This is a genomic window from Amycolatopsis benzoatilytica AK 16/65 (assembly GCF_000383915.1).
GTDB classification, from domain to species: domain Bacteria; phylum Actinomycetota; class Actinomycetes; order Mycobacteriales; family Pseudonocardiaceae; genus Amycolatopsis; species Amycolatopsis benzoatilytica.
In genome coordinates, this window is sequence record NZ_KB912942.1 from 7,806 (window position 1) to 63,244 (window position 55,439).

At 69.6% G+C, this 55,439-nt stretch carries 57 protein-coding genes and 1 tRNA gene (1 of these 58 only partly in view); 45 read left to right on the plus strand and 13 right to left on the minus strand.

All coding sequences use genetic code 11. From position 1 onward, the window contains the following. The first annotated feature begins 202 nt into the window (after window positions 1-202). Window positions 203-388 carry a helix-turn-helix transcriptional regulator gene (locus tag AMYBE_RS43740; RefSeq protein ID WP_084469831.1) on the plus strand — a complete coding sequence of 62 codons (186 nt, stop codon included), beginning with the start codon at window positions 203-205 and terminating at the stop codon, window positions 386-388. Beyond that, complete coding sequence (locus AMYBE_RS0100050; RefSeq protein WP_020657271.1) at window positions 385-1,800, plus strand: tyrosine-type recombinase/integrase; 1,416 nt, start codon at window positions 385-387, stop codon at window positions 1,798-1,800. The genes AMYBE_RS43740 and AMYBE_RS0100050 overlap by 4 nt, the downstream gene beginning before the upstream one ends. A 128-nt stretch (window positions 1,801-1,928) precedes the next feature. On the opposite strand, the gene AMYBE_RS0100055 is transcribed toward AMYBE_RS0100050, so the two are convergent. After that, window positions 1,929-2,001, minus strand: a tRNA-Arg gene (locus tag AMYBE_RS0100055). A 218-nt stretch (window positions 2,002-2,219) separates the two neighbouring features. Between AMYBE_RS0100055 and AMYBE_RS0100060 the strand changes: the two genes are divergently transcribed. Beyond that, on the plus strand, window positions 2,220-3,140 hold the full coding sequence (locus AMYBE_RS0100060) for a cation diffusion facilitator family transporter (RefSeq protein WP_020657272.1): 921 nt from the start codon (window positions 2,220-2,222) through the stop codon (window positions 3,138-3,140). Window positions 3,141-3,150: 10 nt separating this feature from the next. After that, window positions 3,151-3,747: a flavin reductase family protein gene (locus AMYBE_RS0100065; RefSeq protein WP_020657273.1), complete on the plus strand. Its 597-nt coding sequence runs from the start codon at window positions 3,151-3,153 to the stop codon at window positions 3,745-3,747. 116 nt (window positions 3,748-3,863) lie between these two features. On the opposite strand, the gene AMYBE_RS0100070 is transcribed toward AMYBE_RS0100065, so the two are convergent. Then, window positions 3,864-4,592: a DUF305 domain-containing protein gene (locus tag AMYBE_RS0100070; RefSeq protein ID WP_020657274.1), complete on the minus strand. Its 729-nt coding sequence runs from the start codon at window positions 4,590-4,592 to the stop codon at window positions 3,864-3,866. Next, window positions 4,589-5,413 (minus strand): thioredoxin-like domain-containing protein, encoded by an 825-nt coding sequence (locus AMYBE_RS0100075; RefSeq protein ID WP_020657275.1) that lies wholly within the window; start codon window positions 5,411-5,413, stop codon window positions 4,589-4,591. Before AMYBE_RS0100075 ends, AMYBE_RS0100070 begins: the two co-directional genes overlap by 4 nt. A 202-nt stretch (window positions 5,414-5,615) precedes the next feature. Here AMYBE_RS0100075 and argS point away from each other — a divergent pair, with 202 nt between their 5' ends. From argS to rho, 6 genes are all read left to right on the plus strand, one after another. Further along, a complete protein-coding gene (argS, locus tag AMYBE_RS0100080; RefSeq protein WP_020657276.1) occupies window positions 5,616-7,271 on the plus strand; it encodes an arginine--tRNA ligase in 1,656 nt (551 codons plus the stop codon). 3 nt (window positions 7,272-7,274) lie between these two features. Continuing rightward, window positions 7,275-8,705 carry a diaminopimelate decarboxylase gene (gene lysA, locus AMYBE_RS0100085; RefSeq protein ID WP_020657277.1) on the plus strand — a complete coding sequence of 477 codons (1,431 nt, stop codon included), beginning with the start codon at window positions 7,275-7,277 and terminating at the stop codon, window positions 8,703-8,705. 3 nt (window positions 8,706-8,708) lie between these two features. After that, a complete protein-coding gene (locus tag AMYBE_RS0100090) occupies window positions 8,709-10,028 on the plus strand; it encodes a homoserine dehydrogenase (protein ID WP_020657278.1) in 1,320 nt (439 codons plus the stop codon). Beyond that, the gene (gene thrC / locus AMYBE_RS0100095; RefSeq protein WP_020657279.1) at window positions 10,025-11,080 is read left to right on the plus strand and encodes a threonine synthase; all 1,056 of its coding nucleotides are present in this window, start codon (window positions 10,025-10,027) and stop codon (window positions 11,078-11,080) included. Before AMYBE_RS0100090 ends, thrC begins: the two co-directional genes overlap by 4 nt. Before the next feature lie 163 nt (window positions 11,081-11,243). Then, window positions 11,244-12,134 carry a homoserine kinase gene (thrB, locus tag AMYBE_RS0100100; protein ID WP_020657280.1) on the plus strand — a complete coding sequence of 297 codons (891 nt, stop codon included), beginning with the start codon at window positions 11,244-11,246 and terminating at the stop codon, window positions 12,132-12,134. A gap of 407 nt (window positions 12,135-12,541) precedes the next feature. Continuing rightward, window positions 12,542-14,590: a transcription termination factor Rho gene (gene rho, locus AMYBE_RS0100105; RefSeq protein WP_020657281.1), complete on the plus strand. Its 2,049-nt coding sequence runs from the start codon at window positions 12,542-12,544 to the stop codon at window positions 14,588-14,590. Window positions 14,591-15,142: 552 nt separating this feature from the next. Here rho and AMYBE_RS0100110 read toward each other — a convergent pair. Beyond that, on the minus strand, window positions 15,143-15,661 hold the full coding sequence (locus AMYBE_RS0100110) for a hypothetical protein (protein WP_027927237.1): 519 nt from the start codon (window positions 15,659-15,661) through the stop codon (window positions 15,143-15,145). 240 nt (window positions 15,662-15,901) lie between these two features. On the opposite strand from AMYBE_RS0100110, the gene rpmE reads away from it, so the two are divergent. After that, window positions 15,902-16,126 (plus strand): 50S ribosomal protein L31, encoded by a 225-nt coding sequence (rpmE, locus tag AMYBE_RS0100115; protein WP_020657283.1) that lies wholly within the window; start codon window positions 15,902-15,904, stop codon window positions 16,124-16,126. A gap of 84 nt (window positions 16,127-16,210) precedes the next feature. After that, on the plus strand, window positions 16,211-17,281 hold the full coding sequence (prfA, locus tag AMYBE_RS0100120) for a peptide chain release factor 1 (protein WP_020657284.1): 1,071 nt from the start codon (window positions 16,211-16,213) through the stop codon (window positions 17,279-17,281). A gap of 57 nt (window positions 17,282-17,338) precedes the next feature. On the opposite strand, the gene wsfD is transcribed toward prfA, so the two are convergent. Both wsfD and AMYBE_RS0100130 read right to left on the minus strand, forming a co-directional pair. Then, a complete protein-coding gene (wsfD, locus tag AMYBE_RS0100125; protein ID WP_020657285.1) occupies window positions 17,339-18,772 on the minus strand; it encodes a glycan biosynthesis hexose transferase WsfD in 1,434 nt (477 codons plus the stop codon). 57 nt (window positions 18,773-18,829) lie between these two features. Then, window positions 18,830-19,609, minus strand: a complete 780-nt coding sequence (locus AMYBE_RS0100130) for a TIGR03619 family F420-dependent LLM class oxidoreductase (protein WP_020657286.1) — start codon at window positions 19,607-19,609, stop codon at window positions 18,830-18,832. A gap of 132 nt (window positions 19,610-19,741) precedes the next feature. On the opposite strand from AMYBE_RS0100130, the gene AMYBE_RS0100135 reads away from it, so the two are divergent. The 14 genes from AMYBE_RS0100135 (at window position 19,742) to AMYBE_RS0100200 (ending at window position 31,695) form a co-directional block, all read left to right on the plus strand. Beyond that, window positions 19,742-20,086, plus strand: coding sequence for a MerR family transcriptional regulator (locus AMYBE_RS0100135; protein WP_020657287.1), 345 nt, complete (start codon window positions 19,742-19,744; stop codon window positions 20,084-20,086). Window positions 20,087-20,161: 75 nt separating this feature from the next. Further along, the gene (gene prmC, locus AMYBE_RS0100140) at window positions 20,162-21,028 is read left to right on the plus strand and encodes a peptide chain release factor N(5)-glutamine methyltransferase (protein WP_020657288.1); all 867 of its coding nucleotides are present in this window, start codon (window positions 20,162-20,164) and stop codon (window positions 21,026-21,028) included. Between the two features lie 148 nt (window positions 21,029-21,176). Further along, window positions 21,177-21,827, plus strand: coding sequence for an L-threonylcarbamoyladenylate synthase (locus AMYBE_RS0100145; protein WP_020657289.1), 651 nt, complete (start codon window positions 21,177-21,179; stop codon window positions 21,825-21,827). 258 nt (window positions 21,828-22,085) lie between these two features. Then, window positions 22,086-23,243: a glycosyltransferase family 4 protein gene (locus tag AMYBE_RS0100150; protein ID WP_027927238.1), complete on the plus strand. Its 1,158-nt coding sequence runs from the start codon at window positions 22,086-22,088 to the stop codon at window positions 23,241-23,243. Between the two features lie 51 nt (window positions 23,244-23,294). After that, entirely contained in the window at window positions 23,295-23,783 is a 489-nt protein-coding gene (locus tag AMYBE_RS0100155) for a Cg1360 family ATP-synthase-associated protein (protein ID WP_020657291.1), read from the plus strand. Between the two features lie 386 nt (window positions 23,784-24,169). Continuing rightward, window positions 24,170-24,955, plus strand: coding sequence for a F0F1 ATP synthase subunit A (gene atpB / locus AMYBE_RS0100160; protein ID WP_020657292.1), 786 nt, complete (start codon window positions 24,170-24,172; stop codon window positions 24,953-24,955). Between the two features lie 56 nt (window positions 24,956-25,011). Further along, complete coding sequence (locus tag AMYBE_RS0100165; protein ID WP_020657293.1) at window positions 25,012-25,266, plus strand: ATP synthase subunit c family protein; 255 nt, start codon at window positions 25,012-25,014, stop codon at window positions 25,264-25,266. A 28-nt stretch (window positions 25,267-25,294) separates the two neighbouring features. Continuing rightward, the gene (locus tag AMYBE_RS0100170) at window positions 25,295-25,852 is read left to right on the plus strand and encodes a F0F1 ATP synthase subunit B (RefSeq protein WP_020657294.1); all 558 of its coding nucleotides are present in this window, start codon (window positions 25,295-25,297) and stop codon (window positions 25,850-25,852) included. A 6-nt stretch (window positions 25,853-25,858) separates the two neighbouring features. Continuing rightward, window positions 25,859-26,683, plus strand: a complete 825-nt coding sequence (locus AMYBE_RS0100175; RefSeq protein WP_020657295.1) for a F0F1 ATP synthase subunit delta — start codon at window positions 25,859-25,861, stop codon at window positions 26,681-26,683. A gap of 54 nt (window positions 26,684-26,737) precedes the next feature. After that, window positions 26,738-28,375, plus strand: coding sequence for a F0F1 ATP synthase subunit alpha (atpA, locus tag AMYBE_RS0100180; protein ID WP_020657296.1), 1,638 nt, complete (start codon window positions 26,738-26,740; stop codon window positions 28,373-28,375). A gap of 11 nt (window positions 28,376-28,386) precedes the next feature. Beyond that, on the plus strand, window positions 28,387-29,325 hold the full coding sequence (locus AMYBE_RS0100185) for a F0F1 ATP synthase subunit gamma (RefSeq protein WP_020657297.1): 939 nt from the start codon (window positions 28,387-28,389) through the stop codon (window positions 29,323-29,325). Next, complete coding sequence (gene atpD, locus AMYBE_RS0100190) at window positions 29,325-30,752, plus strand: F0F1 ATP synthase subunit beta (protein WP_020657298.1); 1,428 nt, start codon at window positions 29,325-29,327, stop codon at window positions 30,750-30,752. The genes AMYBE_RS0100185 and atpD overlap by 1 nt, the downstream gene beginning before the upstream one ends. A 124-nt stretch (window positions 30,753-30,876) precedes the next feature. After that, window positions 30,877-31,233, plus strand: a complete 357-nt coding sequence (locus AMYBE_RS0100195; RefSeq protein WP_020657299.1) for a F0F1 ATP synthase subunit epsilon — start codon at window positions 30,877-30,879, stop codon at window positions 31,231-31,233. A gap of 27 nt (window positions 31,234-31,260) precedes the next feature. Continuing rightward, window positions 31,261-31,695 (plus strand): DUF2550 domain-containing protein, encoded by a 435-nt coding sequence (locus tag AMYBE_RS0100200; RefSeq protein ID WP_020657300.1) that lies wholly within the window; start codon window positions 31,261-31,263, stop codon window positions 31,693-31,695. An 85-nt stretch (window positions 31,696-31,780) separates the two neighbouring features. Here the strand turns inward: AMYBE_RS0100200 and AMYBE_RS0100205 are convergent, their stop codons facing one another. After that, window positions 31,781-32,347, minus strand: coding sequence for a cob(I)yrinic acid a,c-diamide adenosyltransferase (locus AMYBE_RS0100205; protein ID WP_020657301.1), 567 nt, complete (start codon window positions 32,345-32,347; stop codon window positions 31,781-31,783). A 61-nt stretch (window positions 32,348-32,408) separates the two neighbouring features. Between AMYBE_RS0100205 and murA the strand changes: the two genes are divergently transcribed. Further along, window positions 32,409-33,683, plus strand: a complete 1,275-nt coding sequence (gene murA, locus AMYBE_RS0100210) for a UDP-N-acetylglucosamine 1-carboxyvinyltransferase (RefSeq protein ID WP_020657302.1) — start codon at window positions 32,409-32,411, stop codon at window positions 33,681-33,683. Window positions 33,684-33,865: 182 nt separating this feature from the next. Here murA and AMYBE_RS0100215 read toward each other — a convergent pair whose 3' ends face one another. Then, window positions 33,866-34,492, minus strand: coding sequence for a LysE family translocator (locus tag AMYBE_RS0100215; RefSeq protein ID WP_020657303.1), 627 nt, complete (start codon window positions 34,490-34,492; stop codon window positions 33,866-33,868). Window positions 34,493-34,605: 113 nt separating this feature from the next. Between AMYBE_RS0100215 and AMYBE_RS0100220 the strand changes: the two genes are divergently transcribed. From AMYBE_RS0100220 to ehuA, 7 genes are all read left to right on the plus strand, one after another. Next, the gene (locus AMYBE_RS0100220) at window positions 34,606-35,160 is read left to right on the plus strand and encodes a hypothetical protein (protein WP_020657304.1); all 555 of its coding nucleotides are present in this window, start codon (window positions 34,606-34,608) and stop codon (window positions 35,158-35,160) included. Between the two features lie 214 nt (window positions 35,161-35,374). After that, the gene (locus tag AMYBE_RS0100225; RefSeq protein WP_020657305.1) at window positions 35,375-35,689 is read left to right on the plus strand and encodes a DUF6191 domain-containing protein; all 315 of its coding nucleotides are present in this window, start codon (window positions 35,375-35,377) and stop codon (window positions 35,687-35,689) included. A 50-nt stretch (window positions 35,690-35,739) separates the two neighbouring features. Further along, window positions 35,740-37,761, plus strand: a complete 2,022-nt coding sequence (locus tag AMYBE_RS0100230) for a protein meaA (protein ID WP_084469833.1) — start codon at window positions 35,740-35,742, stop codon at window positions 37,759-37,761. A gap of 405 nt (window positions 37,762-38,166) precedes the next feature. Beyond that, a complete protein-coding gene (ehuB, locus tag AMYBE_RS0100235; RefSeq protein ID WP_020657307.1) occupies window positions 38,167-39,063 on the plus strand; it encodes an ectoine/hydroxyectoine ABC transporter substrate-binding protein EhuB in 897 nt (298 codons plus the stop codon). A gap of 15 nt (window positions 39,064-39,078) precedes the next feature. Next, window positions 39,079-39,783 (plus strand): ectoine/hydroxyectoine ABC transporter permease subunit EhuC, encoded by a 705-nt coding sequence (ehuC, locus tag AMYBE_RS0100240; RefSeq protein ID WP_020657308.1) that lies wholly within the window; start codon window positions 39,079-39,081, stop codon window positions 39,781-39,783. Further along, the gene (gene ehuD / locus AMYBE_RS0100245; protein ID WP_020657309.1) at window positions 39,780-40,436 is read left to right on the plus strand and encodes an ectoine/hydroxyectoine ABC transporter permease subunit EhuD; all 657 of its coding nucleotides are present in this window, start codon (window positions 39,780-39,782) and stop codon (window positions 40,434-40,436) included. The genes ehuC and ehuD overlap by 4 nt, the downstream gene beginning before the upstream one ends. Before the next feature lie 4 nt (window positions 40,437-40,440). Further along, entirely contained in the window at window positions 40,441-41,205 is a 765-nt protein-coding gene (ehuA, locus tag AMYBE_RS0100250) for an ectoine/hydroxyectoine ABC transporter ATP-binding protein EhuA (RefSeq protein ID WP_020657310.1), read from the plus strand. Between the two features lie 24 nt (window positions 41,206-41,229). Here the strand turns inward: ehuA and AMYBE_RS0100255 are convergent, their stop codons facing one another. After that, window positions 41,230-41,793 carry a cysteine hydrolase family protein gene (locus AMYBE_RS0100255; protein ID WP_020657311.1) on the minus strand — a complete coding sequence of 188 codons (564 nt, stop codon included), beginning with the start codon at window positions 41,791-41,793 and terminating at the stop codon, window positions 41,230-41,232. A gap of 71 nt (window positions 41,794-41,864) precedes the next feature. Between AMYBE_RS0100255 and AMYBE_RS0100260 the strand changes: the two genes are divergently transcribed. Next, on the plus strand, window positions 41,865-42,863 hold the full coding sequence (locus AMYBE_RS0100260; RefSeq protein ID WP_020657312.1) for a GlxA family transcriptional regulator: 999 nt from the start codon (window positions 41,865-41,867) through the stop codon (window positions 42,861-42,863). Continuing rightward, complete coding sequence (locus AMYBE_RS0100265) at window positions 42,836-43,609, plus strand: enoyl-CoA hydratase-related protein (RefSeq protein WP_020657313.1); 774 nt, start codon at window positions 42,836-42,838, stop codon at window positions 43,607-43,609. The genes AMYBE_RS0100260 and AMYBE_RS0100265 overlap by 28 nt, the downstream gene beginning before the upstream one ends. 202 nt (window positions 43,610-43,811) lie before the next feature. Here the strand turns inward: AMYBE_RS0100265 and AMYBE_RS0100270 are convergent, their stop codons facing one another. After that, entirely contained in the window at window positions 43,812-44,351 is a 540-nt protein-coding gene (locus tag AMYBE_RS0100270; RefSeq protein ID WP_027927241.1) for an NUDIX domain-containing protein, read from the minus strand. Window positions 44,352-44,453: 102 nt separating this feature from the next. On the opposite strand from AMYBE_RS0100270, the gene nucS reads away from it, so the two are divergent. Continuing rightward, complete coding sequence (gene nucS / locus AMYBE_RS0100275; protein ID WP_020657315.1) at window positions 44,454-45,113, plus strand: endonuclease NucS; 660 nt, start codon at window positions 44,454-44,456, stop codon at window positions 45,111-45,113. Window positions 45,114-45,197: 84 nt separating this feature from the next. On the opposite strand, the gene AMYBE_RS0100280 is transcribed toward nucS, so the two are convergent. Next, complete coding sequence (locus AMYBE_RS0100280; protein ID WP_020657316.1) at window positions 45,198-45,638, minus strand: hypothetical protein; 441 nt, start codon at window positions 45,636-45,638, stop codon at window positions 45,198-45,200. 383 nt (window positions 45,639-46,021) lie between these two features. Here AMYBE_RS0100280 and AMYBE_RS0100285 point away from each other — a divergent pair, with 383 nt between their 5' ends. The 7 genes from AMYBE_RS0100285 to AMYBE_RS0100315 all read left to right on the plus strand — a co-directional run bounded on the left by AMYBE_RS0100285 (window position 46,022) and on the right by AMYBE_RS0100315 (window position 53,301). After that, a complete protein-coding gene (locus AMYBE_RS0100285; RefSeq protein ID WP_154676436.1) occupies window positions 46,022-47,719 on the plus strand; it encodes a sodium:solute symporter family protein in 1,698 nt (565 codons plus the stop codon). A gap of 10 nt (window positions 47,720-47,729) precedes the next feature. Continuing rightward, window positions 47,730-47,996: a hypothetical protein gene (locus tag AMYBE_RS0100290; RefSeq protein WP_020657318.1), complete on the plus strand. Its 267-nt coding sequence runs from the start codon at window positions 47,730-47,732 to the stop codon at window positions 47,994-47,996. A gap of 47 nt (window positions 47,997-48,043) precedes the next feature. After that, the gene (locus tag AMYBE_RS0100295; protein ID WP_020657319.1) at window positions 48,044-49,036 is read left to right on the plus strand and encodes a DUF3558 domain-containing protein; all 993 of its coding nucleotides are present in this window, start codon (window positions 48,044-48,046) and stop codon (window positions 49,034-49,036) included. Window positions 49,037-49,114: 78 nt separating this feature from the next. Next, a complete protein-coding gene (gene dhaK, locus AMYBE_RS0100300; protein WP_020657320.1) occupies window positions 49,115-50,116 on the plus strand; it encodes a dihydroxyacetone kinase subunit DhaK in 1,002 nt (333 codons plus the stop codon). Continuing rightward, window positions 50,116-50,736 (plus strand): dihydroxyacetone kinase subunit DhaL, encoded by a 621-nt coding sequence (dhaL, locus tag AMYBE_RS0100305; protein ID WP_020657321.1) that lies wholly within the window; start codon window positions 50,116-50,118, stop codon window positions 50,734-50,736. Before dhaK ends, dhaL begins: the two co-directional genes overlap by 1 nt. Beyond that, window positions 50,733-51,419: a dihydroxyacetone kinase phosphoryl donor subunit DhaM gene (gene dhaM, locus AMYBE_RS0100310; protein WP_020657322.1), complete on the plus strand. Its 687-nt coding sequence runs from the start codon at window positions 50,733-50,735 to the stop codon at window positions 51,417-51,419. Before dhaL ends, dhaM begins: the two co-directional genes overlap by 4 nt. A gap of 115 nt (window positions 51,420-51,534) precedes the next feature. Beyond that, window positions 51,535-53,301 (plus strand): 3-hydroxyacyl-CoA dehydrogenase family protein, encoded by a 1,767-nt coding sequence (locus AMYBE_RS0100315; protein WP_020657323.1) that lies wholly within the window; start codon window positions 51,535-51,537, stop codon window positions 53,299-53,301. Between the two features lie 182 nt (window positions 53,302-53,483). Here AMYBE_RS0100315 and AMYBE_RS40740 read toward each other — a convergent pair whose 3' ends face one another. Then, entirely contained in the window at window positions 53,484-54,002 is a 519-nt protein-coding gene (locus AMYBE_RS40740) for an Lrp/AsnC family transcriptional regulator (protein WP_034286668.1), read from the minus strand. Between the two features lie 58 nt (window positions 54,003-54,060). Here AMYBE_RS40740 and AMYBE_RS0100325 point away from each other — a divergent pair, with 58 nt between their 5' ends. After that, complete coding sequence (locus AMYBE_RS0100325; RefSeq protein ID WP_020657325.1) at window positions 54,061-55,173, plus strand: trans-sulfuration enzyme family protein; 1,113 nt, start codon at window positions 54,061-54,063, stop codon at window positions 55,171-55,173. 145 nt (window positions 55,174-55,318) lie between these two features. Here AMYBE_RS0100325 and AMYBE_RS0100330 read toward each other — a convergent pair whose 3' ends face one another. After that, window positions 55,319-55,439, minus strand: partial view of an FmdB family zinc ribbon protein gene (locus AMYBE_RS0100330; RefSeq protein ID WP_020657326.1) — the 3' portion only. Its footprint extends 83 nt past the window's final position; the window shows 121 of its 204 coding nt (coding positions 84-204); its start codon lies beyond the right edge, outside the window — the gene reads right to left on this strand; the stop codon is at window positions 55,319-55,321.

Sequence of the window (55,439 nt, forward strand, 5' to 3'; positions counted from 1 at the left end):
GGGAGGGACACCTTCGCAGCTGTCACATCCCTGGCGCGGGGGTGACACCCGCGACCACCCCACCACTGTCACACCTGTCACTCCGTCACTCCACCCCGTCTGACCAGGCCAAACCGGAGTGACACCCCGAGTGACACCTACCGAGAGGAGCACCCGTGTTTATCGCCTCCGCGCCCGCCCGCCTAGCTCCGGAGACACCGACATGGCCGCACGCGAACACCTCACCGTTGACGAGTTCTGCGAAGAGTTCGATATCGCCCGATCGACATTCGATGACTGGCGCGCAAAGGGACGCGCGCCGCGGTGCCTGAAGCTCCCTAATCGCCAACTGCGAATTCGACGTGCCGACGTCGATGCCTGGCTTGAGTCCTGTTTGGAGGCCGCGTGAACACGAGCTATCAAGTACGGGTCTTCGGAATCACACCGCGCAAGAACCGACAGGGCAAGGTCACCGCACACGCGGTGCGGTGGCAGGTCGAGAAGTCCCGTTTCTGGAAGACATTCAAGGTCGCCGCGCAGGCGGACAGCTTCCGTTCGGGTCTCGTCTCGGCACAGCGGGCCGGTACCCCATTCGACCTGACCACCGGCCTGCCGGTGGAACACGGCAAGCCTCTGGAGCGCATGTCGTGGTTCGTGATGACGTGCAAGTACCTCGACATGAAGTGGCCGGATCTCGCTGCCACCGCGCGCCAAACCACCGCGGAGGCACTGATCCGGGTGCTGCCGGTCTTCGTACCTGACAAGCCGGGGCGGCCGGACGCGGAGACGATTCGGTCGGTGGCTCGCCAATGGGGGTACAACACGCCACGGCGCGAGTCGGACGCAGTGCCAGCCGATGCGGCGCGAGTACTCGACTGGCTTTCCCGCCACACCACACCCGTAATGACGGCCACGGAAGCCGAGACGCTGCGGAGCCTGCAGCGAGCCGTCACAAAACGGCTCGACGGCGAGCCGTACGCGCCAACGGTCGCCCGCCGAACCCGTTCGGTGCTGTCCAACATGCTCGACTACGCCACGAAGGAACTCAAAGTGCTCGACAGCAACCCGCTGCCTGACACGAAATGGACGAACATGCCAAAGGGTAAGCGCAAGGTCGATCGACGTGCGGTTCCCAACCCGATACAGGCACGCACGTTGCTGCGGATCGTTGGGGAGACGCCCCGTAGCGGGAATCGCCTCGAAGCGTTCTTTGCGCTGATGTACTTCGCCGCGCTCCGCCCGGAAGAGGCGACGAATCTCCGCAAGGAGCAGCTGGCGCTGCCCGCCCCTCGACGGAACCCCGACAGCGGGGAGCTTGAGTACGACTGGGGGACGCTGCACCTCGAAAGGGCAAGGCCGTATATCGATGCTCTGTGGACGGACGCAGGCACGGTGGGGGAGGACCGGCCGCTGAAGTCGCGGTCCGCGGGGGAGGTGCGGCCGGTGCCCTGCGCCCCCGAGCTGACCGCCATCCTGTGGCGCCACATCGAGCAATTCGGCTACGGCCCGGATGGACGCCTGTTCGTCGGTGAGCGCGGGGGACCGGTCTCGAAGGTCACCTACACCAAGGTGTTCCGTGCGGCCCGTGAGACGACGTTCACGGCCCAAGTGGCGCGAGGTCCGCTGGCGCGTCGGCCGTACGACCTCCGCCACGCCGCGGTGAGCACCTGGCTGGCCGCCGGCGTACCGGCCGCGACGGTCGCTGAGTGGGCCGGTCAGTCCGTCGCCGTGCTGCTAGAGGTCTACGCCAGCTTCCTCGACGGCGGGGAGGAGGCCGCTAAGCGGCAGATCGAGCGCGTGCTCGGGACTCCGCCGCGGTGAGCGCGCACACGCATCGCACACAGACGCCCGGATTCGGCCGTGGTCCGCCGTGGTCAGCCGGGTAAGACGCGAATCGGCCCCTACCGCGTTCTCGCTGGTAGGGGCCGGTTATGCGTGTTCAAAGAGGGTGCCCTCGGCAGGATTCGAACCTGCGACACCTGCCTCCGGAGGGCAGTGCTCTATCCCCTGAGCTACGAGGGCATCGCTTGCGCGATGGAGAAAGCTTAGCGCACGCCCTGGGAACGCCTTGCGGGGAGGGGTCCTTACGAGATTTTCCCACTTCGCGGGACCGCCCTGCTGGGGGCTGGGGCTTCGACCGGTCCGCCGGTACGGTGAACCAAGCCTACCCTGTATTGCACATATGCGCATGCGACTATATATTCTGTCCAGGCAATGACCCGGCACCAAGGAGGCGAGCGATGGGACACGGCCACGGGCACGGGCACACCGCCGCTCCGGCGAGCGCGTCCGGGCGCTATACCCGCGCTCTCCTCGTCTCCCTCGCGATCGGCGCGGGGTTCATGGTGCTGGAGTTCGCGGTGGGGTTCGCCACCGGCTCACTGGCGCTGATCTCCGACGCCGCGCACATGTTCACCGACGTCCTCGGCGTTGGCATGGCGCTCGCCGCGATCATCCTGGCGCGGCGCAGCGGCCGGACGCCCAGCCGCACGTTCGGCATGTACCGGGCGGAGGTGCTGGCCGCGCTGGCCAACGCGGTCCTGCTGTTCGGGGTCGCCGGCTACGTGGCGGTGGAGGCGATCGGCCGGATCTCCGCCCCGCCCGAGGTGCCCGGGCTGCCGGTGCTGCTCACCGCCGCGGCCGGGCTCGGCGCGAACGTCGTGTCGTTCCTCGTGCTGCGTTCCGGGGCGAAGGAGAGCCTGAACGTCCGCGGCGCGTATCTCGAAGTGCTGGCCGACCTGATTGGCTCGGTCGGCGTCCTGATCAGCGGTGCGATCACGCTCACCACCGGCTGGCGGTACGCGGACCCGATCATCGGCGTCGCGATCGGCCTGTTCGTGCTGCCGCGCACCTGGACGCTCGCCCGTCGCGCGCTGCGGATCCTGTTCCAGCACGCTCCGGCCGGTGTGGACGTAGGCGAGATCAGCACTGAGCTAGCCGCGCTGCCCGGCGTCGCGGACGTGCACGACCTGCACGTCTGGACGCTCACCTCGGGCATGGAGGTCGCCTCCGCGCACCTGACCATGACGGCGGAGGCGGAACAATCGACGGTGCTCACCGAGGCGCAGGACCTGCTGTCCGTCCGGTACGCGATCCAGCACGCGACGCTTCAGGTCGAGGGACCGCAGTGCGCGCGTCGCTGCGAGGAGCTGTCCTGGTAGACCGGGAGGCATGCGCAAGGACTTCGACCCCGGCGAACTCTCCCCGGGCGCGTTTTACCACCTGCTGACCGCCACCGTGGTGCCCCGGCCCATCGCCTGGGTGTCCAGTACGTCGAAAGCGGGCGTGGACAATCTCGCGCCGCATTCGTTCTTCACCGTCGCCTCGGCCGCGCCCGCCGTGCTGCAGTTCACCTCGGTGGGCCGCAAGGACAGCCTGCGCAACGTCGAGGCGACCCGGCAGTTCGTCGTCAACCTCGCGCCCGAGCCGCTGTTCGAGCAGATCAACGCGACGGGTGCGGATTTCCCGCCGGAGATCAGCGAGTTCGACGAGGCGGGCTTGACCCGGGAACCGAGCCGGAAGGTGCGCCCGCCGCGGGTCGCGGAGTCGCCAGTGGCGTTCGAATGCGAGCTGCACAGCACGGTCGGCTTCGGCCACTCGACGGTGGTGTTCGGCCGGGTGGTGCACCTGGCGGTGCGAGAGGACGTCCTCGACGGCGACCACCCGCTGATCGACCGGCTGCGCCCGCTGTCCCGGCTCGGCCGCGACGAATGGGGGACGGTAGGCGAGATCCGGGAACTGGCCCGGCCGGTCTACCAACGGGATTGAGCACGGCCCGCTGAGAGCGGTTGCCCGCTCCGGCGAAGTCCGGGAAGGGGCCCTTGCGAGAATCAGAGTCCCGCAAGGGCCCTTCCCGGACTGGCCGAAGCGAACGGAACGCCGGGTCAGGACGTGGGCAGCGGCTGCGCTCCCCGCGCCTGCAGCATGACCTTCATCTGGTCCATCTCCGCGCCCTGCGCCGTCAACATGCTGCGGCACAACGCTTTCACCGCCGCGACGGCGGTGTGGTCCTGGGCGTACTCGGCCATCGCCACGCCGCCTTGGTGATGGCGCAGCATCAGCTGCAGGAAGTCGACGTCCAGCGCGCGCCCGGACAGCGTGCGCAGCTTCGCGAGCTCCGCGTCGGTCGCCATGCCGGGCATCGGCGCGCCGCCGGCCGGGGCGCTCGTGGGCATCTGCATGCCCGCGTGGCCCATCGGCTCGGTCATCCACTTCATGTACGCGCCAGTGGCCTGTTCCGGCTGGTCCCACAGCATGAGCCAGCCCTTCATCCGGCCGACCTGCTCGGTCTGCGTGCGCTCGATGTCGAACGCGAGCTGCCGGATCTCCGAGTCGGTCGAGTGGTCGCGCGCCCAACCGGCCATGGTGACCGCCTGCAAGTGGTGCACCGACATGTCCTGCGCGAAGCCGACCTCGACCGAGCCGGCTCCCGGCGTGGACTGTGCGGTGTCGCCGCCGTCGGTGAGCCGGGTGACGAACACGCCGATCCCGATCCCGACGAGCAGCACCGCGAGCAGTGCGCCGCCGAGCACCACCCAGCGCGACCAGGCCGGGCGCTCCTGGACGACGTCTTCCTCAGCGGCGTCCGGGGAGTTCGAGGACACCCCGGTCACTGGCCCGGCATCCCGGGCTGCTGCTCGTTCTGCGCGCCGGTGCTGCCCTTGTAGTCCATCGGCTTGGCGTCCTTGCCCGGCTTGCTCGGGTCGAACTTCGGCGGGTTGCTCGGGTCGAACATGCCCTTGCCGAGCGCGTCGCAGGAGGCACCGATCTCCGGGTACACGCCGTTCGGGTTGGTCCGCAGCGCGGCGATGAACTGGTCAATGCGCGGGTCGTCAGCGCGGTCGAGCTTCAGCTGGTGGCCCCACGACTGCAGCGAGATCGGCTTGTCCAGGCCCGGGTACGGCGACATCATCGTGTACGGCTTGCCCTTGACCCGCGCCTCGAGCAGCGCCAGCTGGTCGCCCTTGACCTGGTCCGGGTTGTAGGCGATCCACACCGTGCCGTGCTCGAGCGCGTGCACCATGTTCTCGTTGCGCACCGCCACCGGGTACACGATTCCGGTGCACGCGGCCCAGTAGCCGTCGTGCGGGCCGCCGAACGGCGGGCTCTGGTCGTAGGCCACCCGCTCGCTGGGCAGGATGTGCACCGAGCCGGTGTACTGCTTGATGACCACGCCGGGGATCTTCTTCGACGGGTCCGGGTTGCTCGCGGTCGGCGCGAACGCCGCGGCGGCCTGGTCCCGGGCGGCCTGGTCGCGCTTCGGCGCGGACTGCACCAGGTAATAGGTGACAACGCTGGCCAGCAGGGCGACCACGACGACGGCGCCGATGATGGTGCCCCACGGCGTGCGCTTGCCCGCGACGACCGAGCGGCTCTTCGCCGCTTTCAGGGCAGCCGCGGACGAGCCCTTCTTTTTCGTGGTCCCGTTGGCCATGCTGGCGAGGTCTCCTCATGAGAGCGGGGGAGGGGCCCGGTCGGGACCCTGCCGGTAGACCAGTGTAGAGACCGCGCGTCGGATCACCGTGAACACCCGCGCACGGGCGCCGCCGAGCGGAACACCCTCGTTCGGGTGGCCCCGGTCTCCCCGGCCCGGACCGGCGGAAGCGCTGCTTACCGGCGCACCTAGAATTCGGCAAGTGACTCCCGCCGCTCTCGCCGATCTGGTCCGCAGCTCCGCCGTGCAGGTCCTCGCCGCACGCGGCGCCGACGCTTCGGTGCTCCCGGAGACCGTGACCATCGAACGCCCGCGCAACCCGGACCACGGGGACTACGCGACCAACCTCGCGCTGCAAGTGGCCAAGAAAGCCGGGCTGAAGCCGCGCGAGTTCGCCGAGGCGCTGGCCGAGGTCGTCGCCGCCGCGGACGGGGTGTCCGCGGCCGAGGTCGCCGGACCGGGTTTCCTCAACTTCCGGCTCGCCGCCGACGCCCAGGGCGAGGTCGTGCGCCAGGTGCTGGCCGCCGGCGCCGAGTACGGCCGCGGCGATTCGCTCGCCGGGCTCCGGATCAACCTCGAGTTCGTGTCCGCGAACCCGACCGGTCCGATCCACCTCGGCGGCACCCGCTGGGCCGCGGTCGGCGACGCGCTGGGCCGGGTGCTCGGCGCGCAGGGCGCGGACGTGACCCGCGAGTACTACTTCAACGACGCCGGCGCCCAGATCGACCGGTTCGTCCGCTCGCTGATCGCCGCCGCGCAGGGCGAGCCCGCGCCGGAGGACGGCTACGCCGGCGCGTACATCAGCGACATCGCGGCCGAGGTGCTCAAGCAGCAGCCGAGCGCGCTGAGCCAGCCCGAGGACCAGCGGCACGAGACTTTCCGGAGCATCGGCATCGAGCTGATGTTCAGCCAGATCAAGGACTCCCTGCACGAGTTCGGCACCGACTTCGACGTCTACTTCCACGAGAACTCGCTGCACGAGTCGGGCGCGGTCGACGGCGCGGTGCAGCAGCTCAAGGACTCCGGCAATCTCTACTTCGCCGACGGCGCCTGGTGGCTCCGCTCCAGCGAGTACGGCGACGACAAGGACCGGGTCGTCCTCAAGAAGGACGGCAACCCGGCCTACATCGCCGGCGACCTGGCCTACTTCAAGGACAAGCGCAACCGCGGCTTCGACCTGTGCATCTACATGCTCGGCGCGGACCACCACGGCTACATCGCCCGGCTCAAGGCCGCCGCGGCCGCCTTCGGCGACGACCCGGCGACTGTCGAGGTGCTGATCGGCCAGATGGTGAACCTGGTCAGCGACGGCAAGCCGGTGCGGATGTCCAAGCGCGCGGGCACCGTGATCACGCTGGAGGACCTGGTCGAGGCGGTCGGCGTGGACCCGGCCCGCTACGAGCTGATCCGCTACTCCGTCGATTCCTCTTTGGACGTCGACCTGGACCTGCTGCGCAAGCACTCCAACGACAACCCGGTGTACTACGTGCAGTACGCGCACGCCCGGCTGTCGTCGCTGCAGCGCGGCGCGGCGGACCTCGGCCTCAAATCCGACGCGGACGCCGATTTCGGCTTGCTGACCCTGCCCGCCGAGGGCGAGCTCATCCGCACGATCGGCGAATTCCCCGCCGTCGTGCGCCGGGCCGCGGAGATGCGCGAACCGCATCGCGTGGCCCGCTACCTCGAGGAACTGGCCGGCGCGTACCACAAGTTCTACACCGTGGGCCGCGTGCTGCCGCAGGGCGACGAGGAGGCCACCCCCCTCACGTACGCCCGTCTCGCGTTGTGCGAAGCCGCGCGCCAGGTGCTGGCGAACGGTTTGTCGCTGCTCGGTGTCTCCGCTCCGGAACGGATGTAAGAAATGGCGCACCCCGCGGGCCCCCGCCACGCCGACGTCTACCCCCATGCCGACGCCTCCGGGTTCCCGCCCTCGAGTGCCGGCGAACTCGACCATCTGCCGGCGAAAGTGTGGCCGCGCAACGCTTATCGCGCCGCCGACGGCGTGGTCCGGATCGCCGGGGTGGACGTGCGCGACCTCGCCGAGAAGTACGGCACGCCGCTGTTCGTGGTCGACGAGGCGGACTTCAAGTCCCGCTGCGCCGACTACGCCGAGGCGTTCGACGACCCGGCGCTGGTGCACTACGCGTCGAAGGCGTTCCTGTCCGTGGAGATCGCCCGCTGGGTGGCCGAACAGGGCCTGAGCCTGGACGTGTGCAGCGGCGGCGAGCTGGCCGTCGCGCAGCGCGCGGAGTTCCCCGCCGAGCGGATCACCTTCCACGGCAACAACAAGTCTGTCGCCGAGCTGGAACTCGCGGTGTCCGCGGGCGTCGGCACCGTGGTGGTCGACTCGTACTACGAGATCGCCCGGCTGGCCGAGGTCGCCGCCGCGCACGGGGTCGAGCAGAAGGTGCTCGTCCGGGTCACCGTCGGCGTCGAGGCGCACACCCACGAATTCATCGCGACCGCGCACGAGGACCAGAAGTTCGGCTTCTCGCTGGCGTCGGGCGACGCCGCGGAGGCGGTCCGCCGAGTGCTGAACGCGTCGTCGCTGAAGCTGGTCGGCCTGCACAGCCACATCGGCTCGCAGATCTTCGACGCGGACGGTTTCGAGGTGGCCGCGCGCCGCGTCGTCGGGCTGCTCGCCGACCTGGCCAAGGAACACGGCCGGGAGCTGCTGGAGCAGCTGAACGTCGTCGACCTCGGCGGCGGCTTCGGCATCGCCTACACCGAGAAGGACAACCCGCCGCCGCCCGCGCAGATGATCACGCAGATCCGCGAGATCGTCCGCAAGGAATGCGCATACGCCGACCTTCCGGTGCCGCGGATCGCCGGCGAGCCGGGCCGCGCGATCGCCGGGCCGGGCACGTTCACGCTGTACGAGGTCGGCACCATCAAGGACGTGGCGCTCGGCGACGAGACCGCGCGCCGGTACGTCAGCGTCGACGGCGGGATGAGCGACAACATCCGCACCGCGCTCTACGACGCGGTCTACGACTGCCGGGTGGTTTCCCGCTCGGCAGCTGACGGGAACGAGCCGGTGACCCCCGCGTTGTCTCGCGTGGTGGGAAAACACTGTGAGTCCGGCGACATCGTGGTCCGAGACTGCTGGCTGCCAGACACGCTGGCTCCCGGCGACCTGCTGGCCGTCGCGGCGACCGGCGCCTACTGCTACGCGATGGCCAGCGGTTACAACCGGCTGCCGCGGCCGGCGGTGGTCGCCGTGCGCAACGGCACCGCCCGGCTGCTGCTGCGCAGGGAGACGACGGACGACATGTTGCGCCTGGAGGTTTGAGAAGTGTCCACAGTGTCTCCATCCGACCGTCCAGCCGTCCGGGTCGCGATGCTCGGCTGCGGCACGGTCGGCAGCGAGGTCGCCCGCCGGCTCACCGAACACGCTGACGAGCTGGCCGCCCGCGCGGGCGCGCCGGTCGAGCTGGTCGGCATCGCGGTGCGCCGCCCGGACAAGCACCCGGAGCTGCCCGCGGAGCTGCTCACCGACGACGCCGCGGCGCTGGTCGCGCGCGACGACGTCGACGTGGTGGTCGAGCTGGTCGGCGGGATCGACCCGGTCCGCGGCTGGCTGCTCACCGCGCTGAACAGCGGGAAATCCGTGGTCACCGCCAACAAGGCGCTGCTCGCCGAGCATTCCGCGGAACTGTTCGAGGCGGCCGACGCGGCCGGCGTCGACCTGTACTTCGAGGCGTCCGTCGCCGGGGCCATCCCGCTGCTGCGCCCGCTGCGCGAATCGCTGGCCGGTGACCGGATCACCCGCGTGATGGGGATCGTCAACGGTACGACCAACTACATCCTGTCCGCGATGGACGCCACCGGCGCCGGGTACGCGGAGACGCTCGACGAGGCGAGCCGGCTCGGGTACGCCGAGGCGGACCCGACCGCGGACGTGGACGGCTACGACGCGGCGTCGAAGGCCGCGATCCTGGCCTCGCTGGCGTTCCACACCCGGGTCACCGCGAAGGACGTGCACCGCGAAGGCATCGCCGACGTCACGGCGTCCGACCTCGCCGCGGCGCGCACCCTCGGCCGCACCGTGAAGCTGCTGGCCATCTGCGAGCGGGTGACCGCGGACGACGGCACCGAATCGGTGTCCGCGCGCGTGCATCCGGTCATGATTCCGCGCAGCCACCAATTGGCCGGCGTGGGCGGCGCGTTCAACGCGGTCTACGTCGAGGCGGACGCGGCCGGCGAGCTGATGTTCTACGGCCAGGGCGCGGGCGGCGCCCCGACGGCCAGCGCGGTGCTCGGCGACCTCGTCGCGGTGGCCCGCAACCAGGTGCTCGGCGGTCGCGGCCCGCGCGAATCGGCGCATGCCGCGCTGCCGATGCGGCCGATGGGCCAGACTCCGACGCGCTACCACGTCAGCCTGGACGTGGCCGACCGCGCCGGCGTGCTGGCCCAAGTGGCGCAGGCGTTCGCCGGCCACGGCGTGAGCATCGCCGCGGTCCGCCAGCGCGACGCGAACGACACGGCGAGCCTCGTGGTGGTCACCCACCTCGCGCCGGACGCGGCGCTTCAGTCCACTGTGGACGAGATTGCGAAACTTGATGTGGTGCACGAGGTTGTGAGCGTGATGCGGGTGGAAGGCGAAGACGCATGAGTGGCTGGCCGGGGATCATCGAGGCGTACCGCGACCGGATCCCGGTCCCGGACGGGGCCCGCGTGGTCACCCTTGGCGAGGGCAACACCCCGCTGCTGCCCGCTCCGCACCTGTCCGAGCTGACCGGCGCCACGGTGTACCTGAAGGTCGAGGGCGCCAACCCGACCGGCTCGTTCAAGGACCGCGGGATGACCGTGGCCATCACGCACGCGCTGGCCAGCGGCCTCAAGGCGGTGATCTGCGCGTCCACCGGCAACACCTCCGCCTCGGCCGCCGCGTACGCCGCGCGCGCCGGGCTCACCTGCGCGGTGCTGGTGCCCCAGGGCAAGATCGCGATGGGCAAGCTCGCCCAGGCGGTGCTGCACGGGGCCCGGATCCTGCAGGTCGACGGCAACTTCGACGATTGCCTCGAACTCGCGCGCAAGACCGCCGCGGACTACCCGGTCACGCTCGTCAACTCGGTCAACCCGGTGCGCATCGCGGGCCAGAAGACCGCGGCGTTCGAGATCTGCGACGTGCTCGGCCAGGCGCCGGACATCCACTGCCTCCCGGTCGGCAACGCCGGCAACATCACCGCGTACTGGAAGGGCTATTCGGAGTACGCGGCGGACGGTGTGGTGAAGAACACTCCGCGCATGTTCGGTTTCCAGGCGGCCGGCGCGGCTCCGCTCGTGCACGGCGCACCGGTGTCGGACCCGGACACCATCGCGACCGCGATCCGCATCGGCAGCCCGGCTTCGTGGAACGGCGCGATGACCGCGAAAGAGGAGTCGGACGGCCTGTTCGAGGCGATCACCGACGAGAAAATCCTTGAGGCGTACCGGCTGCTGGCCCGGCGGGAGGGCGTGTTCGTCGAACCGGCGTCGGCGACCAGCGTGGCCGGCCTGCTGGCCACCCACGCGGACGGCCGGTTGCCGAAGGGAAGCACGGTCGTCTGCACGGTCACCGGGCACGGACTGAAGGACCCGGCGACGGCGCTGGAGGGCAACGTGGAGGTCGAGCCGCTCGCGGTCGACCCGACCGCGGTCGCCGCGGCGCTGGATCTGTCGTGACCGCGCCGATCCGCGCGCTTTCCGCTCCCGCCGCGTCGCCGCTCGGCAGCGGTGTTCCCGGCGCCAGCCTGTCCGTGCGCGGCCCCTGGAGGGAAGCCAAGCCCCGCAAGGGGCCCTTCACTGACAAGCAGCAAGCGTTCCGGTGCGGGACCGGGGCACAGTCGTGACGGCGCGGACCGGGTTTCGCGTCACCGTTCCGGCTTCGACGGCGAACCTCGGACCGGGCTTCGACGCGCTCGGCCTGGCGCTGGCCCGGCACGACGTGGTCGAGCTGGAGGTGACCGGAGGCGGCCTGAAGGTCGAGGTCTTCGACGCCGGGGCGGGCGGCGTCGAAGACGTGCCGACCGACGAAACCCACCTCGTCGTCCGCGCGATCCGGCGGGCGTGCGAGCACCTGGACGTGCGTCCGAATGGCCTGCACCTGCGCTGCCACAACAGCATTCCGCACGCGCGCGGCCTCGGCTCGTCTGCCGCCGCGGTGGTGTCCGGGGTCGCGCTCGGCTATGCGATCGCCGGCCGTCCGCTCGACGACGACGCGCTGCAGCTGGCGGCGGAATTCGAGGGCCACGCGGACAACGCGGCGGCCAGCCTGCTCGGCGGCCTCGTGGTGGCCTGGTCGGAAAACGGCCGGTTCCGGGCGGAACGCGTGGAGCCGAACCCGGCGCTGCGGCCGGTGGTCGCGGTGCCGGCGGAAAAATCGTCCACCGACGCCACCCGCGGCCTGCTTCCGGCGCAGATCCCGCACGCCGACGCGGCACACAGCGCGGGCCGGGCGGCGCTGGCCGTCCTCGCCGTCACCGAGCGGCCGGAGCTCCTGCTGGCGGCTACTGAAGACCGGCTGCACCAGGACTACCGCGCCGGGGCGTACCCGGCGAGCACCGCGCTGGTGCGCACGCTGCGCGCCCAGGGCGTGGCCGCCGCGATCTCCGGCGCCGGACCGACTGTGCTCGCTCTCACGACCAGCGGAATACTTCCGGCCGACGTGGACGTTACGGGTTTCGAGGTCGTCGAATTGCCGGTCGACCGCAAGGGTGTGCAGGTCGTCCCCAAGTGACGAGCAGGTCACGGGGCGGGCGGCGAGGTGCGCCACGCGGGGGGTGGTTGTTGCACCCGGGCAAGGCGCGGTCTACCCTCGGGGGCGTTCGATCACCGTGCGTTTCCGCACCTGATGCCGGGCCTGTTCGCCCTTAGCGGCGGCTCCGGTCCGCGCATCCTTCGTCGATCCGCTGATTCCGCACCGCTTGAGCCGCGGGAGGCGGAGGGACGCAGGCGGGTTTCCGGTCTCGGCGGTGCCGAATTCCGCTTCCTTCGTCCGGAGGAGGCAAACACCCTGTGCTGGCGGCGTTTTGCTGTGTCTCGCACGGCTAAGCGCGAGCCGTCCGCATCGGAGGCAGAAGCCGTCTCGCTACGGCGGCAGTCCGCTGATCCACCCGGAACGTGGATCGGTCAGGAAGGACATGTGTGAGCAACACCGATCTGTTGAGCGGCGACGCGGCGGCCCCCGCCGCTGACACCACTGGGGCCGCGGCTGCTCCGAAGCGCCGCGCCGGGGGCCTGTCCGGAATGGTCATCGCCGAGCTCCGCCAGCTGGCGGGCGAACTGGGTGTGGGCGAGACCACCGGCATGCGCAAGGGAGACCTGATCGCCGCGATCCGCGAGCGCCAGGGCAAGAGCAAGAAGCGTGGCCCAGGGCAGGCCGAGGCGCTCCCGCTGGACGGCGTCGAGCCGGTGAAGGCGGAGAGGCCCGCTCGCCGGGCCAAGGCGGACGCGCCGAAGGCGGAACCGGCTCCGGCCGAGGCGGCCAAGGCCGAATCCCCGAAGGCGGAGGCCCCGCAGGCGGCCGCTCCGCAGGCCGAGGCTCCCGCCGAGAAGCCGGCCGCGCAGGAGCGCCCGGAGCGGCAGGACCGTTCCGAGGGCGCCGAGGGCCAGTCCGAGGAAGGCGGCCGCAACCGCCGTCGCCGCGGCGGCGCGAACCGTGACGGCCAGCGCGGCGACCGGCAGGGCAACCGCGACGGCAACCGCGAGAACCGGGACAGCAACCGGGAGAACCGGGGCGGCCAGGACAACCGCGACGGCAACCGGGACAACCGGGACAGCAACCGCGACAACCGCGGCGGCCAGGACAACCGCGACAACCGGGGCGGCCAGGACAACCGCGACGGCAACCGCGACAACCGCGACAACCGGGGCCGCAACCAGCAGGACGGCCGCGACAACCGGGACAACCGGGACCGCGACAACCGCGCCGCCCAGGACGACGACGAGGAAGGCGGCCGCCGCGGCCGTCGCTTCCGCGACCGTCGCCGCCGGGGCAGCGGGGGCGGCCGCGCCGAGGGCGGCGCGCCGGACACCGAGATCCGCGAGGACGACGTCCTGCTGCCGGTCGCCGGCATCCTGGACGTGCTGGACAACTACGCGTTCGTGCGCACCTCGGGCTACCTCGCCGGGCCGAACGACGTGTACGTGTCGCTGTCGCTGGTCCGCAAGTTCGGCCTGCGCCGCGGCGACGCGATCACCGGCGTCGTGCGCCAGCCGCGCGACGGCGAGCAGCAGCGGCAGAAGTTCAACCCGCTGGTGCGCGTCGACTCGATCAACGGCCTGGAGCCGGAAGAGGCCAAGCGCCGTCCGGACTTCACCAAGCTGACCCCGCTGTACCCGAACGAGCGGCTGCGCCTCGAGACCGAGCCGCACAAGCTCACCACCCGCGTGATCGACCTGATCATGCCGGTCGGCAAGGGCCAGCGAGCGCTGATCGTGTCCCCGCCGAAGGCCGGTAAGACCACGATCATGCAGGACATCGCGAACGCGATCACGACGAACAACCCTGAGGCCCACCTCATGGTCGTCCTGGTCGACGAGCGCCCGGAAGAGGTCACCGACATGCAGCGGTCGGTGAAGGGCGAGGTCATCGCCTCCACCTTCGACCGCCCGCCGTCCGACCACACCTCGGTCGCCGAGCTGTCCATCGAGCGGGCCAAGCGCCTGGTCGAAATGGGCCACGACGTGGTCGTCCTGCTCGACTCGATCACCCGGCTGGGCCGCGCGTACAACCTGGCCGCCCCGGCGTCCGGGCGCATCCTGTCCGGTGGTGTCGACTCGACCGCGCTCTACCCGCCGAAGCGTTTCCTCGGCGCCGCGCGCAACATCGAGAACGGCGGCTCGCTCACCATCTTCGCGACCGCGATGGTGGAGACCGGGTCCACGATGGACACGGTGATCTTCGAGGAGTTCAAGGGCACCGGCAACGCGGAGCTCAAGCTCGACCGCAAGATCTCCGAGCGCCGCGTGTTCCCGGCGGTCGACGTCAACCCGTCCGGCACCCGCAAGGAAGAGCTGCTGCTCTCGCCGGACGAGCTCGCGGTGACGCACAAGCTGCACCGCGTGCTGCACGCGCTGGACTCGCAGCAGGCGATCGACCTGCTGATTTCGCGCCTGCGCAAGACGAAGACCAACATCGAGTTCCTGATGCAGGTGTCGAAGACCGCCCTGGGCGGCGGAGACGACGACTGAGTCGCCTCCCGCGGGCCAATCGCTGACTGGCCCGCGTTCGGACGAAGCACGACGGCCCGCCCCGGTTTCCCGGGGCGGGCCGGTTTCGTTTCCGGCTGAGCCCTGACCTGCCCCCGCCCCGCCGCGAGTCCAAGTCCGTGATGGGCCCCTTGAGGGACCTAGATTCCCTCAAGGGCCCCTTCACGGAAGGCACCACTCGACGCGGGTGCCGGGGTGCGGGCCGTCAACCGTACCGGTTGCGCTCGGACCGGACTGGCCAGGTGCGACAAGGTCGGGTCCTCGCCGGGTTGGCCTGTACCACGGTGGCGGCCCGCACGAAGCCGAGCAGCAGCGCGGAAGACCGAATGACCATGTCCCGCACGATGTCGCCCGGATGTCGGCGGACGCTCGGTGACGCTTTCCCGATAGCTGTGCCGCAGCAAGGGTTTTCCCGTCGCAGTACGCCGACGGAGCGCCCCGTGCCGACCCCAGGTCCGGCAGGGAGCGCTCCGTCGGTTCACCTGCCCTTGCCCGAGGATGGCGGGCACGGGCAGCGGTCAACGACCGGCCGGGTTACTGGTGCGGCACCGCGGCCGGGGTCCAGCCGCGATAGTTGTTGAAGTAGCTGGTCGAGCTGCCGTGCCCGATCGCTCCGCCGACACTGGTCGCGTAGAACCCGCCGTTGCCGTCCGCGATGCCGACGTGGCCGTACGCGCTGATGTTCCAGTAGACAAACGACCCGGCCGGCGGAGTTCCGGTCGTGTGCTTCGGGCTGGCGCCGTTCCAGTGCGCGTTGGCCGATGCCCACACCCCGCCGGTCCCATAGGAGTTCTCGGCGGCCTTCTCGCAGTAGTGCTCCCACCCACTGCTGCCCATGTGCGCCCGGTACCAGGCGACCGCTCCGGACGGGCTGCCGTCGCCGGCGCTGTCGATGCTCGCCTCGGGCACCTGGGTGAACGTGCCGGCCACCGGGTTGATGTCGGCTGCCGTGACGCCGGTGCTGGCGTTCGCGGCCGGCGCGAAGACCACAGCGGACGCGGCCAGTGCGAGCGCCGCGGCCGGTTTCGCGAGCCGGGCTAGCAGAACGGTCATGCGCATGTCCGCACCTCCAGTATGCGAGTGATTCACGAACATGACGAGCATCACGCCAAGCGGTACAAAATCCGTACAAGGCGAACGGCTCTGCCTGCCCCCGGTAGCGATCGGCGGCGGAATACCTGGTCACCGGGGTGTGTTGAAGCCGGTGCCAGCCGGTCTGGCAGAATGACCCGCTGAAGTCCGGCACCGGTTCACCCCTGCACAGGGGACCCGGGGCCAACGAGAGAGGACACCATGAAGAGCGGTATTCACCCGAATTACGTGGAAACGACGGTCACCTGCAACTGCGGGAACACCTTCGTCACCCGCAGCACCAAGGAGTCGGGCCAGATCCACGTCGAGATCTGCTCGAACTGCCACCCGTTCTACACCGGCAAGCAGAAGATCATGGACACCGGTGGCCGGGTTGCCCGGTTCGAGAAGCGCTACGGCAAGCGGCAGAAGACCGAAGCCAAGTAGCTCGTTCGACGGCGCCTACCCGCACGCCCGGGTGGGCGCCGTTGTTCTGTCCGGGCCCGTTCGGTAGAGAGAGAAGGCTGCGAAGTGGATTCGAGTTCGCTCAAGGGGCTGCTCGACGAGCACTCTCAGCTGGAGCGGCAGCTCGCCGACCCGGCGGTGCACGCCGACCAGGCCCGGGCGCGCAAGCTGGGCCGCCGGTACGCCGAGCTGAGCCCGGTGGTGCGCGTGGTCCGCGAACTGGACCAGACGCGCGACGACCTGTCCGCGGCCAAGGAACTGGCCGCCGAGGACGCGACGTTCGCGGCCGAGGCGGAGGAACTGGCGGCGAAGATCCCGCTGCTCGAGGCCAAGCTCACCGAACTGCTGCTGCCGCGCGACCCGTACGACGGCTCCGACGTCGTCATGGAGATCAAGTCCGGCGAAGGCGGCGAGGAATCCGCGCTGTTCGCCGGCGACCTGCTGCGCATGTACCTGCGGTACGCGGAGCGGCACAACTGGAAGGCCGAGGTGCTCGACTCGACCGAGTCGGACCTCGGCGGCTACAAGGACGTCACGCTGTCGCTGAAGAGCAAGACGGCCGACGTCGAAGGCGTCTGGTCGAGGCTCAAGTTCGAGGGCGGCGTGCACCGCGTGCAGCGCGTGCCGGCCACCGAGTCGCAAGGCCGGATCCACACGTCCGCGTCCGGCGTGCTGATCTACCCGGAACCGGAGGAGGTCGAGGTCGAAATCGACCCGAACGACCTGCGCATCGACGTGTTCCGGTCGTCCGGCCCGGGCGGACAGAGCGTGAACACCACCGACTCGGCGGTGCGGATCACTCACCTGCCGACCGGCATCGTCGTCTCGTGCCAGAACGAGAAGTCGCAGATCCAGAACCGGGCGCGGGCGCTGCAGGTGCTGCAGGCGCGCCTGCAGCAGGTCGCCGAAGAAGAAGCCGCGGCGAAGGCGTCGGACGCCCGCCGGTCGCAGGTGCGGACGGTCGACCGCTCAGAGCGCGTGCGGACCTACAACTACCCGGAGAACCGAATTTCCGATCACCGGGTCAACTACAAGGCATACAACCTGGACCAGGTCCTGGACGGCGAACTCGACGGCGTGCTGGACGCGCTGGCGACCGCCGACCGGGAGGAACGGCTCGCCGCGCACTCCGGCTGAGGTCTTCCAGAAGGGCCGCTTTCCCGGAGCGATTCGGGGGAGCGGCCCGTTTTCGTCTCACGCCGCGGCGGGGATGATCTCCGGCCGCGGGTCGTCCTCCGCACTGGTCTCCGGTTCCTTCTCGGCGCGCGGCAGCAGACTGAGGATGGCGAACACCACCGCCAGCACAGTCGGGAACAGCGTCAGCAGCTGGTGTTTCACCCCCTCGATCCCCTCGCCCAGCGCGGACAGTCCCAGCTGCCCGGCGGCGAAGAACACCAGCAGGAACGTCACCAGCCCGTACTCGCGCCGTTTTCGCCGGAACGCGCGCACGCCGGCCCAGCCGATCAGCAGCCAAACCGGTACCAGCACGAACAATCCGAGCGGCGCGGCGAGTGCGGCCAGGCCGGAGAACACCGGCACCCGGTACTCCTTCGAAAGCCTCGGCTGGCCGGACAGCTCACCGAAACTGCCGAGGTTCGCCGGGCGCGCGGTCAGCGCGTCGATGCCGCCCTGCTGAAGGATTTCCGCGGTGCGGCCGGGGTGCGTCGCGTAGTAGTGCACGACGTTGCGACGGCTGATCTTGTCCCGGTACTGCGGGTAGAGCGGGTCGTTCGGCGCACCGTGTTCGTCCCACCATCCAGTGCCGACGTACTTCGCGAAGGATTCCGGCAGCCCGAGCGCGGCGAGGTCGCCCGCGGTGTCGTGTTTTCCGTCCACAATGGAATCAAAGATCGCGTGGTACATATTGGCTTCGCGGTAAACCGAGTTGGCTGGGTCGCCCTGGGACTGCATCGCGAGAGTGCCCGCGCCGACGATCGAGAGGAGGGCGAGCGGCAGTGCCCAGCGCTTCCGTCCGCGCTCGCCCTTTCTCCGGGTCAGCAGCAGGGCGAGCGCGAAAAGCGGGATGAGCAAAAGGGTTTGCGATTTGGCGTTGATCCCGACGAGCCCGCCGAGGACCGTCACCACCGCGCCGGCCAGTCGGAGCCGGCCGGTGCGGTGCAGCAACAGCAGACCGGCGCAGATCAGCAAGATTCCCAGGAACGCCGCGCCTTCGCTGAGCACCGACGCGAAGTAGCCGAAGAACGCCGAGTCCGCCATCACCAGCAGCAGCAACCCGGCGGCGACGGCTTGGCCGCGTCGCCGCAGATCGAGCCCGAGCACCGTGACCGCGATGGCCGCGGCGATCAGCACACAGGTGAGCACCCCGAGCACGAGCAAGTTCAGCACGTCGGATCCGCCGAACAGGCCGCCGAGCTTGCTCGCGGCCCAGTCCAGCCAAATCTGGCTGGACACGTACGGCGAATCGCACGGCGCGGCGGGGCCGTAACCGAATTGGACGAACCCTTCGAGCAGCCGGTTCGGCTGTGCCGCGTCGAGCTGGCAGAGCAACCGCCAGCCGTCGCCGTTGTCCGCCATGCCCACTGGCCGTGGCACGAGAAACCGCACCAGCAGCAAGCCGAGCGCGGCGGCGAAGATCCCGAGGCCGAAGCGTAGTTCCTTGGGTCGCACCGGGCGGAGTCTAGAGGGGAGCCCGCCTGCGGACCGGGGCGGGCGGCGCCGGGTGACTCACTCGGTAGCCGCGGCGAACGCGGTCATCCGTTCCTCGTACTCCTCGTCGGCGCCGAAATGCACGGACACCGCGGCCGCCCCTGCCGCCCGGTACTCGTGGTAGGTCTCGACTGCCGTCGCCAGCTCTCCGGTGACCTGCAGCCGGGCGATCGGCCGTACTCGCCGCTCGGGATCGAGTTCGGCCAGCTTCGTTACCCGCTCCGCGAACTGGTCCGGCGACAGCCCGGCGCTGAGCCACTGGTCCCCGGCGCGAGCCGCTCGGCGCAGCGCGACCGTCGAGTTCCCGCCGACCAGGATCGGGATCCGGCCGGCCGGGCGCGGTTCGAAGTGCCCGCCCGCCGGGCCGCGTCCGGTCGTGAACAGCTGGTCGAGCAGCGCGAGCGTGTGGTCCAGCAGCGCACCGCGCCGGGAGAAGTCCACGCCGAGCTCGGCGAACTCCGGTTCGTTCCAGCCCGCGCCCAGGCCCAGCACCAGCCGGTGGCCGGAGAGCCGGTCGACGGTCGCCGCCTGCTTGGCCAGCACGTACGGCGAGCGCAGCGGCGCGATCACCACCGACGTGCCCAGCTGCACGCGTTCGGTGGCCGCGGCCAGGTAGCCGAGGGTGACCAGCGGCTCGTACACCCCGCCGAAGACCTCGCCGAACGGTTCCGGCGGCAGTACGTGATCGGGCAGCCACACCGCGTCGTAGCCCAGTTTCTCGGCCAGCCGGGCCAGCCCAGCGAGCCGCTGGGGACTCAGCGACGGCGCTTCGTTCGGCAGGACCAGCTGCCGGCTCATCGCAGTCCCTCCCGGATCGCGGCGAGCAGGAGACCGGGGCTCTGGCTGGATTCCTGGGGAGCGAAATGTTCCGTCATGCGTCCGACGTTAAGGATTGACACCAATGTGAAGGCCAGACCTTGGGGACGACGGATGCTGATCGGCGAACTCGCGGAACGCACGGGCGTGGCGCCGCGGCTGCTGCGGTACTACGGCGAGCAGGGGCTCTTGTCCTCGACGCGCAACACCAGCGGATACCGGGTCTACGACGACGAAGCGGTGGCCCGCGTGCTGCAGATTCGGAAACTGCTGGCCGCGGGCCTGACCACGGAGATGATCGCCGGGATGCTCGACTGCGCGACCGGACCCGCCGCGCACCTCGACCTGTGCCCGGAGCTGGTGCGCCGGCTGCGCAGCGAACTCGCCGAGACCGACCGGCGGATCGGCGCGCTGGCCCAGCAGCGGGAAGTACTGGCCGGGTATCTCGGCCAGGCGTGACCGCAGCGTGCCCGGAGATCGATACCCTGGGCGGGACCCCCGGTGGGGGCAGTTTCGACGAGTGAAGGACGACCAGTGAATCGGCAGCCGCTGCGCCTGGCCATCATGGAGGCCACCCGGATCCTCACCGAGGCGGGCGTGGAATCACCGCGGTCGGACGCGGACCTCATCGCCGCCCACGTGCTCGGCGTCGAGCGCGGCCGGCTGCCGATGGTGCCGCTGGTCGACCCGCCGGTGATCGAGGCGATCGGCCAGCTGGTCGCCCAGCGCGCGAAGCGGATCCCGCTGCAGTACCTCACCGGGTGGGCCGCGCTGGGCAACATCACGGTGAACGTCGGGGCCGGCGTGTTCGTCCCGCGCCCGGAGACGGAACTGCTGCTCGAGTGGGGGGTGAAGTTCCTGCAGGGCCGGGAGTACCCGGTCGTGGTGGACCTTTGCACCGGCTCCGGCGCGCTCGCCTTGGCGGTGGCGCACGAGCGGCCGGACGCGGTCGTCTACGCGGTCGACGTGGACCCGCAGGCGCTCGCCTGGGCCCGGCACAACGCCGACGTGCACACCGCGGCCGGCAACACCCCGATCCGGCTGTATTCCGGCGACATCGCCGACCCGACGATGTTCGCCGAGCTGGACGGCCTGGTCGACCTGGTGCTGTGCAACCCGCCGTACGTCCCGGAAGGCACCTCGGTCCCGCCGGAGGTCGGCGAACACGACCCGGCACGCGCGGTGTTCGCCGAGGAAAGCGGCCTGGCGGTGATCCGCCACGCGATCGCGGCCGGAGCGCGACTGCTCCGGCCTGGCGGCGGACTGGCGATCGAACACGACGACACGCACGGCTCGGCGGTCCCCGCGCTGGTGCGGGCGCGCCGGGTGCTGACCGGCGTCGAGGACCATCCCGACCTGACCGGCCGGGCCCGTTTCGTGACCGCCCGCCGCCTGGGCTGAGCGTCTCGTTGCCGGTTGTCCCCGGCGGTGTCGGTGAAGGCGCCCTGGAGGGACTTGGATTCCCGGAAGGGGCCCGCACGGACGTCCGCCGAACCCGGGCAGCAGCCGCCCCGAAACGGCGCGAACCTCGGACGCTAGGCTCCCAGCCATGAGTGCGGTCTACGACTGCGGCAAGCGCGACTCCCGTGCCGAGGGCCTGGCTGCGGCGGCAGCCGCGGTGCGGTCGAGCCGGCTGGTCGTCCTGCCGACGGACACGGTGTACGGCATCGGCGCCGACGCGTTCGACGCCGGCGCGGTGCAATCCCTCCTGCGGGCCAAGAACCGGGGCCCGGACATGCCGGTCGGCGTGCTGGTCGGCTCCTGGTCCACTGTGGACGGTCTGGTGCTCGGCGTTCCGCCGCAGGCCCGTGCGCTGATCGAGGCGTTCTGGCCGGGCGACCTGTCGATCGTCCTGCCGCACGCGCCCAGCCTGCAGTGGAACCTCGGCAACTCGCGCGGCACCGTGATGCTGCGGATGCCGCTGCATCCGGTCGCGCTTGAGCTGCTGCGCGACGTCGGCCCGATGGCGGTGTCCAGCGCGAACGTCTCCGGCCAGCCGCCGGCGTCGACCGCGGCCGAGGCGCAGGAACAGCTCGGCGATTCGGTCTCGGTGTATCTCGACGGCGGCTCCAGCGGGGAAGCGGTGGCCTCGTCGATCGTCGACCTGACCGGCGACAAGCCGGTGGTGCTGCGCGAGGGCGCGGTGACGAAGGCGGCGATCGCCGAGGTGATCGGCGTCTCCGAGGAATCGCTCGCCTGAAAACCCGCGCGGAAGCGGCCGCCCGGGGTCCGAGCGGGACCCGCCGGGCTGCCGCCGTACGGGTCCGAGGGCACCAGCCGGGTCGCCGCGGTCGGGGTTCGAGGAGGACCAACCGGGCTGCCGCCGTACGGCGTACCCGGGCAAACGCGTACCGGAGCAACCGGCGCCCGCGTTCAGTGACCGCCGTTCACCGCCGCCGCACCCGGGCGCGGTAGCGTTGCGCGGTGACTCCGACCTCCCGGCGGGCGTGACGCGGTCATGCCTGTAGTCCAAGGACTTCTCCCGATCCGGGAGTACCTGCTCGTGGCGCTGACCGCGACCGCGGTGACCTACCTGCTCACCGGCGTCGTCCGGCGGGTGGCGATCCGGATCGGCGCGATCGCCAACCCGCGCGCCCGCGACGTGCACGTCACGCCGATCCCGCGGATGGGCGGCGTCGGCATCTACCTCGGGATCGCCGCGGCGATGGGCCTCGCCCACCAGTTGCCCGCGCTCAGCCACGGCTTCGACGTGTCCTTCGACGCGGTCGGCGTGCTGCTCGCGGCCGGCGTCATCTCCCTGATCGGCATCCTCGACGACCGGTTCGAGCTGGACGCCTGGACGAAGCTCGCCGGGCAGGTCATGTGTGCCGGGATCCTGGTCATCTTCGGCGTGCAGTGGGTGTCTTTCTGGGTGCCCTGGGGCGGCAACGGCGATTCGTTCGGCTCGGTGCTGGTGCTGGACAAGAACCAGGGCGCGCTGCTCACCGTGATCATGGTCGTGGTGATGGTCAACGCGATGAACTTCGTGGACGGCCTGGACGGGCTGGCCGGCGGCCTCGGCTTCATCGCCGCCTCGGCCACCTGCGCGTTCTCGCTCGGCCTGCTGGACAACGCGGGCGGCGACTTCGGCGCGTACCCGCCCGCTCTCATCGCCGCCGCGCTCGCCGGGGCCTGTCTGGGTTTCCTGCCGTACAACTTCCAGCCGGCAAAAATTTTCATGGGCGACTCCGGATCGATGATGATCGGCCTGATGCTCGCCGGGGCCACCACCTCGGCCAGCGGACGGGTCAACTACACCCGGTTCTCCGCCTCGGACGCGCTGGCGCTGCTCTCGCCGCTAGTGGTCGTGGCCGCGATCCTGTTCGTGCCGGTGCTCGACCTGGTGATGGCCGTCGTGCGGCGCACCCGGCGCGGGCAGAGCCCGTTCGCCGCCGACAAAATGCACCTGCACCACCGGCTGCTGGAGATCGGCCATTCGCAGCGGCGCGCGGTCCTGTTGATCTATTTGTGGGCCGGAATCCTCTCTTTCGGAGCGGTGTCGGTCACCCTTTTCGACAGCCCGGTCGTCTTCTGGGCGATCGGCGCCGCACTGGTGATCGCATTGCTCGTTTCGCTGGTGCCGCGGCTGCGTTCCCGGCACCGGCACGGAGTCTGATCCCGGGGCCGGTCTATACTGGCGGGTCGAACCGAACGAGGAGCGAATGCAGTGAGCGACGCGGTGACGCCTAAGATGCCCGAGACGTCCCAGGCCGAGGCTGCGCAGACGCCGGCGGAGAACCCGCACGCCGCCCCGGTGCGCCAGCTGGCCCGGTCGATGACCCGCGCTTCGCTGCTGTGGACGCCGCCGTTCATCGTTGCCTGCATTGTGCTTTTCTCCGTCCTTAACGGACTGCACGGTTTCCTCGGCGCCCTCGTCGGAGGCGTTCTCGCGATGGCCGCGTCGCTGTCCACGCTCGGCATGATGAAGATCTCCGCGGGCCAGGACCCGTCGCTGGTGATGCTCATCGCACTGGGCGGCTACGCGGCGAAGGTCATCCTGCTGTTCGTGGCCCTCACCCTGCTGAGGGGCGTCACCGCGCTGCACCCGCTTTCGCTCGGAATCACGATGATCGTCGCCATTCTCGTGGCCGCCGCCGTGGAGTTCGGCGCATTCCGCAAAGCGCGTATCCCGACCATCATTCCGGCCGCGAACTGACCGGTTCGGGACTGGGGTCCCGGAGGTATTCGGGACTTAGGTCCTGGACCGTTCGGATGGTAAGGAGTACGCCTGTACGGCACTGATTGACCTGCTGGTATGGTCCGCATCATGGGTGGCGGCTTCGGCCGCGCACTCCCGACGACGAACCGCGATCAGCAGTGTGGCGACCGGGTTGGTTCCGCCTCCTTTCGCTTCTGGTCCGAAGTAGACCGCAGGGCAGTGTTCACGCGAGACATCCCTCGAGCGCAGACCGGCTTTCCGGCTCCGCGCCCGGTGGGTACCGCCGCCTCCGGCGTCCCGATGCGTATCGGGTACGTTAAGTCCAGATCGTGACGATTCCCCCGGCGGAGTGAACGCCGGCCGGGAGAACCGGGAGGAGCCCAGTGGCCGCGCTGGTACTGACCGAGGGTGCGACCTTCGCGCCCCCTGGCGCCGAAAGCTTTGAGCTGCCGCCGTTGTTCGGCTTCGTCACGAAGCCGATGCTTCTGGTGGTGCTCTCGGTGATCATCATCGCGGGGTACTTCCTGCTGGCGACGCGCAAGCTGAAAGTCGTTCCGGGCAAGGGCCAGTTCGTGGCCGAGTCCATCTACGACTTCGCGCGCAACAACATCGCCCGCGAGCAGATCGGCTCGAAAGACTTCAAGCGCTACGTGCCGGTCATCTTCGCGTTGTTCACCTTCATCCTGCTGAACAACCTGTACGGGGTCATCCCGTTCCTGCAGTTCCCCACCATGGCGCGGTTCGGGTTCCCGATCGCGTTGTCGGTGCTCGTGGTGTACCCGATGTACCACTACGCCGGGATCAAGAAGCACGGCCTCGGCGGGTACTTCAAGAAGGAGCTCGCCCCGGCCGGAGTCCCCCGCCCGGTGCTTCCGCTGTTCGCGGTGATCGAGTTCGCGGAGAAGTTCTTCCTCAACCCGCTCACGCTCGCCATCCGTGTTTTCGCCGCCATGTTCGCGGGTCACCTGATCCTGGCGGTCTTCACCCTCGGCGGCACCTTCTTGCTGACCGAGACCTCGAGCATCGCGCTGAAGCCGGTGTCGTTGGTGGCGTGGATCTTCGCCATCGGCCTGACGTTCCTGGAGGCATTCATCCAGGTGCTGCAGGCATACATCTTCGCCCTGCTCTCCGCGGGCTACATCGGCGCCGCGCTGGCGTCGGAGCACTGAGAACACCAAGACCCCGATCCGCGTGAGTGCGCGGACCGAAGTGAAGGGAAACGCACGTGAGCAACATCGTTCTGGCCGAGGCTGCCGCCCAGACCATCAACCTCAACAAGGGCCTCGCGGCGATCGGCTACGGCCTGGGCGCGATCGGCCCGGGCATCGGTGTGGGTCTGATCTTCGCCGCGGTGATCAACGGCACCGCGCGTCAGCCGGAGGCCCAGAGCAAGCTGCAGGGCATCGGCTACGCCACCTTCGTGCTCACCGAGGTGCTGGCCCTGATCGGTATCGTCATCTACTTCATCGCCTCCGCCTGAGTCGTCCGCTCTCGCGTAAGGAGACGTTGTGCTGAAGACCCAAGTGGTGCTCGCATCAGAGAACCCGATCGTTCCGAACATCTCGGAACTGATCCTCGGCATCGTCGCCTTCCTGATCCTGCTCTTCCTGCTCAAGAAGTTCGTCGTCCCTCGTTTCGAGAAGGCGTACGAGGAGCGGGCGCAGAAGATCGAAGGCGGGATCGAGAAGGCCGAGAAGGCTCAGGCAGAGGCCGAGAAGGCGCTGTCGGAGTACAAGGCGCAGCTGGCGGACGCTCGTTCCGAAGCCGCGAAGATCCGCGACGACGCCCGGCTCGAAGCCGAGCAGATCAAGGCGGAGCTGCGGGAGCAGGCGGAGTCCGAATCCCAGCGGATCGTGGCACAGGGCCACGCCCAGCTGCAGGCGCAGAAGGCGCAGATCGTCGCCGAGCTGCGGGCCGAAATGGGCCGCAACGCGGTCGAGCTGGCCGGCCGGATCGTCGGCGAGTCGCTCGAGGACGAGGCGCGCCGCCGGGGCACCGTCGACCGGTTCCTCGCGGAGCTGGAGACTGCCGGTGCCAACGGTGCCGCTAACGGAGCGGGGAAGTAGACCAGAATGACGCTGCATGCTGCGAGCCGTGAAGCGCTCGACCTCGCCGAGCACAAGCTCGGCGAGGTGCTGGCCGGCGCGGGAACCGACTCCGCGAAGGTCGGCGACGAGCTCCTCTCGGTCGTCGACCTGCTGGACCGCGAGATCGGCCTGCGCCGTGCGGTCAGCGACTCTTCGGTCGCCCCGGAGAGCCGCGAGGGCCTGGTCCGCCGCCTGTTCGACGGGAAGCTGAGCGAGCAGGCCCTGCAGGTGCTCGACACCGTGGCGGGCAGCCGCTGGTCCAGTCCCCGCGAGCTGGTGGACGGGCTCGAGTCGGTCGGCCGCTCCGCGCTGCTTACCGCGGCGGAGAAGACCGGGAACATCGAAACCGTCGAGTCTCAGCTGTTCCAGGTCGCGCGGATCGTCGCGGGCGCCCCGGAACTGGAGGCGGCGCTGTCCAACCCGGCCGCTCCCGCCGACGCGAAGCGGACCCTGGTCCGCGGGCTGTTCGCGGACAAGGTCGACGCGGTCACCGAGACCCTGGTCGAGCAGGTCGTGCGGCGCGCCAAGGGGCGCGCGGTCGGCAACGGGCTCGACAAGCTGGTCGCGCTGGCCGCCGAACGGCGGGAACGCTCGGTCGCGTACGTGACCTCGGCGAACGCGCTTACCGACGAGCAGCGGGCCCTGCTGGGGACCAAGCTCGACGGCATCTACGGGCGGCCGATCGCGCTGCACGTCGAGATCGACCCGGCACTCGGCGGCGGGCTCGTCGTCCGCGTCGGCGACGAGGTCATCGACGGCAGCACCTCCGGGCAGCTGGCGGCGGTGCGCCGCACGCTGAGCCGGGCCTGAGCGGCACAACAGACTTTGCACACTGGACAGAACAGAAGCGAGAGCGGGAACGAAATGGCGGAGCTGACGATCTCCTCGGACGAGATCGCCCACGCGATCGAGAATTACGTCTCGAGTTACGCCCCTTCGGTGGAGCGGGAAGAGGTCGGCGTCGTCGCCGACGCCGGTGACGGCATCGCCCACGTCGAAGGGCTGCCCTCGGCCATGGCCAACGAGCTGCTCGAGTTCCCGGGCGGCGTGCTGGGCGTGGCGCTGAACCTGGACGCGCGCTCCATCGGTGCGGCCATCCTCGGCGATTTCGAGAGCATCGAAGAAGGCCAGCAGGTCAAGCGGACCGGCCAGGTCCTCTCGGTGCCGGTCGGCGACGGCTACCTCGGCCGGGTCGTCAACCCGCTCGGCCAGGCCATCGACGGCCTCGGCGAGATCGAGACCTCCGGCCGCCGCGCGCTGGAGCTCAAGGCCGCCTCGGTGGTCGAGCGCCAGCCGGTGTCCGAGCCGCTGCAGACCGGCATCACCGCGATCGACGCGATGACCCCGATCGGCCGCGGCCAGCGCCAGCTGATCATCGGCGACCGCAAGACCGGCAAGACGGCGGTCGCGGTGGACACGATCATCAACCAGAAGGCCAACTGGGAGACCGGCGACCCGCAGAAGCAGGTCCGCTGCATCTACGTCGCGGTCGGCCAGAAGGGCTCCACGATCGCCTCGGTGAAGTCGGCGCTCGAGGACGCGGGCGCGATGGAGTACACCACCATCGTCGCGGCCCCGGCTTCGGACTCGGCCGGCTTCAAGTGGATCGCCCCCTACACCGGCTCGGCCATCGGCCAGCACTGGATGTACGAGGGCAAGCACGTCCTGATCGTGTTCGACGACCTGACCAAGCAGGCCGACGCCTACCGCGCGATCTCGCTGCTGCTGCGCCGCCCGCCGGGCCGCGAGGCGTTCCCCGGCGACGTCTTCTACTTGCACTCCCGTCTCCTCGAGCGTTGCGCGAAGCTCTCCGACGAGCTGGGCGCTGGCTCGCTGACCGGTCTGCCGATCATCGAGACCAAGGCGAACGACGTGTCGGCCTACATCCCGACGAACGTCATCTCGATCACCGACGGCCAGTGCTTCTTCCAGTCGGACCTGTTCAACGCCGGTCAGCGCCCGGCCATCGACGTGGGTATCTCGGTCTCCCGCGTGGGTGGCGCCGCGCAGGTCAAGGCGATGAAGAACGTGGCGGGTTCGCTGCGTATCGACCTGTCCCAGTACCGCGAGCTGGAGGCGTTCGCCGCCTTCGCCTCGGACCTGGACGACGCGTCGAAGGCGCAGCTCGAGCGCGGCGCCCGGCTGTACGAGGTGCTCAAGCAGCCGCAGTACTCGCCGGTTCCGGTCGAGGAGCAGGTCGCCACGGTGTACCTGGGCACGAACGGCTACTTCGACTCGGTCCCGACCGAGGACGTGCGCCGCTTCAACCTCGAGTTCCTCGACTCGGCGCGGCGCAAGCACGCCGAGGTGCTGGGCGCGATCCGCGACACCGGCAAGTTCGAGGACGACACCCGCGACGCGCTGATCGCGGCGGTGAACGAATTCAAGAAGGAGTTCACCACCTCCGAGGGCAAGCCGCTCGAGTCGAACGCCGACGCGATGGACGCCGAGAAGGTCGGGCAGGAGACCGTCAAGGTCAACAAGCCCGCCCCGAAGAAGTGAGCTGGTAGCCCATGGCCGCACAACTCCGGGAGCTTCGCTCGCGCATCAAGGCGACGAAGTCGATCGGCAAGATCACCAAGGCGATGGAACTCATCGCCACCGCGCGCATCACCAAGGCGCGCGCGAAGGTCGCCGCTTCCCGGCCGTACGCGGACGAGATCACCAAGGTGCTCTCGGCGCTGGCCGGCGCGGCGGCCAACCTCGACCACCCGCTCCTGGTCGAGCGCCCGAACCCGAAGCGCGCCGCCGTCCTGGTCGTCACCAGTGACAAAGGCCAGTGCGGGGGTTACAACACCAATGTGCTGAAGGCGACCGAAGAGCTGCTCGCGCTCCTGAAGAAGGAGGGCAAGGAGGTCGACGTCTACACGACCGGCAGCAAGGGACTGAACTACTACCGGTTCCGCAACCGCCCGGTGGCCGGCAGCTGGACGGGATTCTCCGACCAGCCCGGCTACCCGGACGCGGTCGCGGCGGCCGAGACGCTGGTGCAGTCTTTCAACGCGGGTGTGGACGACGCGGCAGGCAACGCCGACGGCATCGCCGGGGTGGACGAGATCCATGTCGTCTACACCGAGTTCGTGTCGATGCTGACCCAGCGGCCGGTCGCCAAGCGCGTCGCGCCGCTGGAGGTCGAGTACTCCGAGGGCGAGGACGAGAAGCCGGCCGGTCTGCTGCCGAGCTACGAGTTCGAGCCGAGCGCCGACAAGCTGCTCTCGGCGCTGCTGCCGAAGTACATCAACACCCGGCTGTACTCGGCGCTGCTCGAGTCGGCCGCGTCGGAGCTGGCGGCCCGCCGGACCGCGATGAAGGCGGCGTCGGACAACGCGAACGAGCTGGTGAACACGCTGACGCGGGAGGCGAACCAGGCCCGCCAGGCGCAGATCACCCAGGAGATCTCCGAAATCGTCGGTGGCGCGAACGCGCTCACCGCAGCAGGAAGTGATGACTGATGACCAGTACTGAAGCCCCGCGCGCCAAGGGGCGCATCGTCTCGGTGACCGGGCCGGTCGTCGACGTCGAGTTCCCGCGCGGTTCCGTTCCCGAGCAGTTCAACGCGCTCAAGGTCGACATCGAGTTCGAGCAGCTGCGCAAGACGGTGACCCTCGAGGTGGCCGCGCACCTGGGCGACAACCTGGTGCGCACCATTTCGCTGCAGCCGCAGGACGGCCTCGTCCGCGGCGCCCAGGTCACCGACACCGGCGGCCCGATCACCGTCCCGGTGGGCGACAAGGTCAAGGGCCACGTCTACAACGCGCTCGGCGAGTGCCTCGACGAGCCCGGCTACGGCGAGGACCTCGAGCGCTGGGGCATCCACCGCAACCCGCCGCCCTTCGACCAGCTCGAAGGCAAGACGGAGATGCTGGAGACCGGCCTGAAGGTCGTCGACCTGCTCACCCCGTACGTGCAGGGCGGCAAGATCGGCCTGTTCGGTGGCGCGGGCGTGGGCAAGACGGTGCTGATCAAGGAAATGATCACCCGTGTCGCCCGGAACTTCGGCGGCACCTCGGTGTTCGCCGGCGTCGGCGAGCGCACCCGTGAGGGCAACGACCTCTTCCTGGAGATGTCCGAGGACGGCGTCATCAACGACACCGCCCTCGTGTTCGGCCAGATGGACGAGCCGCCGGGCACGCGTATGCGCGTCGCGCTGTCCGCGCTGACCATGGCGGAGTACTTCCGCGACGTCCAGAACCAGGACGTGCTGCTGTTCATCGACAACATCTTCCGGTTCACCCAGGCCGGTTCCGAGGTGTCGACCCTGCTGGGCCGCATGCCTTCGGCGGTGGGTTACCAGCCGACGCTGGCCGACGAGATGGGTCAGCTGCAGGAGCGGATCACCTCGACCCGCGGTCGTTCGATCACCTCGATGCAGGCGATCTACGTCCCCGCGGACGACTACACCGACCCGGCCCCGGCGACGACGTTCGCCCACCTGGACGCCACCACCGAGCTTTCCCGGTCGGTGTTCCAGAAGGGCATCTTCCCGGCGGTGGACCCGCTGGCGTCGACGTCGACCATCCTCGACCCGGCGATCGTCGGCGAGGACCACTACCGCGTCGCCTCCGAGGTCATCCGGATCCTGCAGAAGTACAAGGAGCTGCAGGACATCATCGCGATCCTCGGCATGGACGAGCTTTCCGAAGAGGACAAGCTCACCGTGCAGCGGGCGCGCCGGATCGAGCGGTTCCTGTCGCAGAACATGCTGGTGGCCGAGGCCTTCACGCAGATCCCGGGCTCGACGGTGCCGCTGGCCGAGACCATCGAGTCGTTCGACCGGATCAGCAAGGGCGACTTCGACCACTACCCGGAGCAGGCGTTCCTGGGTATCGGCGGCCTCGAGGACCTCGAGAAGAAGTACCACGAGATCACTGGCAAGTGAGTGCGTGAGACCGGCGGGGGCACTGTCCACTGTGGACATCAGCCCCCGCCGTTCTCGTAACCGAAGCTGGACCTATTACACTCGGTGGTGACCACCCCGAGCGAAGGAGTGCTACGTGGCTGAGATGTCCGTGGAGCTGGTGGCCGTCGAGCGCCGGCTCTGGTCGGGTACCGCCACCTTCGTGGTGGCGCAGACCACCGAGGGCGAGATCGGCATCATGCCCGGACACGAGCCGGTGCTGGGCCAGCTCGTCGAAGGTGGCGTGGTGAAGGTAACGACGACAGACGGTGACACGTTCACCGCCGCCGTGCACGGCGGGTTCCTGTCCGTGACCGGGACCGGGGTGAGCGTGCTCGCGGAGAGCGCCGAGCTTTCCGACGAAATCGATGTGGCCGCCGCGAAGGCCGCGCTGAGCACTGGCGACGAAGCAGAGCGGACACGGGCCACCGGCCAGCTCCGCGCGGCCGGTCAGTCTGTCTGACCGGGCGAGACGGACAGGAGCCGGGCCGTGCAGATCGCTCTCATCGTGCTAGCGCTCCTGATCGTGCTCGTCGTCGTGGTCGGCTGGTACGGCCAGCGGTGGATCCGGATGCGCCGGGGCGGCGGTGTGAGCGTCGCGCTGCGCTGGCGGCCGGACAGCCCGCGGTCCAGCTGGCACCTCGGCCTAGGCCGGTACGAGGGCGAGAAGTTCGTCTGGTACCGGGTGTGGAGCCTGCGCACCGGCCCGGACCGGGTGTTCCAGCGGGAAAGCATGCAGATCGCTGACCGGCGGGACCCGTCCGGCTCGGAGGCGTACGCGGTCCCGGAAGGATCGACCGTGCTGCGGTGCGAGTCCTCGGACCAGGAAGCGATCGAGATCGCGATGGGACCGGGTGCGCTGACCGGGTTCCTGTCGTGGCTGGAATCAGCCCCGCCGGGCCGGCGGTTGCCGCGGGCTTCCTGACAGTTATTCGTGTTTCGGCCGGGCCGGCCGCCGCTTGACCGCGGTGGCCGGCCCGGCTTTTTGCCGCTCGGTGGGCGGCCCGCGGTCAGCCGCCTGGCTGCCACAAGACGTCGCCCTCGGGATTCGCCAGCCGGGAGAGGATGAACAGCAGGTCGGAGAGCCGGTTCAGGTACTTCGCGGCGATCGGGTTCGAGGTCTCCGGCTCGGCCTCCATCAGCGCCCACGCCGAGCGCTCGGCACGCCGGGAGACGGTGCGGGCCTGGTGCAGGAACGCCGCGCCCGGGCTGCCGCCGGGAAGGATGAACGAGGTGAGCTTCGGCAGCCGCTCGTTGAACTCGTCGCACCAGCCCTCAAGCCGCTCCACGTAGGCCTCAGTGATGCGCAGCGGCTCGTACGGCGGGTTCTCCCGGATCGGCATGCACAGGTCCGCGCCGACGTCGAACAGGTCGTTCTGGATCCGGCGCAGCACCCCGGCGATCTCGTCGGTCAGCCCGCCGAGCGCGAGCGCCAGTCCGAGCACGGAATTCGCCTCGTCGGTGTCGGCGTAGGCGGCGAGGCGGGCGGACGTTTTCGGCACCCGCGACCCGTCTCCGAGCGCCGTGGTGCCGCTGTCGCCGACCTTCGTGTACACGCGGTTGATGCGAACGACCATGCTTTCGACTCTACCGGCCCGGGTTCGGGCAAAACTGGGCGAGAGGGCATGATTGGCGGCCATGAGCGAGCACTTCGACGTGCATGGCGGAGCCCGGCTGGTCGGCGAGGTCGACGTGGTCGGCGCCAAGAACAGCGTGCTGAAGCTGATGGCCGCGGCACTGCTGGCGGAGGGTACGACGACCATCACGAACTGCCCGCAGATCCTGGACGTCCCGCTGATGGGCGACGTCCTGCGCAGCGTCGGCTGCGAGGTGGAGATCGACGGCGACACGGCGCGCATCACGACGCCCGCGGAGCTGTCGCACCGCGCCGATTCGGCGGCGATGGGCAAGCTGCGCGCCTCGGTGTGCGTGCTGGGCCCGCTGGTCGGCAGGCTGAAGCAGGCCGTGGTGGCGCTGCCCGGCGGCGACGCGATCGGCCAGCGACCGCTGGACATGCACCAGAACGGCCTGCGCAAGCTCGGTGCGACGAGCACCATCGAGCACGGCTGCGTGGTCGCGAAGGCGGAAACGCTGGTGGGCACGCAGATCTGGCTGGACTTCCCGAGCGTCGGGGCCACCGAGAACATCCTGATGGCGGCGGTGCTGGCCGAGGGCACCACGGTGATCGACAACGCCGCGCGCGAGCCGGAGATCTCCGATATCTGCACGATGCTGACCGAGATGGGCGCGAAGATCGAGGGCGCGGGCACCTCGACCCTGACCGTGCACGGCGTGGAGCAGCTGCACCCGACCGAGCACCGGGTGATCGGAGACCGCATCGTCGGCGCGACCTGGGCCTTCGCCGCCGCGATGACCCGCGGCGACCTGACTGTGCGCGGCGTGAACCCGCACCACCTGGACCTGGTCCTGGACAAGCTGCGGCTGGCCGGCGCGGAGGTGACCACCTATGACGACAAGGGCTTCCGCGTGGTCCAGCCGGAGCGCCCGAAGGCGGTCGACTGGGTGACGCTGCCCTACCCCGGCTTCGCCACCGATCTGCAGCCGTTCGCGGTCGCGCTGTCGGCGGTGTCCGAGGGCACGTCGATGATCACCGAGAACGTCTACGAGGCCCGGTTCCGGTTCATCGAGGAGATGATCCGGCTTTCCGGCGACGCGCGCACCGACGGCCACCACGCGGTGGTCCGCGGGGTGGACAGGCTGTCCAGCGCGCCGGTGTGGGCGTCGGACATCCGGGCCGGGGCCGGGCTGGTGCTGGCCGGGCTGTGCGCGGATGGCGTGACGGAGGTGTGGGACGTGTTCCACATCGACCGCGGGTACCCGCACTTCGTGGAGAACCTGAACCGGCTGGGCGCCCGGATCGAGCGGGTGGAGGGGGAGCCCGAGCGGGCGTGACTCTCGCCGCGGCGGAGTTCGAAAGCCCGCCGACCACGCGGCTGCGCGGATTCCGCCGGTCCGTCCGTGAAGGGCCCATTCAGGGACTTGGATTCCCTCCAGGGGCCCTTCCCGGACCTTCCCAGCGGGCCTTCCCAGCGGCCTCGCGAAGTCGGCGCTTGAGCGACGGCGGAGGTCCTGCGTCAGCTCTCGATCGCCAGCGCGGCGCCGAACCCGATCAGCGCCGTGCCGGTCACCCCGTCCAGCGCGCGCCGGACCTTGCGCCGGTTCAGCCACGTCCGCACGCGGTGCACGAAGAACAGCAGCACCAGCAACCAGATCGCGCCCAGCACGGCGACCGTGTACGCGAGCACGAGCGCGTCCCAGGTCGTCGTGCGGGCTGGGTCGAGGAACTGCGGCAGCACCGACAGGTACAGCACGAGGACCTTCGGGTTCGTGATGTTCGACAGGAACCCCTCGCGCCACCGCCGGAAGCTGCTGGCGCGCTTGCGCTGGGTCTCCGCGACCGTCTCGTAGTTGCCGCGCCACGCGCCGCGCAGCGCCTGGAAACCGAGGAACAGCAGGTAGGCGGCCCCGAGCCACTTGAGCGTCAGGAACACCGGCTGCGAACGGGCGATGACCACGCCCAGCCCGAGCGCCGCCGCACTGCCCTGCACCGCGTTGCCCGCGAAGATGCCCGCTGTCGCCAGCAGGCCGCCGCGTGTCCCGCCGGACAGGGCGTTTTTCAGCATCACCATCGTGTCCGGCCCGGGCGCGAGCACGATGAGGACCACGATCACCAGATAGCTGCCGTATCCGCTCCATGTCACGTCTGACCACGGTAGATGCCGGATCGGCCGCAGTCTCGCGGATTTCCGTCACAGCGTCCGGGCAACCCGGGCGAACCGGACGGCGTGCACTCTTCGAGGCGAGGGAGGCCGCGGTGTACCCATTGGTCGAAGGCGAAGAACTGCTCTGGTCCGGGCGTCCGCAGGGGTATCCGCGGCGATACGTGAACTACCACGGCTATGTCTCGTGGGCCGTGCTGTACGTCGTGATGGAGGCGTGCGCCTTCGTCGTCGCGTGGGTGTGCGACGTGCCCGCTGAGAACTTCACACTGCTGCCAGTCCTGTTGATGGTGCCGCTGGCTCTTGCGCTCGAGCGGAACCGCCAGCGGAAGGCGCTGGTGGGAGCGCTGACGTACCTGGTCACCGACCGCCGGCTCATCTTCGCCGCGCAGGGGAGCGGCGGTATCGAATTCCGCTGGGTCTGGCGTGCCGATCTGCGCGAACCGAGGGTGCACCGCTATCCCGACGGCACCGGCACCGTCGACTTCCGCCCGACCCTGCGCGAGCGGCTGCGCGACCAGCAGACCAGGGCGCAATCCTCGCTGTTGTGGATGGTGCCGGAACTCGTCGCGATCAAGGACCCGGAGCGGGTCGCCGGTCTGTTCGCCGCGGCCGGTTCGCCGGCCTTGGCACAGCGGAGTGAGTCATGAACCCGCTGGCAGAAGGCGAGCAGCTGCTCTGGTCCGGGCCGCCCGGAGCGCTACCTGCGGCAGTTCCGCGACTTCTGCAGCTACCTCACCGTGGCGATCCTGCCGCTCGGCTGCGCGTTGGCCCAGGTTCGAGCTGATGGCGGAGCCGGACGCGGCGCGGATCGCCGAGCTGATCGCGCGGAACGGTTCGCGCGCTCCGCTCGTTGGATGAAGCATGCTGACCTGGATCGGTCTCGCATTGCCGGGTGCCACCATTCTGCTGCTCATCGTGGGTGGCTGGGAGCTGCGCCGGAAGAACAAGCCGTCCCGGCTGAAGGCGCGGCTGTCTTCCACGTACCTCGACGAGGTCACCGCGTTCCTCTACGGCACCAAGCGCAACGAGCTGGAGCACCGGGATTCGGTCGAAATGACCCTTGAGGAACAGGCGCAGGGAGCGCCGCCGCTGGGTAGGGTCGACCTGGACCGCGGCGTCGTTGTCGTGCGGCCGGGCGCGTCACCCGGGCGTGGCCGATTCCACTCCGCCAATTAAGTTACCCGCGGGTACAATCGGGCGGTCGTCTCGTCGAAGAGAGGTGCCCCGTGCCGTACCCCACTGACCACGAGCGCGACCGCCCCTGGGTGATGCGCACGTATGCGGGCCACTCGTCGGCCGCCGCGTCCAACGAGCTGTACCGGCGCAATCTCGCCAAGGGGCAGACCGGGCTTTCGGTCGCTTTCGACCTCCCGACGCAGACCGGCTACGACCCGGACCACGTGCTGGCCCGCGGCGAGGTCGGCAAGGTCGGAGTGCCGGTTTCGCACATCGGCGACATGCGCCGGTTGTTCGACGGCATCCCGCTGGCCGAGGCCAACACCTCGATGACCATCAACGCGCCCGCGATGTGGCTGCTCGCGCTGTACGTCTCGGTCGCGCGCGAACAGGCCGAAGCCGAAGGCCGCGACGTGGACGAGGTGCTGGCCAAGCTGACCGGCACCACGCAGAACGACATCATCAAGGAATACCTCTCCCGCGGCACCTACATCTTCCCGCCCGGGCCGAGCCTCCGGCTGATCACCGACATGATCGCCTGGACGGTGCACCACGTGCCGAAGTGGAACCCGATCAACATCTGCAGCTACCACTTGCAGGAAGCCGGCGCGACGCCGACGCAGGAAGTCGCGTACGCGCTGTGCACCGCGATCGCCGTGCTGGACGCGGTGCGTGACTCCGGTCAGGTCGACCAGGCGGACATGGAGAAGGTCGTCGCGCGGATCTCGTTCTTCGTGAACGCGGGCGTCCGGTTCGTCGAAGAAATGTGCAAGATGCGGGCGTTCACGCAGCTTTGGGACGAGCTGACGCGCGAGCGCTACGGCGTCGAGAACCCGAAGGCGCGACGGCTGCGTTACGGCGTGCAGGTGAACTCGCTTGGGCTCACCGAGGCGCAGCCGGAGAACAATGTCCAGCGGATCGTGCTGGAGATGCTCGCGGTGTCGCTGTCGCGCGGCTCGCGGGCCCGGGCGATCCAGTTGCCGGCCTGGAACGAGGCTCTCGGCCTGCCCCGGCCGTGGGACCAGCAGTGGGCGCTGCGGATGCAGCAGGTGCTCGCGTTCGAGACGGATCTGCTGGAATACGAGGACATTTTCGACGGCTCGCATGTCGTGCAGGCCAAAGTGGACGAGATCGTCGCCGGTGCGCGCGAGGAGATCGCCCGGGTGCGGGACCTCGGCGGCGCGGTCGCGGCGGTGGAGAGCGGCTACATGAAGTCGCAGCTGGTCTCGTCGCTGGCGGAGTACCGCCGGGGCGTGGAGAACGGCGAGCGGATTCTGGTTGGCGTCAACAAGTTCGAGACCACCGAGCCGTCGCCGTTGCAGGCCGAAGGCGCGAAGGCGATCGAGACGATCGACCCGGCGGTGGAGAAGGCCGCGGTCGAAGCGATCGAGCAGTGGCGCGAAGAGCGGGACAGCGCCGCGGTCGCCGCCGCGTTGACCGCGTTGAAGGAGAAGGCGGCTACTTCGGACAATCTGTTCGAGGCCACTGTGGACTGCGCGCGGGCGGGCGTGACCACCGGCGAATGGTCCGGCGCGCTGCGCGAGGTGTTCGGCGAGTACCGCGCCCCCACCGGGGTTTCCGCGGCAGCCGCGGCCGGGCAGGGCGACCCGGAGCTGGAGCGGGTCCGAGAACTGGTCCGGCGCACCGAGTCCGAGCTGGGGGAGCGGCTGCGCATCCTCGTCGGCAAGCCCGGCCTGGACGGGCACTCCAACGGTGCCGAGCAGGTCGCGGTGCGGGCGCGCGACGTCGGCTTCGAGGTGGTCTACCAGGGCATCCGGCTGACGCCGGACCAGATCGTGGCCGCCGCGGTGCAGGAGGGCGTACACGTGGTCGGTCTGTCCGTGCTGTCCGGCTCGCACCTGGAAGTGGTGCCGCTGGTGGTGGACGGCCTGCGCGCGGCGGGAGCAGGCGACATCCCGGTGATCGTGGGCGGCATCATCCCGCCGGACGACGCCGCCCTGCTGACCGAACGCGGCATCGCGCGCGTGTTCACGCCGAAGGACTACGAGCTCACCGGCATCATGGCCGGCATCGTGGAGCTGGTGCGGGAACGGCACGGGCTGTCCAGCTGATCAATTCACGGTCGATCTTGCTACCCGGTGAATAGTCCACGCGGGCAAGCATTTTCCAGCCGTTCTCCAGTCTGCGCGATTTCGCTCGTTGAATCAGGCATTGTTGCGTGAACGTGACGGTTACCGTCCGTGTTTTGATCATCCTTTGTGGACGATCGAAATGACTGTCAGGCTGGGGAAGCGTCCGGATTGCGGAGTCGGCAATACGGTACTCCGAACACGATTGCGCATTTCTAAACGATAACGGAACCCGCCCGGTTTCCCGGGAATCTTTGACCAGGCCGCGACGGGCACCTACGTTCAATTGTTGTCGGCGTCACTGCCGCCAGCTCCCCGGGCCGGCCGGTGACCGGAAATCGCAGGTCGCGCGCAGGCGACCCGATCAAGGGCAAAGGGGCCGCAGACATGGTTCACGACGAATGGCAGCGCCGGGACTTCTTCCGGTTCGCGGCCGCCGGAGCGGTGTTGCTGGGCGCGGCCGCGTGCACCACGGCGCCGCAATCAGGCGGGCAAAGCGGCGGCAGCGCACTGGATCGGGCGAAGAAGGCGGGCACGATCAAGGTCGGCATCGCCGGCGAGATCCCGTACGGGTACACCGAGGGCGGCAACGTGACCGGCGAATCGCCGGAGGTCGCCAAGGCGGTGTTCAAGAGCCTCGGCGTCCCGAAGATCGACGCGACCCAGGTCGAGTTCAAGCAGCTGATCCCGGCGCTCGCCGCCGGGCAGTTCGACATGGTCACCGCGGGCATGGCGATCCTGCCGAGCCGGTGCAAACAGGCCGCGTTCTCCGCGGTCGACTACGTGACGCCGACGGCATTCCTGGTCCCCAAGGGAAATCCGAAGCAGGTGCTGAGCTTCGAGGACGTCAAGACCAAGGGCGTCAACCTGGCGGTGCTGTCCGGCACCATCGAGCAGCAGGTGGCGAAGGCGACCGGGATCCCGGACGGACAGCTGCAGACCTACGACGGCCAGCCGCAGCTGCTGCAGGCGCTGCAGGCGAACCGGGCGTACGCCGGCGCGCTCACCGACATCTCGCTGAAGGCGCTGCTCAAGCAGAATCCGGGCGCGGCGCTGGAAGTCACGAAGGGATTCGTACCGGAAATCCAGGGCAAGAAGCAGATCCAGGCCGGCGGGTTCGTCTTCCGCAAGACCGACAACGACCTCGTCGCCGCGTTCAACACCGAGCTGACGAAGCTGCACCAGAACGGCGAGTGGCTGAAGATCGTCGCACCGTTCGGGTTCACCCAGGACAACCTGCCGCCCGCCGACGTCACCACCGAGCAGCTCTGCTCGGGTTCCTGACAGCGGGGTCGGCCGATGTTCGACCACTTCGGACTGTTCGTCTCGACCATCGCCGACGGACTGCTGCTGACCGTCGAGGCCACCGTAGGCGGCGTCCTGGTCGCCACGGTGCTGTCCTTCCTGGCCGGGCTGGCGATGCTGTCCCGGTTCACCGCGGTGCGCGCGATCACCCGGATCTACGTCGAGGTGTGGCGCGGCACCTCGGAGGTCGTCCAGCTGTTCTGGATCTACTTCGCGCTGCCGGTGCTCACCGGATTCCAGATCCTGCCGCTGTGGTCTGGAATCGTGGTGCTGGGGCTGAACTTCGGCGCGTACGGCGCGGAGATCGTGCGCGGCGCGGTGCAAGCCGTGCCCGTCGCCCAGCGGGAGGGCTGCATCGCGCTGAATCTCTCGCCGGCACAGCGGATGCGCCGGGTCATCCTGCCGCAGGCGCTGGTCGACATGGTGCCGCCGTTCACGAACCTGTTCGTCCAGCTGCTCAAAGGCACCGCGTTGCTGACGTTCATCACCGTTCCGGAGATGACCTACCAGGCGAGCCAGGTGCTGGTGACGCGCTATACCGGGCAGGCCGCGCTGATCTGGACCGTCGTGCTGGTGTTCTACCTGGTCCTCTCGATCCTGATCACGAGCGGGATGAAGATCCTGGAACGGCGCGCCGCCGCCCGCGTCGGGCGGGGCCCGGCACGTCGGCGGGCGGTGCTCAGCGGGGCGGGCACATGAGCTGGGACTGGAACTATCTCTGGAGCGTGCTCCCCACGGTGCTGAAGGGGCTGCTCGTGACGTTCGAGGCGACTGTCCTCGGCGCGATCCTCGCGTACCTGCTGGGCTTGGTGTTCGCGATGCTGCGGCGGTCCGGGATTCGCGTCGTCAGCTGGGCGATCTGGCTGATCGTCGAGTTCGTGCGCAGCACGCCGTTGCTGGTGCAGCTGTTCTTCCTGTTCTTCGTCCTGCCGCAGTTCGGGATCACGCTCTCGCCGCTGGCCGCCGGGGTGATCGGCCTTGGCCTGCACTACGCGACCTACACGTCCGAGGTGTACCGCGCCGGCATCGAAGCGGTCCCGCGAGGACAGTGGGAAGCTGCGGTGGCGCTCAGCCTTCCGCGCGTGCGCACCTGGTTCCGGGTGATCCTGCCGCAGGCGATCCCGCGCGTGCTGCCCGCGCTCGGCAACTACACCATCTCGATGTTCAAAGAGACCCCGCTGCTGCTCGCGATCGGCGTGCTCGACCTGGCCGGGGCCGCGTTCGAGGTCGGTTCGCTCAACTTCCGCTACGTCGAACCCCTCACCCTGGCCGGGGTGCTCTTCCTGGTGCTGAGCTACCCGGCGTCCCTGCTCGTGCGATTCCTGGAGCGTCGTTTTGGCCTCGGCAACTGATCCGATGATCCGGTTCGACCGGGTGGTGAAGACCTTCGGCCCGGTCACCGTCCTGCGCGACCTGGATTTCACTGTGCAGCCAGGAGAATTCGTCTCGCTGATCGGCCCGAGCGGTTCCGGCAAGACGACCATCCTGCGGCTGCTGATGACCTTGGAGAAGGTCGACGGCGGCCGGATCGACGTCGGCGGTCAGCCGCTGAGTCACATGTCCCGGCGCGGCAAGCTCGTCCCGGCGGACGAGAAGTACCTGCGCGTCGCCCGGCGGCGGATCGGGATGGTGTTCCAGCAGTTCAACCTGTTCCCGAACATGCGGGTACGGCAGAACATCACCGAGGCCCCGATCCGCGCGCTCGGACTGTCCAAAGCGGACGCTGACGCGCGCGCGACCGAACTGCTCGAAATGGTCGGTCTCGCGGACAAGGCGGACGCGCACCCGACACAGCTTTCCGGCGGCCAGCAGCAGCGCGTCGCGATCGCCCGCGCATTGGCGATGCGGCCGGAAGTGCTGCTGCTGGACGAGGTCACCTCGGCGCTGGACCCCGAATTGGTCGCCGAGGTGCTCCGGGTGCTCCGCGACATCGCGTCCACCACCGACATCACCATTCTCTGCGTGACCCACGAGATGCAGTTCGCGCGGGACGTGTCGGACCGGGTGATGATGTTCGACCACGGCCGGGTGCTGGAGGACGCGCCGCCGGACAAGCTGTTCACCGCGCCGGAACACCAGCGCACCAAGGAATTCTTGCGCGCGGTGATCGATCGGGAGTGATGATCGGGAATGGCCGCGCCGGTTCTAGCCGGCGTCGCCGCTCGCGAGGATTTCCTTGGTGGACCGGACAGTCGCGAACCCGCCGCCGTGCAGGTTCGTCGCGGTCGCCCGGCTCAGCTCGTCCGCGGTCAGGACCGTGCCGTCCGGGCCCGCCAGGTCGAAGGTGAACGTGGCGTCGAGTGCGAACGTCACGTCGTAACCGAGATTTCCGCCCATCCGCGCGGTGGTTTCGCAGCAGAAGTTCGTCTGGATCCCGGCCAGCACGAAGCTCGTGACGCCGCGGGTCTTGAACCAGGCGTCCAGGTCGACGTCGCCGAGGAAGGCCGAGTTCACGTTCTTGCCGAACACCAGGTCCGGCCGTGCGCCGTCGAGTTCCGGCTTGAAGTCGTTGCCCGGCTGGCCGGGCCGCAGCGGCGAACCGGGCTTGACCGAGTCGTGGTGCACGAGCACGACCGGGTCGCGCCGGTCCTGCCAGGCATGCAGAAGCGCCTTGATGTTCGCCTCCGCGTCCGGGTTGTTGCGCGGTCCCCAGAACGCGGCGTCATCGAAGCCTTGCTGGACGTCGATCAGCAGAAGTGCGGTGGTCATGGCATCGATTCTGCGCGGGCGGCACCAGCCAGGGGAGTGGCAGAACACGCGCGATGCGGTACTTTTCTGCCATGCGTACGATCGGGGTGCTGCTCCTGCCCGGCAGCCGGATGTTCGACCTGGCGGTGATCGCCGAGGTGTGGGCGCAGGACCGGACCGACAGCGGTATCGGCCCGTTCACGGTGCGGATCTGCGCGCCCGGCCGAGACCGTACCCAGGTGTCGCCGTTCGGTGAAGTCGCCGCCACCCATGGCCTTTCCGGGCTGAGCGGCTGCGATCTCGTCCTGGCCCCCGGCCGCGACAACCCGCTCGCCGAAGTCCCGGCCGCCGCCCAAGCCGCCCTCCGCCGCGCCCGCCGCTCCGGCGCGACGGTCGCCGCCCTGTGCTCCGGCGCCTTCACTCTCGCCGCCGCCGGGCTGCTCGACGGCCGCCCGGCGACCACGCACTGGCGAGACCTCGACGCGCTCGCCGCTGTCGCGCCGTCCGCCGACCTCCGCCGGGATGTCTTGTTCACCGAACAAGACGGCGTCCTCACGTCCGCTGGTGTGGTCGGCGGCCTCGACCTCTGCCTGCACCTGGTCCGCCGCGACCACGGGGCCGACGTCGCCACCCGGCTGGCCCGCCGTCTCGTCATGCCGCCGGTCCGGGAAGGCGGCCAGCGGCAGTACGCGGAATCTCCCTTGCCCGCCAGCTCTTCCCGGCCCGGCATCTCGTCCACTATGGACTGGGCGCTGGCCCGCCTCGCCGACGACATCGGCGTGCCCGACCTGGTCGCGCACGCCGGAATGAGCCCGCGCACCTTCCACCGCGAGTTCAGCGCCGCCGCCGGCAGCACGCCCGGCCGGTGGCTGCTGGTCCAGCGTGTGCACCACGCGCAGCGATTGCTGGAGACCACCGACCTGCCGGTCGAACGGGTCGCCGAACGCGCCGGGCTGGGCAGCGCCGCGAACCTCCGGCGCCGGCTCCGCGCGGAGGTCGGCGTCGGCCCGGATTCCTACCGGCGGACTTTCCGTTCCCCGTCCGCCGGGGTTACCGTCGGAGCATGGGCGAGTACGAGCACCTCTTGGTGAAGCGCGACGGCGACACGGTCACCATCACGATGAACCGCGCCGCACGGCGCAATTCGCTGTCCGCCGAGCACCTCGGCGAACTGCTGGCGGCGTTTCGCGAGGCGGGCGAGTCCGACGCGACCGGCATTGTCCTCGCCGGTGCCGGACCGGTGTTCTCCGCCGGACACGACTTCGGCGACGTCGCCGCCCGGGACCTGATGGGCGTGCGCGAACTGCTCACCCTGTGCACGAACGTCATGCAGACGATGGAATCGGTCCCGCAGGTGGTCATCGCGCGGGTGCACGGCCTGGCCACCGCGGCGGGCTGCCAGCTGGTGGCGTCCTGCGACCTGGCCGTTGCCGCCGAGTCCGCCGGCTTCGCCCTCCCCGGCGGCAAGGGCGGCTGGTTCTGCCACACCCCCGCGGTGCCGGTAGCCCGCGCGATCGGCCGGAAACGATTGATGGAACTGGCCCTGACCGGCGACGTCATCGACGCCGCGACGGCGCTGGACTGGGGCCTGGTCAACCGCGTCGTCCCGGACGACGAGCTGGACACGGCAGTCGCGGACCTGCTCGCCCGCGCCACTCGCGGCAGCCGGGCGAGCAAGGCGATGGGCAAGCAGACGTTGTACGCGCAACTCGACCGGCCGGAAGCCGACGCGTACGCGATCGCCGTCGAAGTGATGGCGTCGGCCTCGCAGCTGCCCGGCGCGCGGGAAGGGATGGCGGCGTTCCTGGAGAAGCGCAAGCCAGCGTGGACCGACTGAGTTCCGCTGCCGCTGGCTCGATCCTGGCCTCGGCCCGCTGCTCGGTGCCCGTTCGGGGCGTGGCTCGGTGCCCGCTCGGTCCGCGCTCGGTGGTCAGTCCGTGAAGGGAACATTGAGGGACTCAGAGTCCCTCAATGTTCCCTTCACGGCGTTGCCGTCGGGCAGGTTCCGTCGAGGGGGCCCTTCACGGACCGGCGGAGGATCAGCCGCGTTCGTGCAGCAGCAGCATCCCGTACGCCGCGACGGTCTGCGCGTCGGTGATTTCCCCCGAGGAGATCATCTTCTCCACCTCGGACCGGCTGAACCACGCGGTCCGCATGTCCTGCTCCTCCGGCTCTCGCTCCGGTTCGCCTTCGGTCAGGCCGGATGCCAGGAAAACGTGCCCGCGCTGGCTGGTCAGCCCGGGCGCGACGTCGAGCTGGCCCAGTTCGGTCATTTCCGCGGCGCGCAGGCCGGTTTCCTCGCGCAATTCTCGCCGGGCCAGCTCGGCGGGCGGGACCTCGGCCAGGTCCGGCGCGGTGCCCTGCGGGAACTCCCACCGGCGCAGCCCGAGCGGGTACCGGAACTGCTCGACCAGCCGCAGCCGGTCGCGGTCGAGCGGGATGATCAGCGCGTAGGTCGGCTTGTCGACCACGCCGTAAATCCCGGCGCTGCCGTCCGGACGGCGGACGGCGTCCTCCCGCACGGTCATCCAGGGGTTCCGATACACCTCGCGGCTCGCGACACGCTGAATGGGGTCCACCTCGCCAGTATCGCCGAGCCTGTCCTACCCTCGGCGGGTGCGTCTCGTGCTCGCTTCCCGACAGGTCGGTTCCCGGCGCCCGCTCCGTGCGGGGTGGGGCCGATGAGGCTCGTCGTCGCCCGGTGCCAGGTCGACTACGTCGGCAGGCTGACCGCGCACCTCCCGATGGCCAACCGCGTTCTGATGGTCAAGGCGGACGGCTCGGTTCTCGTGCACTCCGACGGCGGCTCGTACAAGCCGCTGAACTGGATGTCGCCGCCGTGCTGGCTGATCGAGGACCCGGACGTCTGGACGGTGCAGAACAAGGCGGGCGAGAAGCTGGTCATCAGTCTCGCCGAGGTCATGCACGATTCGAAGCACGAACTCGGGGTGGACCCGGGCCTGCAGAAGCACGGCGTCGAAGCGCACCTGCAGGAACTGCTCGCCGAGCACATCAAGACCCTGGGCGATGGCTATACCCTGGTGCGCCGCGAGTATCCGACGGCGATCGGCCCGGTCGACATCATGGCCCGCGACGCCAACGGCGGTTCGGTCGCGGTGGAGATCAAGCGCCGCGGCGAGATCGACGGAGTCGAGCAGCTGACCCGGTACCTCGAACTGCTCAACCGCGACCCGCTGCTGGCCCCGGTGCAGGGCGTGTTCGCGGCGCAGGTGATCAAGCCGCAGGCCCGGGTGCTGGCGGAGGACCGGGGAATCCGCTGCCTGGTCCTGGACTACGACGCGCTGCGCGGCACCGATTCGGACGAGTTCCGGCTGTTCTAACGGTTTTCGCCGGCCTGGACGCCGTTCGTGCGTCGTGCGCAGGCGGTCGCGACCGCCTGCGCACGACTTCGGCGAGTGCCTGGTTCAGCTGATTCGCGGCGCCTGCGCGCCGGGCTGCCCGTCGCGCGCCCGCTTCTTCGCCTCGAACCAGGCCAGCACTTCCTTGTTCAGCAGCGTCGCCACCACGAGCGCCGCCAGCACGATCCCGATCAGCGCCTGCGGGCTGCCCGAAACCAGCGTGATCAGCCCGCTGACCGCGGAAAGCGCTTCGAACGCGATCAGCACCAGCCGTCCCCAGCCGTGGCCGAGGATGATCGCGACCGCCGCCGCCAGCATGGCCACCACGGTCACGTAGGAGATGTACGTCGCGATCTGCAGCGCGGCGACCGGGTCCTGGCCGTGGTCGGCTTCGCGGTTCATCTCGACCTGCATCAGCACGCCGAACGCGCCGTTCAGCAGAATCTGCAGGAAAACGAACGCGAGCGCGGTGCGCAGTCGGCCGGGCATGCGCAAGGGATCGGTCATCGGTTCCGGAGTCCTTTCGAGTCAGGCGGTTTCCGTCGGTTCGCCGCGCAACAGAGCGGGAAGCGAATCACGCGCCGTCCTGCTCGGGTACGGCATTCCTGCCGTCAGCACGGCGCGTCCTCGTGCGGTCACCATCTGTGGTGAATACCGTAGGCCCGAGATGGTGGGCTCTCTCCCGGATCGGGTGATGGTGAGTGGTTGTCCGCCGATGCGACAGGACTCAACACGGGCGCTTCCGGGCAGGAGAAATGCACAGGTCAGCGGCACGTTGGTGAAAAACCGAGGTGTCGTGGTGCTGGTTCGGAATCCATGCAGTACTGTGCCGGTCTGACAGGAACGATGGTGTTTCCTGTGCGAGAATGTTTGATTCGGAGGTGGCAGGGGTGCCGTTCCTCGCCGACGCGAACTTGCGACTCGATGCGAGTCCGATCGACTACATCGAGCTGGCGTTCTATTTCGTCCTGGTGCTCGGCATCGGCTATCTCGCCAGGAAGCAGGTGTCGAGCAGTCTCGACTTCCTGCTGTCCGGCCGGTCGCTGCCCGCCTGGGTCACCGGTCTGGCGTTCATTTCCGCGAACCTCGGCGCGGTCGAGGTCATGGGGATGTCCGCCAACGGCGTGCTCTACGGCTTGCCGACGGTCCACTACTTCTGGATCGGCGCCATCCCGGCGATGCTGTTCCTCGGCCTGGTGATGATGCCGTTCTACTACGGCTCCAAGGTCCGCAGCGTGCCGGAGTTCATGCGCCGCCGGTTCGGGCCGGGCGCGCACCTGGTCAACGGCGTCAGCTTCGCCGCCGCGCAGATCCTGATCGCCGGCGCGAACCTGTTCCTGCTGGCCAGCGTCGTGAACCTGCTGCTGGGCTGGCCGCTGTGGGTGTCCATCGTGATCGCCGCCGCGATCGTGCTCGGATACACCGCGCTGGGCGGGCTTTCGGCCGCGATCTACAACGAGGTGCTGCAGTTCTTCGTGATCGTGGTGGCGCTGCTGCCGCTCACCATCGTCGGCCTGGTCAAGGTCGGCGGCTGGCAGGGCCTGGTGGACAAGGTCACGCACAGCCCCGGCGGCACCGAGCAGCTGCATTCCTGGCCGGGCGACAACCTCACCGGCTTCGGCAACAACTTCCTGTCCGTGCTCGGCATCGTGTTCGGCCTCGGCTTCGTGCTCTCCTTCGGCTACTGGACCACGAACTTCGTCGAGGTCCAGCGCGCGATGGCGTCGAAGAGTATGTCGGCCGCGCGCCGGACGCCGATCATCGGCGCGTTCCCGAAGATGCTGGTGCCGTTCATCGTCATCATCCCCGGCATGATCGCCGGCGTGGTGGTGCCGGAGTACTTGCAGGACAAGGGACTTCTGCTGCAGGACAAGCCCGCGAGCAGCGGCGTCACCGCGAACAACGCGCTTCTGCTGCTGATGCGCGACCTGCTGCCCAACGGCATCCTCGGCATCGCGATCGCCGGTCTGCTCGCCTCGTTCATGGCCGGCATGGCGGCGAACCTCAGCTCGTTCAACACCGTGTTCACGTACGACATCTGGCAGACGTACGTGAAGAAGGACAAGCCGGACGGCTACTACCTGAACCTGGGCCGCCGCACCACGGTCGTCGCGACGATCATGGCCATCGGCACCGCGTTCGTCGCCTCGCAGTCGTCGAACATCCTGACCTACCTGCAGGATCTGTTCTCGTTCTTCAACGCGCCGCTGTTCGCCACGTTCATCCTCGGCATGTTCTGGAAGCGGATGAGCCCGTCCGCCGGCTGGATCGGCCTGATCGCCGGCACCGCGTCGGCGATCACGATCTGGGGACTGTCGCAGGGAGGGGTGCTCTCGCTGGCCGGGCAGGGCACCAGCTTCGTGGCGGCGGGCACCGCGTTCGTGGTGGACATCGTGGTGAGCGTCGGGGTTTCGCTGGCCTCGCAGCCGAAGGAGGAGGCGCAGCTGGTGGGCCTCGTTTACTCGCTCACTCCGCGGGACGCGCTCAAGCACGACGACACCGGCGAGAACGCGGGCTGGTACCGCAAGCCGGGCCTGCTGGCCGGCATCGTCCTGGCGATCACCATCGTGCTGAACATCATCTTCTGAGGAGGCCCGCATGACCGAGAACACCTCGCGGCCGCGCAAGGCGGGCGCCTTCGACATCCGGCTGATCATCGCGCTGCTGCTCGGCGTGTACGGCGTGATCCTGACGATCATGGGCGCCGGGTTCACCAGCGACGCGGACCTCAAGAAGGCCGCGGACGTGAACATCAACCTGTGGTCCGGCATCGGCCTGCTGGCGGCGACCGCCGTGTTCGTGCTGTGGGCGGTGCTGCGCCCGCTGGCCGTGCCGGAAACGAAGGAAGAGTCACCCGTCGAATAACCGGGTTGTCGCCACGTCCGGCCGCCGTGCAGGCTAGGTTGCCGGACGTGGTGCACGATCGCCGGTTCGGCCGGTTCCTGAAGCTGTCCGCCCTGGTCGCCGCTGGCGCGGTCGCGTTGTCCGCGTGCGGCGGCCCTAATCTGGGCAAAGAGAACTTCGCGCGTACGACGGTCCCGGCGTCCGGCGGCGGCGTGTCCGACGGCCCGATCACCGACCCCGCGGTCACTCAGGCCGTCCTGCGCGATCTGAAGCCGTGCCAGTTCGTCGATCAGACCGCGATGGCGCAGCTGGGCCAGCCCAAGAGCGACCCCGTCCCCTCCAGCACCGATTTCGCTTCCTGTCGCGGCAGCGCGACCGATCCGGGCGGCAAGGAAGTCAGGGCGAGCGTCGACATCGGCGACATCGTGCTGTCCGCGGACAAGACCACCGGTGCGGTCGGCGGCCTCCCTCAGGTCGAGGTGCCCGATGTCGGCAGCACGAGCGGCTGCGTGGTCAGCGCGCTCACCGGGCGGAATCCGAACATCGGCGTGTCGTTCCGGGTCGACTACGACGGCGGTGACGCCTGTGCGGCCGGCCGCAAACTGGTCGCGACGGCGGTCCAGAAGCTGCACGCGAGCCCGCAGAAGTACACGCCGGGCCCGGGCTCGGTAGTGGCCCTCGACCCGTGCACGCTGCTGGACCAGAGCGCGGTCGAGGCGGCGGTGAAGGGTGGCAAGCCGCTGCTGACTGGTCTGCACAACTGCACCTGGGGCCTGATCCCGAGCGTCCTGGTGACGATGCGGCCAGGCGTGGCGCCGTCCGAGGGCGACGGCTGGCTGAAGGCCGACGTCGGCACGCCGAACCAGGCGTACTCGAAAGCGGGCAACTCGAGCGGGGCCGGGTGCAAGGTCGCCTGGAAGCACCGGCAGTGGCTGAACGACCAGGTCGAGGTCGTCCAGTTGGAGTACCTGAACCAGGACGGCGACCAGCAGAAGGACGATCCGTGCGGCAAGGTGGTCGCGCTGGCGAAGAACCTGGCTTCGAAACTGCCCGCGGCCTGAGCCAGGGGTGCTTTGCGGCGGGCGGGGCGACCTCCTAGGTTGGGGTCGTCCACGACGCCGAGGTGCCGGAGGTCCGCCATGAAGAAGATCATCAACGATCCGGCGGCCGTCGTCGCCGAATCGCTCAGAGGGCTCGCGCTCGCGCACGCCGATCTGCTGCGAGTGGAGGATGATCCGGCTCTGGTGGTGCGCGTGGACGCGCCGGTGGCGGGCAAGGTCGCGGTGATCTCCGGCGGCGGTTCCGGGCATGAGCCGCTGCACGGCGGCTTCGTCGGCCCCGGGATGCTGGACGCCGCGGTGCCCGGCCCGGTGTTCACCTCGCCGACTCCGGACGCGATCCAGGCCGCGGTCACCGCCGCCACCGGTCCGGCCGGGGCACTGCTGATCGTCAAGAATTACACCGGCGACGTGCTGAACTTCGAGACCGCCGCCGAACTGGCCGCCGCGGAGGACCTCGACGTGCGCAGCGTGGTCATCGACGACGACGTGGCGGTCAAGGACTCCACCTTCACCGCTGGCCGCCGCGGTGTCGGCGGCACCGTGCTGCTGGAGAAGATCGTCGGCGCGGCGGCCGAGCGCGGCGACTCTCTCGACCAGGTGGAAGCGCTGGCGCGCAAGGTGATCGGCCAGGTCGCCTCGATCGGGGTGGCGCTGTCCGCGCCGACCGTGCCGCACGTCGGCGAGCCGAGTTTCGACCTCGGCCCGGACGAGATCGAGTTCGGCATCGGCATCCACGGCGAGCCCGGCCGCGAGCGGATCCCGGCCGAGCCGGCCGACGCGCTGGTCGCCCGGATGGTCGAGGCGGTGGTGTCCGACCTGCCGTTCGAGTCCGGCGACCGGGTGCTGTTGTTCACCAACTCGATGGGCGGCACGCCGCAGCTGGAGCTGTACCTCGCGCACGGCATCGCCGAGCGGCTGCTGGCCGAGCGCGGGATCGTGGTCGAGCGCAGGCTGGTCGGCCCGTACATCACCAGCCTGGAAATGCAGGGCATCAGCCTGACGCTGCTGAAACTGGACGACGAGCTGACGCAGCTCTGGGACGCGCCGGTGCGCACGCCCGCGCTGCGATGGGGGATTTGATGAGCTGCACTGCCGGGGGGCTCGCGGCCGCGTTGCGCGCCGCTGCCGAAGTCATCTCCGAGCACCGCGACGAACTCGTGGAACTCGACCGCGCGATCGGCGACGCCGACCACGGCGAGAACATGAAGCGGGGCTTCACCGCGATCGTCTCCGCGCTGGACACCGCGGTGCCGGAAACACCTGCCGCGGTGGCGAAACTCGCTGCCACCACACTGATCTCGAAGGTCGGCGGCGCGGCTGGCCCGCTGTACGGCACGGCCTTCCTGCGCGCTTCGGCCAAGCTCGGCACCGCGGCGGAGATCGACGTGCCGCTGCTGCGGGAGGCGCTGCGCGCGGCGCTGGAAGGCGTGCAGGCGCGCGGCAAGGCGGTCGCCCGCGACGCGACGATGGTCGACGCGCTGCTTCCGGCGATCGCGGCCGCGGACGCGACGGACGGAACCGTCGCCGACGTGCTGGCCGCGGCAGCGGACGCGGCCGACGGCGGCGCGGAGTCCACTGTGGACTTGGTGCCGCGCAAGGGCCGCGCTTCCTACCTCGGCGAACGCGCGGTCGGGCACATGGACCCCGGCGCGCGTTCGACCGCGCTGCTGCTGCGTGCGTTCGCGGAGGCGGCCCGGTGAGCGTCGGAATCGTTCTCGTGTCGCACAGCGCGAAACTGGCCGAGGGCCTGGCCGAACTGGCCGCCCAGATGGCCCCGGACGTCCGGATCGTCCCGGCCGGCGGGCTGCCCGACGACGGCGGCATCGGCACCGACTACGACGAGGTGGTGGCCGCCACGCAGCGGGCCGATTCCGGCGACGGCGTGGTGCTGCTCTACGACCTCGGCAGCGCGCAGATGACCGCTGAGCTGGCGGTCGAGTCGCTGGCCGATCCGTCGGCGGCGGTCGTGGTCGACGCGCCGCTGGTCGAGGGCGCGGTGGCGGCCGCGGTCGCCGCACAGGGCGGCGCGGACCGCAAGGCGGTCGGCGAGGCCGCGGCGAGTGCCGGTCTCGCGCCCGACCTGGCCGCCGTGGAGCTGTCGGCGGACGGCGAGGACGGCGTGGTGCAGAAGGAGTTCACCCTGGCCAACGAGGTCGGCCTGCACGCGCGGCCGGCCGCTATCCTGGTGCGCAGCCTGGCTTCGTTCGACGCGGAGGTGTCGGTCCGGCTGGGTGAGCAGGAGGCGGACGCGCACAGCGTGCTGGCGCTGATGTCGCTCGGTGCCCGCCAGGGCGACCGGATCATGGTCCGCGCCCGCGGTCAGCAGGCGGCCGAGGCGGTCGCGCGGGTTGCCGAGCTGGTGGAGTCGAACTTCGGGGAGTGACCAGGGATTTCCGTCCGGGTGACTTCCCCGGGACTGACTCGATTCCGAAGTGCTTTTGGCAGTTCCGCGTGGCACAGTGAGCGGAAATTACCAGCGGGTAACCTCTGGAGGCCCTGTGGCACGGGAAATCTCGACGGTCGGTGTGGTCGGACTGGGCACGATGGGCGCGGGCATCGCCGAGGTGCTCGCGCGCAGCGGGCTCGACGTGGTCGCGGTCGAGCTGGACGAGGCGGCGGTCGAACGCGGCCTCGGGCACCTGCGGCATTCCACCGAGCGGGCGCTGGCCGGCGGGAAGCTCGACGAGGCGGGCCGGGAGGCGTTGCTCAGCCGGGTCCGCTGTTCCACGTCGCTGACCGACCTGTCCGAAGTGGACCTGGTGATCGAGGCGATCCCGGAGAATCTCGCGGCGAAGGCCGCGGTGTTCGCCGAACTGGACAAGGTGACCAGGCCGGACGTGGTGTTCGCGTCCAACACGTCGTCGCTGTCGATCACCGAGATCGGCGTGCACACCGCGCGGCCGGGCAAGGTCGTCGGGATGCACTTCTTCAACCCGGCGCCGGTGCTCAAGCTGGTCGAGGTCGTGCGCACGGTGGTGACCGAGCCGGACGTGGTCGCCGACGCGGTGGCCTTCGCCGAGCGGCTGGGCAAGTCGCCGGTGGTGATCGGCGACCGGGCCGGGTTCATCGCGAACGCGCTGCTGTTCGGCTACCTCAACCACGCGGTCCGGATGTACGAGCAGCGCTACGCGACTCGGGAGGACCTCGACGCGGCGATGCGGTTCGGCTGCGGGTACCCGATGGGCCCGCTCGCGCTGCTCGACCTGATCGGGCTGGACACCGCGTACGAAATCCTCGACACGATGTATCACCAGTCGCGGAATCGGCTGCACGCGCCGGCTCCGTTGCTGAAGCAGATGATCACTGCCGGGCAGCTGGGCCGCAAGAGCGGGCACGGCTTCTACGCTTACGACGCGCCGGATTCGCCGGTCGTGGTCGACTCGGTCCCTTCATCCACTGTGGACTCCGCGGAAGCGCGTCCGGTGCGCTCGGTCGGCGTGATCGGCACCGGCACGATGGCCACCGGCATCGCGGAAGTGTTCGCCAAGCGCGGGTTCGACGTCGTGCTGCGGGCGCGGAGCATGGAGAAGGCGCAAGCGTCGGTCGCGAAGGTGAAAAAGTCGCTGGACAAGGCCGTGGTGCGGGGCAAACTCTCCGAAGAGGACGCGGCGGCCGCGCTGTCCCGGATCCGCCCGGTGACCGAGTTCGAGGAACTGGCGAACGCCGACCTCGTCGTGGAGGCGGTCGCCGAGGAGCTTTCGGTCAAACAGGCGGTGTTTTCGGCGCTGGACGAGGTCGTGCGGCCGGGCGCGGTGCTCGCCACCACGACGTCGTCGCTCCCGGTCATCGAATGCGCGGCGGCGACTTCCCGGCCCGGCGACGTGGTCGGGTTGCACTTCTTCAACCCGGCTCCGGTGATGAAGCTGGTGGAAGTGGTGTCGACGATCGCGACCGCGCCGGACGTCACCGCGACCGCGACCGCGGTGTGCACGGCGGTCGGCAAGCATCCGGTGCACTGCGGCGACCGGGCCGGATTCATCGTGAACGCCCTGCTGTTCCCGTATCTCAACGACGCGGTGAAGATGCTGGAGGCGCACTACGCGTCGGCGGACGACATCGACACCGCGATGAAGGTCGGTTGCGGTCTGCCGATGGGACCGTTCGAGCTGCTGGACGTGGTCGGCCTCGACGTCTCGCTGGCGATCGAGCGGACGCTCTTCAACGAGTTCCGCGAGGAAGGGTACGCGCCCGCGCCGCTGCTGGAGCATCTCGTGACCGCCGGACGGCTGGGCCGCAAGACCGGCAAGGGGTTCAAGGACTACTGACCGGTCACGGGTACCCGGCGGGCCGCTTCCTCTCGCTGAAGTCCGTGAGGGGCTCCTCGAGGGACTCAGATTCCCTCGAGGAGCCCCTCACGGACCATCGCGCACCGGGTCCACCGCGAGCCCGCGGAGACTGGCGGGTCGGCGTCTTCCGGGAGGGGCCGGCACACGCGGCCGGCTGCTCCTCAGCCTCGCCGCCGAATCCGCGCACCGGTCTGCCCTGGCTCGCCCTCCTCCGGCGGCAGCAGCGGGCCGCCCTGCCACTGCTGGAACACCAGATTCGTGTGCACCCGGGCGACCTCGTCGCGCGAGGTCAACTCGTCCAGCACCAACCGCTGAAGTTCGGCGGCGGACGTGGTCGCCACGTGCGCGAGAAAGTCGTCCGGCCCGGTCAAGTGGTAGACCGCGCGAATCTCCGGCAATGCCAGCACATGCTCGACGAACTGCTCGACCAGCGGTCGCCGATGCGGCCGGACCTGTACGAACAGGAAGGCCTCCAGCGGGCGGCCCAGCTTCGCCGCGTCCACCTGCGCGTGCTGCCCGGTGATCACCCCCGTCTCCCGCAGCCGGGCGACCCGGTCGAGACACGTCGACGGCGCGAGCCCGACTGCCGCCGCCAGCTCCTTGTTGGACGTCCGGGCATCGTTCTGCAGCACTCGGAGAATTTCAAGATCAACCGGACTCAGTTCGACAGAAGATGACACAGCCGAATTCTAACCGAGACCATTGCGCAGATACCGGCTGTTGTCCGAACGTGACTGCATGACTTCCGCCCTGCGCACCCGAGCCGTGCACGCTGGTCGCGACGATCTCGCCGACCTTGGCCTGCACGCTGCCCCGCTCGACTTCTCCACGACCTACCCCTCGCGCGACAGCGCCGAGGAGGCCCGCCGGATCGACGAGTTCGCCGCGGGCGGGAACGTCACCGGCATCTACGGCCGGATCGGCAACCCGACCGTCGAGCGGTTCGAGCAAGCGTTGGCGGAACTGGAAGGCTTCGAGCACGCGGTCGCCTTCGCGAGCGGCATGGCCGCGGTGTCGGCGTGCCTGCTTTCCGCCGTCACGCAAGGAAAACGGCACATCGTCGGCGTCCGCCCGCTGTACGGCTGCACCGATCACCTGCTCACCACCGGTCTGCTCGGCACCGAAGTCACCTGGAGCTCGCCGGAGGACGTCGCGGACGCCCTGCGCCCGGACACCGGTCTGGTTTTCGTGGAAACGCCCGCGAACCCGACCCTGAGCGAACTGGACATCGCCGCCCTGACTGAGGCGTGCGGCGACGTCCCGGTGCTGGTCGACAACACGTTCGCCACTCCGGTTCTGCAGCGCCCCGGCCGCCTCGGCGCGAAACTCGTTCTGCACAGTGCGACGAAGTTCCTGGGCGGCCACGGCGACGTGATGGGCGGAGTGGTCGCTTGCGACGCCGAAGAAGCGGCCCGCCTGCGGTCCCTTCGCTTCGCCACCGGCGGCGTCCTGCACCCGCTGGCCGGGTACCTGTTGCTGCGCGGACTCTCGACGCTTCCCCTCCGCGTCAAGGCGGCTTCCGAGACTGCCGCGGTGCTGGCCGAACGACTCGCTTCGCACCCCTCGGTAAGCGCCGTGCACTACCCCAAGCTGGGCGGGCCCCTGGTCGCCTTCGAGGTCACCGGAGACCCGCACGCGGTCGTCGGCGCGGTCCGGCTGATCACGCCCGCGGTGAGCCTCGGCAGCGTGGACACCCTGATCCAGCACCCGGCGTCGCTCACCCACCGAATCGTGGCCGAAGACGACCGAACCGGCTCCGGCATCACGCATGGCCTGCTCCGGCTTTCCACCGGACTGGAGGACGTCGAGGACCTGTGGCTGGACCTGGACCAGGCGCTGAAATCCTGCTGATCGAGTCAGTCCAGGCGAGGCCCGGCCACTCGGCCGGGCCTCCGCTGTTTTCGCGCGGGCTGTCGGTGCGAAGCAGCGCCCGGGCACGCGACCAGGCCGCGAAACCCGCGGGCTTGACCCGCCCTGCGAGGAACTAGCCAGAAGGTCAGCCGCAGCAGCCGCCACCACAGCAGCCGCCGCTGGCCGGGGCAGGGGTGGCTGCGGAGCCGGTCAGCGCGACAGTCGTCAGCAGTTTGACCGTGTCGGTGTGGCCTTCGGGGCACGCG

Bases quoted from the DNA above. Each gene is read 5' to 3' on its own strand.
- AMYBE_RS43740 (WP_084469831.1), top strand. From the start codon at position 203: ATGGCCGCACGCGAACACCTCACCGTTGACGAGTTCTGCGAAGAGTTC.
- AMYBE_RS0100060 (WP_020657272.1), top strand. From the start codon at position 2,220: ATGGGACACGGCCACGGGCACGGGCACACCGCCGCTCCGGCGAGCGCG.
- AMYBE_RS0100065 (WP_020657273.1), top strand. From the start codon at position 3,151: ATGCGCAAGGACTTCGACCCCGGCGAACTCTCCCCGGGCGCGTTTTAC.
- AMYBE_RS0100075 (WP_020657275.1), bottom strand. From the start codon at position 5,413: ATGGCCAACGGGACCACGAAAAAGAAGGGCTCGTCCGCGGCTGCCCTG.
- lysA (WP_020657277.1), top strand. From the start codon at position 7,275: ATGGCGCACCCCGCGGGCCCCCGCCACGCCGACGTCTACCCCCATGCC.
- thrC (WP_020657279.1), top strand. From the start codon at position 10,025: ATGAGTGGCTGGCCGGGGATCATCGAGGCGTACCGCGACCGGATCCCG.
- AMYBE_RS0100110 (WP_027927237.1), bottom strand. From the start codon at position 15,661: ATGACCGTTCTGCTAGCCCGGCTCGCGAAACCGGCCGCGGCGCTCGCA.
- rpmE (WP_020657283.1), top strand. From the start codon at position 15,902: ATGAAGAGCGGTATTCACCCGAATTACGTGGAAACGACGGTCACCTGC.
- AMYBE_RS0100130 (WP_020657286.1), bottom strand. From the start codon at position 19,609: ATGAGCCGGCAGCTGGTCCTGCCGAACGAAGCGCCGTCGCTGAGTCCC.
- AMYBE_RS0100135 (WP_020657287.1), top strand. From the start codon at position 19,742: ATGCTGATCGGCGAACTCGCGGAACGCACGGGCGTGGCGCCGCGGCTG.
- AMYBE_RS0100145 (WP_020657289.1), top strand. From the start codon at position 21,177: ATGAGTGCGGTCTACGACTGCGGCAAGCGCGACTCCCGTGCCGAGGGC.
- AMYBE_RS0100150 (WP_027927238.1), top strand. From the start codon at position 22,086: ATGCCTGTAGTCCAAGGACTTCTCCCGATCCGGGAGTACCTGCTCGTG.
- AMYBE_RS0100175 (WP_020657295.1), top strand. From the start codon at position 25,859: ATGACGCTGCATGCTGCGAGCCGTGAAGCGCTCGACCTCGCCGAGCAC.
- atpA (WP_020657296.1), top strand. From the start codon at position 26,738: ATGGCGGAGCTGACGATCTCCTCGGACGAGATCGCCCACGCGATCGAG.
- AMYBE_RS0100185 (WP_020657297.1), top strand. From the start codon at position 28,387: ATGGCCGCACAACTCCGGGAGCTTCGCTCGCGCATCAAGGCGACGAAG.
- atpD (WP_020657298.1), top strand. From the start codon at position 29,325: ATGACCAGTACTGAAGCCCCGCGCGCCAAGGGGCGCATCGTCTCGGTG.
- AMYBE_RS0100195 (WP_020657299.1), top strand. From the start codon at position 30,877: ATGTCCGTGGAGCTGGTGGCCGTCGAGCGCCGGCTCTGGTCGGGTACC.
- AMYBE_RS0100205 (WP_020657301.1), bottom strand. From the start codon at position 32,347: ATGGTCGTTCGCATCAACCGCGTGTACACGAAGGTCGGCGACAGCGGC.
- murA (WP_020657302.1), top strand. From the start codon at position 32,409: ATGAGCGAGCACTTCGACGTGCATGGCGGAGCCCGGCTGGTCGGCGAG.
- AMYBE_RS0100225 (WP_020657305.1), top strand. From the start codon at position 35,375: ATGCTGACCTGGATCGGTCTCGCATTGCCGGGTGCCACCATTCTGCTG.
- ehuB (WP_020657307.1), top strand. From the start codon at position 38,167: ATGGTTCACGACGAATGGCAGCGCCGGGACTTCTTCCGGTTCGCGGCC.
- ehuC (WP_020657308.1), top strand. From the start codon at position 39,079: ATGTTCGACCACTTCGGACTGTTCGTCTCGACCATCGCCGACGGACTG.
- ehuD (WP_020657309.1), top strand. From the start codon at position 39,780: ATGAGCTGGGACTGGAACTATCTCTGGAGCGTGCTCCCCACGGTGCTG.
- ehuA (WP_020657310.1), top strand. From the start codon at position 40,441: ATGATCCGGTTCGACCGGGTGGTGAAGACCTTCGGCCCGGTCACCGTC.
- AMYBE_RS0100255 (WP_020657311.1), bottom strand. From the start codon at position 41,793: ATGACCACCGCACTTCTGCTGATCGACGTCCAGCAAGGCTTCGATGAC.
- AMYBE_RS0100260 (WP_020657312.1), top strand. From the start codon at position 41,865: ATGCGTACGATCGGGGTGCTGCTCCTGCCCGGCAGCCGGATGTTCGAC.
- AMYBE_RS0100265 (WP_020657313.1), top strand. From the start codon at position 42,836: ATGGGCGAGTACGAGCACCTCTTGGTGAAGCGCGACGGCGACACGGTC.
- nucS (WP_020657315.1), top strand. From the start codon at position 44,454: ATGAGGCTCGTCGTCGCCCGGTGCCAGGTCGACTACGTCGGCAGGCTG.
- AMYBE_RS0100280 (WP_020657316.1), bottom strand. From the start codon at position 45,638: ATGACCGATCCCTTGCGCATGCCCGGCCGACTGCGCACCGCGCTCGCG.
- AMYBE_RS0100290 (WP_020657318.1), top strand. From the start codon at position 47,730: ATGACCGAGAACACCTCGCGGCCGCGCAAGGCGGGCGCCTTCGACATC.
- dhaK (WP_020657320.1), top strand. From the start codon at position 49,115: ATGAAGAAGATCATCAACGATCCGGCGGCCGTCGTCGCCGAATCGCTC.
- dhaL (WP_020657321.1), top strand. From the start codon at position 50,116: ATGAGCTGCACTGCCGGGGGGCTCGCGGCCGCGTTGCGCGCCGCTGCC.
- AMYBE_RS0100325 (WP_020657325.1), top strand. From the start codon at position 54,061: ATGACTTCCGCCCTGCGCACCCGAGCCGTGCACGCTGGTCGCGACGAT.